Source organism: Streptomyces sp. NPDC004658 (genome assembly GCF_040609555.1).
Taxonomy (GTDB): domain Bacteria; phylum Actinomycetota; class Actinomycetes; order Streptomycetales; family Streptomycetaceae; genus Streptomyces.
Genome location: NZ_JBEXKG010000024.1, coordinates 1 through 56,314, shown reverse-complemented (window position 1 = coordinate 56,314; position 56,314 = coordinate 1). Strand labels below are relative to the sequence as shown.

The following is a 56,314-nucleotide window of genomic DNA, read 5'->3' as shown; positions in this document are numbered from 1 at the left end:
GCCGCTGACGGGCCGCTCAGGATCGAGGTCGCGGCGAGCGCCGACATCGTGGTGACCACGGCGGCGGTGCTGCGCAGCTTGGGCACGGACATGACCTCCGGATGCGGTTCGGGACCCGCACCCAGATTGCTGGCAATCGATGGGTTTTGCCCTGTTTACCTGCACCAGAAGGGTGAGCGCGCCCCCATTGCGCCCCGGCGCGCCCCGGCGCTCGACACCCCCGAAACACTCACGGAACGTCACAACTGGTCGGGGGCCTGAAGAACCCGTCCAGGTGCGGGCAGAAACGATCTGTCAGAACCTGTGGTCGGTCCGGGACACTGGACAGTGGCTGGAAGGGCCCGGAGCCAGCCTCTATGATCGGCACACTTTCCGGCACGGACAGGCACGGACACAGATCGAGTGCACTGCGGGAGCGAGCGGTGAGCGGAACGTCCGAAGGGCCGACGCCCGCGGCAGACCTCGACCGGTCAGCCGTCACAGACAGTCACTACACCACCTACCACCGTGTCTTCGCGACCGCCCCGCTCGCCATGGCGGTCGTGGCCCCCGAGGGACTCGTCATCAGCGCCAACAGCGCCCTCGGTGAACTGCTCGGCACCGACCCGGACACCCTCGTCGGACGCGTCGCCGCCGACCTGGTGGACCTGGCCGCGGACGCCCGCAGCTGGCACGCCTACCGCGAGGTGCTGCGCGGCCGGCAGGCCCGCCTGCGCTGCACCCGCAGGCTGAAGCACCCCGAGGGGCACTCGCTGTGGGTGCAGGTCACCGTCGCCCCGCTGACCGGCGAACCCGGCGTCCTGCTGTCGGTCGCCGACATCAGCTCCCGGCGCGAACTCCAGGCCAGGCTGCGGCACTTGCAGATGCACGACCCGGTGACCCGGCTGCCCAACCGCACGCTGTTCTTCGAGCGCCTGACGGCCGCGCTGGAGGCGGAGTCGTACGAGGAGAGCGGCACCGGCCGGATCGGCCTGTGCTACCTGGACCTCGACGGCTTCAAGGCGGTCAACGACACCCTCGGCCACCGCGTCGGCGACCGGCTCCTCGCCGCCGTCGCCGAACGCCTGACCCGGGTCGCCGACGAGACCGGCTACGCCCGCGCCGCCACCCCCCTCGTGGCCCGGCTCGGCGGTGACGAGTTCGCGCTGCTGGTGGAGGACTCGACCGGCACCGAACAGCTCGCCGACCTCGCCGAGTCCGCGCTGAAGGCGCTGGAGGAACCCTTCGACCTGGCAGGTCAGCGGCTGTCGTTGACCGCGTCCATCGGCGTGGTCGAACGGCACGCGGCCGGTACGACGGCCACCGGGCTGATGCAGGCGGCCGATACGACCCTGTACTGGGCGAAGGCCGACGGCAAGGCCCGCTGGACCCTGTTCGACCCCGAGCGCAACGCCCACCGCATGACCCGCCAGGCGCTGTCCTCCACCCTGCGGCCCGCCATCGAACGCGAGGAATTCGCCCTGGAGTACCAGCCGTTGGTGGCCATGGAGGACGGCCGGCTCAACGGCGTCGAGGCCCTGATCCGCTGGCACCACCCGCAGTTCGGCACCTTGACGCCGAATCGGTTCATCGGACTGGCCGAGGAGGACGGCTCGATCGTGCAGCTCGGGCGCTGGGCCCTGCGGACCGCCTGCCGGCAGGCCCGCCGCTGGCAGCTGGACCACCCCGGCGAACCCCCCATCTTCGTCAGCGTGAACGTCGCCGTACGGCAGGTGTGGGACTCGGACCTCGTGGCCGACGTGGCGGAGATCCTCGCCGAGACCGGACTCGCCCCGCAGCTGCTCCAGCTGGAGCTGACCGAGTCGGCGGTGATGGGCTCCGCCGGGCGCCCGCTCCAGGCCCTCCAGGCGCTCAGCGACATGGGCGTGCGCATCGCCATCGACGACTTCGGCACCGGCTACTCCAACCTCGCCTACCTCAGCCGGCTGCCGGTCTCCACGCTGAAGCTGGACGGATCCTTCGTCCGGGGCTTCCAGTACGACGGCGACAAGAAGGCGATCGCCCCGAACCCGGCCGACGAGGTCGTCGTGGAGGCGATGATCCAGCTCGCCCACCGGCTCGGCCTGACGGTCACCGCGGAGTGCGTGGAGACCTCGGCCCAGGCCACCCGGCTGCGCCGGATCGGCTGCGACACCGGGCAGGGCTGGCTGTACTCCCGCCCGGTGCCGCCGGATCGTATCTCCGAGCTGCTGGGGGCGCAGGCCTACGCGGTCGGCAATCCGTAGGCGTCCGCGATCAGCTCGTAGGAGCGCAGGCGCAGTTCACCGCGGTGGGCGTGCGAGGTGATCATCAGCTCGTCGGCGCCGGTGCGCTTGTGCAGGCCGTCCAGACCGGCGCGGACCTCGTCGGCCGTGCCGTGCACGATGTTGGCCGTCCAGGAGGCGACGAACTCCTCCTCCATCGGGCTGAACTCGTGCCGCTCCGCCTCCTCCGGGTCGGGGAACAGGCCGGGGCGGCCGGTGCGCAGCCGGATCATGTTCAGCGCCATCGCCCGGCTCTGCCGGCGGGCCTCCCGCTCGTCGTCCGTCGCGAGGGCGGAGACGCCGATGAGGGCATACGGCTCGGACAGGACGGCGGAGGGCCGGAAGGTCTCCCGGTACAGGTCGAGCGCCGGGATCGTGTTCTGCGCGGAGAAGTGGTGCGCGAAGGCGAACGGCAGACCCAGCAGGCCGGCCAGGCGGGCGCTGAAGCCGGAGGAGCCGAGCAGCCAGATCGGCGGCCGGTGCGGCGACTGGACCCCGCCGGGAGTGCTGCCCTGGACCGGCCCCGGGATCGCGTGGATGCGCCGGTACGGGTGCCCGTCCGGGAAGTCGTCGTCCAGGAACCGGGTCAGCTCCGCGAGCTGTTGCGGGAAGTCGTCGGCGCCCTCGTTGAGGGTGTCGGTACGGCGCAGGGCCGCGGCCGTCGCCCCGTCCGTGCCGGGCGCCCGGCCGAGGCCCAGGTCGACCCGGCCCGGGGCCAGCGCCTCCAGCGTGCCGAACTGCTCCGCGATCACCAGCGGGGCGTGGTTGGGCAGCATGACGCCGCCCGAGCCGAGCCGGATGCGGTCGGTGTGGGCGGCGAGGTGGGCGAGGATCACGGCGGGGGAGGAGGAGGCCACACCGGGCATGGAGTGGTGCTCGGCGACCCAGTACCGGTGGAAGCCGCGGGACTCCGTGAACCGGGCGAGCGCGACGCTGGTGCGCAGGGCGTCGGTGGCGGTACTGCCCGCGCCGACGGTCACCAGGTCCAGTACGGAGAGGGGGGCGGGGGCGGTGCCGAGCGTGGTGCCCCGGATCTCGTCTGCCTCGTCTGCCGACACGGTGTGCGCCTCCTGATGCGAGCGTGAGCTGTCCTCCTCCGGGTAACAGGAGAGAGTCCCCGCTTATTCCTGCCGACCGACCGCCTTGTCCTGGGGCCGGGGCCCTGGTCAGGGTGCGGGGTGCCGGCGTGGCGGTCAGGGGGACCAGGGCACGCGGTGTTCTCCGAGGTGGGACAGGACCGCGTGGTTGGCCTCCCAGCCGTCCGGGAACTTCACCAGCGTTCCCAGCTGGACCGGTTCCGTGGACGGGTAGTCGTCGAGGAGGTCGGTCACCCCGGCGCGGCAGATCATGATGCAGGCGTGCCGGTGGCGGGAGGCCAGGACGCACAGGCGGCCCGTCTCCAGATGGAAGGCGGTGGCGTCGGGGCGGCCGGAGAGCGGGTGCAGGACGACCGTGACGTCGTACTCGCGGCCCTGGAGGCGGTTCGCCGTGTCGACGGTCACGTCCGGGACCCCGAGGTCGGCCAGGGCCGCGCGGATCGCCGCCGCCTGGTCGCGGTGGGCCGTGCCCACGGCGATGCGGTCGGCCGTCAGGGGGGCGGGACGCGGTGCGCGTTCGGACGTGGCCGCGCCGCCTCGGTCCAGCAGGCGGCGGACCACCGTCGCCACCGCCCGGACCGCCTCCGGGTCCGTGCGCGGGGTGTGCCGGGCGGGCAGCTCCAGCAGGCCCCAGCCGGACTCAGCGGCCTCGTCGATCACCCGGTCCGGGCCGGAGCCGTCCGAGGGGACCGCGAAGGTCAGGCGCCGGTCGTCGTGGGACGTGCCGCTGCGGAACGGCGTGTACGGGTAGAACGCGTCGGAGACCAGGGGGGCCGCCGACGCCGGCAGGCGCCAGGAGACCGGCAGACGGTGCTGGGGGAGGTCCGGGTTGTGGGCCAGGAGGGTGGTGACCGCCGAGGCCGAGGGGTCGTACGACAGGCCCGCCCACTGCTCGCTGCCGACGATGGCGAACGGGTCCAGCTGACCCGGGTCGCCCACGAACAGCGCCCGTTCGAACAGCCCGGCCACGGCGAGCAGGGAGTCGGAGCGCATCTGGTACGCCTCGTCCACGATCGCGTGCCGCCAGGGCTCCTCCACCTTCACGTGCGCCCACTTGGCGGCCGTGGAGAGGACCACCGGCAGCCCGTTCAGGTCGGCCGCCTTCGCCGACGTGCGGACCTGCGGCAACGCGTCCAGCGCCGCGTCGTACGCGTCCGCGTCGCTGCTGTGCAGGCGGCCGACGGGCAGCTCCGGGTTCTTCTCGGCCAGACGCAGGACCAGGTCGTCCACCTGGGCGTTCGTCTGGGCCACGATCATCAGCGGGCGCCCCGCACCGGCGAGTTCCAGGGCCGCGCGCACCACCAGCGTCGACTTCCCGGCGCCCGGCGGGGAGTCCACCACCACACCGCGCTCGGTGCCGTGCAGCGTGTCGTGCAGGATCGCGTCCGTGGCGCGGCCGGCCGCGGCTCCGGGATCGAAGTCGACGGTCGTCACAGCACGTCCTCCTCGGTCACGGCGTCGGGGGCCTCCGGTGCGGGCTCGCCCGGCGGGCCACCGTGCGTCCACGGCGTCTGCTCCGGGTCGGGCAGCTTCGCGCCGCCGCGCTGCTCGTGCTCGAACAGGGTGAAGCAGACCCGGTCGCCCTTCTCCGGCACCGACCCGGGCTCCGGCTCCTTGCCGCGGCCCATCTTGTCCAGGACGCGCAGGACCAGCACACCGTCGGCCTCCTGACCGACGAACTCCGCCGACTGCGGCCTGCCGCCCAGCGAGCGGTACACCTTCGCCCGCTCCGCCAGATGCGGCCGGTCGTCCGTGCGGACCGTCACCAGCGGGCGCGGGCTCGGCCGCTTGCCCTCGCTGTACGCCATCACGACGTCGGTCACCTCGCCCGCGAACGCCTCCCCGGCCAGCCGCCGCCCCGCCATCACCAGCGGGTCGTCCAGCGCCTCCTGGGCCTCCAGCCGGGCCTGCTCACGCTCGCGCGTGGCCAGCTTGTTCGCCGCCGTCACCGCGTCGTCCCGGCGCGGCTGCGGCGGCTCACCCGCCCGCACCCGGTCCCGGTGCCCGGTGAACGACCAGCGGTCCCGGGTCCAGCGCTCCTCCACGTGCGCGCCCTCCGGCAGCGCCCGCAGCAGGTCCAGGCCCCGCCACACCGCGTCCCAGGTGGGCCGGGTGCGGCTCTCGACCAGGTCGCGGATCTCCCGCTCGGCACGGGTGAGCGCGGCCAGCCGGGCGTCGGCCTCCAGCGGGTCCTCGGCGGCGGCCAGGGCCGTCCGCGCGCGGTCGTAGCGCTCGATCGCCGGGGCCAGCAGCTTGTTGTCGAACGCCGGGTCCGTGGCGGGGCCGGCCGGCGGGCACAGCAACTGGCCGTCGGCGTCCCTGGCGAGTTCGGCCCGGCGGGCGGCCTCCGCGCCGGTCAGGCCCTCCGGGGGGTCGATCCAGGCGAGCAGCGCGCCCAGGTGCTCGTCCTCCAGACCGGACTGGCCGGTCGCCCAGTGCCGGGACAGCACATCGGTCAGGGCGAGCAGCAGCGAGGACCCGGGGACCCGGGCCCGCTCGCCGTAGTGGGTCAGCCAGCGGCCGAGCAGCGGCACCCGGGGCGGCGCCGGGTAGGGCGCGTCCGGGTCCTGCTCGGCGGTGCGCCGGAACCGCATCGAGCGGCCCAGCAGCCGTACGAAGTCCAGGCCGGTGCGGCTCGGCACGATCAGCTGGGGCGCGTCCGCGCACAGCTCGGCCTCCACCTTGACCCGCTTGCCGGTCTCCGGGTCGGTCTCGGTGCGCTCGGCCGCCTCCACCGCGTCGGCGTACGCGTCGATGTGGGGCAGGACGATGTCGGCCAGGTCGGCGAGGAACGTGAAGCGCAGATCGCGGTCGCGGGGCTGCGGTACGACCAGCAGCCGGGGCGCGTCCCGGTCGGTGCCGACCAGCGCGCCGAGCGGGGCGCCGGTCTCACCGGCCGTGGTGAGCGGTACGAACACCAGCGGGTGGTCGGACAGACGCCGGTGCCGGACGGTCGCGGCGGGCTGCGCGCGGCCCGAGCCGACGGCTTCCAGCCGGGCGAGGGTGGTGATCAGGGACACGGGGCCGCCTCCCGGGCCTCCCGCAGGGCCTCCGCGCGCAGGGCCGCCGCCCGGCGCAGGGCGGCCACCGCCGGGTCGTCCGGGTCGCCGCTCTCGCCGTGGGCCGCCGCCAGGACCTCCTCGACCGTGGCCAGGCCGCCCAGTTCGGCGCGCAGCGGCCGCCCGAGCCGGGTGACCGCGCCGGCCGCGCGGGCCCGCTCCCGGCAGTGGAAGGCCAGCTCGCAGGCGGACAGACACTCGGGCGCGTAGCTCGCCGGCACCGCCTCCAGGGCCGCCGTCAGCTCCTCGGCGGGCCGGTCGGGCGCGAAGCAGGTGCCCTCGGGCAGCGCGTCGGCGATCTCCTCGACGCGGGTGAGCCGGGCCAGCTGGCGGGCGGTGACCGCCCGCTGCTTGCGGATGTCCACGGCGGAGCCCGCGGGCAGGTTGGAGAAGTCCTTCGGGCACACCAGCAGCACGCGGTGGCGCACCCGCGGCACCGCAACGCCCTCCCCGGCGCGCTCCTCGGGCTCCTGCCCGCCGCGCTCCTCCGGCTCCCCGGCGAGCCGGGCCGCGACCTCCTCCAGGGCGAGCACGTACACCGCGGCCTGGCGGGCCGCCGCGCCCACCTTCGCGGGGTCCGCGGCGCCGTCCACCATCGGGAAGGACTTGATCTCCACCACCGACCAGCTGCCGTCCGGGTGCACCACGACCGCGTCCGGCTCCAGGAAGGCGAGCGAACCGGCCACGTCCAGGGCGAGCATCGGGTGGTCCAGGAGCGTCCAGCCGCCGGCCCGCACGGCCTCGCGCAGCGCCAGCGCCGTACGGGCCGTACGCCCCTCGGGGCCGTGCGCGGTCAGGTCGGGTACCGCCGCCGCGGCGGGCGGTTCGGCGCCGGGGTCCAGCAGGGTGTGCACCAGCCGCAGCAGCTCGGCACCGCCGTCGGCCTTGACCCGCGCCTCGAACGCATTGCCCCGGGTCAGCGCGAACTGCGACTGCCCGAAACCGGACGGCGCGCCCAGCGCGCCGGCCAGCCGGGCCTTGTCCACCCCGGCGCCGTCCAGGATCGCCCGCCGGGAACAGCCCGGGTTCGCGGCGAGCGCCGCGAGGGCGCGGGCGTCCAGGGCCTTGGCCGGTACGTCGGGACCGCGCAGCTCAGCGAGCCGGTGCCGGAGCCCCTTCGCCCGCGTCGCTGGGGGAGGCGTCCGGTCCGGCCGCGGGGTCGAGCCGCGACTCGCGCTGCCGTGGAATTCGCTCACCCGCCGAAGTCTGGCATCCGGCACTGACAATCGGGGAACCTGTGGCTTCCGTGACCGGTGCGGTACGACGGAACAGCCGGGTCCGGACGAGGTCCGCCGCCCGCATCAGCTGCGGCGCCAGCAGCACGCCGACGCCCATCACGGCGACGCCCGCCACCGCGTCCAGGAAGTAGTGGTTGGCCGTGCCCATGACCACCAGCGCGGTCACCAGCGGGTAGACGACGCCGAGGACCTTCGCCGGGCGCGTGCCGCCGTACCGCCACAGCATCACACCGCACCACAGCGCCCAGCCCACGTGCAGGCTGGGCATGGCCGCGTACTGGTTGGTCATGCCGCCCATGCCGCGCGGGGCGCTGGCCTCGCCGCCCCACCAGCCGTACGCGCTGTACTGCGCCATCGTGTCCACGAAGCCGTGGTCGGCGGAGAGCAGCCGCGGCGGGCAGGTCGGCAGCAGGGTGAAGCCGATCAGGCCGATGAACGTGGACGTCATCAGCCAGGTGCGGGCCGCCCGGTAGTGAGCGGCACGCGCGCGGAACAGCCAGACCAGGATCGCGGGCGTGACCAGGTAGTGCAGCGACGCGTACCAGAAGTCGGCCGGCACCCCGAGCCAGGCCTCGCGGGTGAACAGCCGGTTCAGCGGGTGCTCGGCGTTCAGGCGCAGCGCCTTCTCGATACGCAGGATCGCCAGGCCGTGGTCGACGGCGCTGGTGACGTCACCGCGCGCGAGGAGCCGGCCGGCCGAGTAGCAGCCGTAGACCAGCAGGATCAGCGGCAGCTCGGTCCACCAGCGCAGCCGGGGTCGCGGGGCCACCTCGGTGCCCGGTGTCTCGGTCTGCGGCATCCGATCGCCCTCCCCCTTCTGCTGTACGGCTGCGCCCCGGCGGGCGACCGTGCCACTTTACGGTGTCCCTACTCGGCCCATCACGGGCGCTCCGATCACGCTCGGTGTGTGTCAGCCCTCGAAGACGCGGAGATCGCCCGGCGGGTTGCCTGGCAGCGGGGTGCGCGATGATGGAGGGGATGAAGGAGGGACCGCGCCGCCCGTCGTGCGTCCCCTTGTTCGTGCATCCGCTTGTTCTTCGGAGAGACCCCATGGCACCGCGCATTCTGCTGGCCCGGCACGGACAGACGGCATGGTCGCTGTCCGGCAAGCACACCGGCAGGACCGATGTGCCGCTGCTGGAGGAGGGCCGGCGCGGGGCCAAGCTGCTCGGCGAGCGGCTGCACCGCGCCCCGCTGGACGGGCTGGCGGACGCGGAGGTGCGGACCAGCCCGCTGTCCCGTGCGCGGGAGACGTGCGAACTGGCCGGCTTCGGGGACCGTGCCACGGTGTGGGACACGCTGTGGGAGTGGGACTACGGCGCCTACGAGGGCATGACCCCGGCCGAGATCCAGGCCGTGCGGCCCGGCTGGCTGATCTGGCGGGACGGGGTCCCGGAGGGCGAGACCCTCGCCGAGGTCACCGCGCGCGCGGACGAGGTGGTCTCCTGGGCCCGTTCGGCCGACCGCGACGTCCTGGTCTTCGCCCACGGGCACATCCTGCGGTCGATCGGGGCGCGGTGGCTGGGGCTGCCGCTGGACTTCGCGGCGCGGATACGGCTGAACCCCACGTCGCTGTCGGTACTGGGCTGGGCCTACGGGGAACCGGCGATCGAGAGCTGGAACGACACGGGGCACCTGGCGGGCTGAGCGGGTGCCCCGCGCCCGAGGGGGCGCGGGGCGGTGGCGGTGTGCGGCTCACCGCGCGGGCGCGGTCGGCCGCGCCGCACCCGGGGACCGGCGGCCACCGGGCACGCCACCGCGCACCGGGCAGCCCCTACACCCGCCGGGGAACGGACGCGTGGCGGTCGAGGAACTCCGACACCCCCGACGCCCGCCGGTGCGGCAGGAGCACCCGGGCCGTCCCGGCCAGCATCGTCTGGATGCGGGAGGACTGGACCTGGTCGAGCAGTGCCAGCACCCGCAGCCCCGCCTCCGCCGCCTCGTCGGGACGCCCCTCGCGGGCGAGATCGTCGGCCAGCTCCGCGGTGTACAGCGCGATGTTCCGCGTGAAGTGGGGATCCTGCAGTCGCGCCGCCCGCCGCGCGTGCCGGGACGCCCGCCGCCAGTCGCCCAGCGTGGACCAGCACTGCGCCTCCAGCCCCTCCAGCTCGGCCTCTCCGTAGAAGCTCATCCACTCGGGGTCGGCGTCCGAGCGGCCCCGCTCGAAGAGGGCGTGGGCCCGGGCCAGCGCCTGCGCGCAGCCGGTGCGGTCGGCGAGCCCCGCCCAGCCGCCCGCCTCGCGCAGCGCCAGCAGGGACATCAGCCGGTCGGAGCCGAGCGGCCGGGCGGCGCGCTGCGCGGCCTGCGCGGCCCGTACCGCCTCCCGGGGGCGTCCGGCGTCCCGGGCCAGGAACGCGGTGTTGCAGAAGGCGTGTGCCTCCAGCGCCGGATCGCCGGTCATGCGGGCGGTGGCCAGCGCCTCCGCGTAGTGCGAGCGCGCGTCGTCGAAGCGGCCGGAGTCGTGGGCCAGCCAGCCGACGGAGATGGCGAGTTCGCCGGCTCCCGCGTGCAGCCGGTCCGCGGTGGTCTGCCGGGTCGCGCCGGCGTCGAGCAGCTCGTACGCCGCGCGCAGCGGAGCCGCCGCGCGCCGGTAGAGGCCGTCCGCGCCGTGCCGGTCGTCGAGCAGCCGGATGCGGCGGACGGCCTCCTCCAGCGCCGCCGCCTCGGAGGTGCCGGCGCGCCGCAGCGGCCGTTCCGCCGCCGCGGCGCCGGTGGTGAGCCCCAGCGGGGCCAGCGTGGCGGCGGCCACCGTGGCGCCTCCGCCGGTCATGAATGCGCGACGCAGCACGTCGCTCTCCTCGTGGTTCAGGGGGTCTTTCGCAAACGGTTCGTGCGGTTCGTACAGCTGGTGCGGTGCACGCGGGCTCCCTTCTCGCGGGGTCCGCGCGAGAAGGGACCCGCCGGTCTCAGGGGACTCATACGGCTCGGCAGCCCCGCCGGACTCACCGGGCACCCGCTCCGCGGGGGCCGTCTCCACCGCCGTACGCGCCGCGCGTCCGCGGACGGACGAGCGGGGCGCGAAGCCGAGGTCGGTGAGCGTGCGGCCGGGAAACATGTGCAGGAACACCCGTTCGTACGCGTAGTTGGGGCAGCGGATCTCGCCCGCCTCGACCCGGCCGATGTAGCGCGCGTCACAGCTCACCCGCTCACCGATCTCGCGCGCGGCCCGCCGTACCAGCGCCGCGAACTCCGCCGGTGAACGCCGGCCGCGCAACCGCCGGAAGGCGAGGTTCGGCCGTGCCGGCCGTTCGGGCTGTGACGAGGTCACGGTTGACGACGCCATGGCCGGGTCCTCTCGTGCGAACCGTCGAACCACGCCGGGACCGGGCGATTCCGGGACGAGTTGCCCGTGTGACGCCCTGGTTCCGGCGGGCATGAACGTACCTGCTGTGAAGGACCCGCCACGCGGTGTTTGGCTACAAACCGGATATCTCATGCATGATCTGCCATGAAGTGCCATCCTTTGCGGCGCACTTGTGCCGTTGCCGTTGACGCGCTCGCGCGTTGGACTTCATGGACCGCAACAGGGCTGTGTGGTGGAGGCCGGCATGGAGACCAGCCAGAGCAACGATCCTTGTACGTCGCCGTCGTCGTCCGCGTGGGCGGGAGGTGACGCGCGATGCGACCTCGTGACGGTACCGACCCGGCAGGGGCTGGAGGCGGTCGACATCCTGCGGCGGGCCGCCGCGGACGCGGTCGGGCCCGTGCTGCACGACGACGGCTGCGGCACCCTCGGCTTCCTGGTGCCGGCCGGCACGGCCGCCGGCTGGGACCTGCCGGGCAGCACCTGCACCGAGACCGACGGGCGCGGACTGCGGCTGAACCCCGAGCCGCCGGTGGCGGGTTCCGACTGGCTGCTGCCGCCCGGCGAGGCCGACCTCGCCACCGACCCGGTGGTGCTGCGCCGGGCCCTCGGCGAGGCGGCCCGCCTGATCGAGGCGGCCGACAACTGCCGGTGACGCGCCCGGCCCCGGCGGCTGCGAAAATGGGGGGATGGGCAGGTCCAGGAACACACGGCGCAGGTCGGCCGCCGCGGCCGCGGTCGAGGAGCCGGTCGACGGCGGGCTCGCGCAGCTCGTGCCCGACCCCGACCGCACCCGGGCCTGGACGCTGCTGATCGACGGCGCGCCCCAGTCGCACGTCGACCTGGACGACCCGGCCCACCTGTCCTTCGAGTACCAGCGCCGCCTCGGCCACGTCATCGACCTCGCCGCCCCGCCCGGCAAGCCCGTCCACGCCGTGCACCTCGGCGGCGGCGCCCTCACCCTCGCCCGCTACGTCGCGGCGACCCGGCCCCGCTCCACCCAGCAGGTCGTGGAACGGGACGCGAGCCTGGTGCGACTCGTCCGCCGCGAGCTGCCGCTGGACCCGGGCGCGCGCATCCGGGTGCGGGCCACCGACGCCCGCGCGGGGCTCGCCAAGGTGCCGGACGGCTGGGCCGACCTGGTCGTCGCCGATGTCTTCAGCGGCGCCCGCACCCCCGCCCACCTCACCTCCACCGAGTTCCTGGACGAGGTCCGGCGCGCCCTGAAGCCCTCCGGCGTCTACACGGCCAACCTCGCCGACGGCCCGCCGCTCGCGCACCTGCGCGGCCAGATCGCCACGGCCGCCGCCCGGTTCGGCGAACTCGCGCTGATCGCCGACGCCGCCGTGCTGCGCGGCAAGCGCTTCGGCAACGCGGTCCTGGTCGCCTCCGACCTGCCGCTGCCGCTCGCCGAACTCACCCGCCGCGCCGCCTCCGACCCGCACCCCGGCCGGGTCGAACACGGCAGGCAGCTCACCGACTTCACCGGTGGCGCGGTGCCCGTGACGGACGAGGCCGCGGTGGCCTCCCCAGCGCCGCCGCCCTCGGTGTTCCGCTAGACCCTCAGCCCGCCGGAACCCCGCCCGGGGGGTCAGTACGTGCCCACCTCGACCCGCGGCGGCCCGTCGTGCCAGGTGCAGAACACCGACACCCGGTCCGCGCCCCGGGCGAACTCCACCCGGATCCAGCGCTCCGTCTTCCACACCTGCATCGACCAGCCCGTCCCCGGGGTCGCCGACACGAGCGTGGCGTCGGCCGGCCGCAGGTCGAACACCGCCCGGCCGCCGTCGGTGTCGTAGGACCTGACCCGGCCGGACGCTGTGGCGGAGACGGTGGGGGACGGGGACGGTGTGCGGACCGGCGTGCGCGCGGGCGTCGGCGCCGGCGTCGGCCGGACCGGCCGCTCGCGCGACGGGCTCGGCGACGGGGAGGGCGCCTCGGACCCGGACGCGACGTCCCGGGCGCCCGCGTCGGCGGCCGTGACCGGAAGCGCGCGCGGCGGGTCGTACGCCGTGCCCGCCATCACCGTGTGGACACCCCACCACGACAGCGTGACCGCCGCTCCCGTCGCGAGCAGCCACGCCAGTACGTGTACGAGTCCTCTGCGCATCGCGGGCCATACTGCCCCAGGGGCACCGCCGTACGCACATGGCCCGAGTTGTCCACAGGCGCCCGCCCGCTGTTGCCCGCATGGCGTACGGTGCGGCGCATGGCAAGTGTGCTCGTGGTCGAGGACGACCAGTTCGTACGCTCGGCGCTCATCCGGCACCTGACCGACGCCGCCCACACCGTGCGCAGTGTCGGTACGGCACTGGAGGCGCTGCGCGAGGTCGCCCATCTCCGCTTCGACCTGGTCATCCTGGACCTCGGACTGCCCGACCTGGACGGCTCCGAGGCGCTGAAGATGCTGCGCGGCATCACCGACGTGCCCGTCATCATCGCGACCGCCCGGGACGACGAGACGGAGATCGTCCGGCTGCTGAACGCCGGGGCGGACGACTATCTGACCAAGCCCTTCTCCGTCGAACACCTCTCCGCGCGGATAGCGGCCGTGCTGCGCCGCGCCCGCTCCGGCGGCGGGGAGGCCCCGCCCTCGTCCGTGCTCCGCGTCGGCGGCCTGACCGTCGACCCGCTGCGCCGCCAGGCCGAGTTGGACGGGACCCGGCTCGACCTCACCCGCCGCGAGTTCGACCTGCTGGCCTTCCTGGCCGGGCGGCCGGGCGTCGTCGTCCCGCGCAGGGAACTCCTCGCCGAGGTCTGGCAGCAGTCCTACGGCGACGACCAGACCATCGACGTCCATCTGTCCTGGCTGCGCCGCAAGCTGGGGGAGACCGCCGCCCGGCCGCGCTATCTGCACACGCTGCGGGGCGTCGGTGTGAAGCTCGAACCACCCCCCGACCGGCAGGCCGGGCAGGCCGGGCAGGCCCCGCGATGAGATGGGCCCTGGTCAAGGTCTGCCTCGCGGTCACCACGATGGTCGTGGTCGCCTTCGCCGTGCCGCTCGGCCTGGTCGTCAAGGAGATGGCCCGCGACCGCGCGTTCTCGGGCGCCGAGCGGGCGGCGGCGGCGGTCGCGCCCGCGCTGTCCATCACCACCGACCGGGACCAGCTGGAGCGGGTGGTGGCCTCGGCCGGCGCCGACTCCGGAATGGCGGTCCACCTGCCCGCCGACGGCGGCCGGGCCGCCCTCGACCTCGGCCGGCAGCGCGCCGCGGGACGCGACATCGAGGCCGTACGACGACTCGGCCGCGCCTCCACCACCACCGTGCCCGGCGGCTTCACCCTGCTCCAGCCGGTCGCGCTCGGCTCCGGCGCGATAGCCGTGGTCGAGGTGTACGTCCCCGAGTCGGAGGTGACCCACGGTGTCGGCACGGCCTGGGCGGTGCTCGCGGCGGTCGGCCTCGCGCTGGTCGTCGGCTCGGTCGCCGTCGCCGACCGCCTCGGAGTGCGCATGGTGCGGCCCGCGCGGCGGCTCGTGGAGGGCGCGCACGAGCTGGGCGAGGGCAAACTGGGCGCGCGTGTGCCGGAGGACGGCCCGACCGAACTCCGGCTGGCCGCCGTCGCGTTCAACTCCATGGCCGACCAGGTCGTCCAGCTCCTCGCCAACGAGCGGGAACTGGCCGCCGACCTCTCGCACCGGCTGCGCACCCCGCTCACCGTCCTCCGGCTGAACGCGGCCTCCCTCGGAGCCGGGCCGGCCGCCGAGCAGACCCGGGCCGCCGTCGCCCAGTTGGAGCGCGAGGTCGACGCGATCATCCGGACGGCCCGGGAGGCCAAGCCGCAGACGGCCGCCGCGGGACCCGGAGCGGGCTGCGACGCGGCCGAAGTGGTCCGGGAGCGCATGGAGTTCTGGTCCGCGCTGGCGGAGGACGAGGGCCGCAAGTGGCGGGTGGCCGGCGTCGACCGGCCGGTGCGCATACCCGTGGCCCGGGCCGACCTGGCCGCCGCGCTCGACGCCCTGCTCGGCAACGTCTTCCGGCACACCGCCGAGGGCACCGCCTTCGCCGTCGACGTGCACAACGGCGAGGACGCGGTGATCGTCCTGGTCTCCGACGCGGGCCCGGGCATAGCCGACCCCGAGGCGGCGATGGCCCGCGGCCGGGGCTCCGGACACACCGGCTCGACCGGCCTGGGCCTGGACATCGTCCGCCGGCTCGCCGAGTCCACCGGTGGTGACGTCCGCATCGGCTCCTCGGTGCTGGGCGGTACCGAGGTGCGGATCTGGTTCCAGCTGGACGCGCGGAAGCCGGTGGGGCGCAGACAGCGCGGCACCGTCCGCAGACGCCGATCGGGCAAATTGGTCTCTACCTTTAACCGTCTCCGATCGCTTCCTTAAGCGAACCCTAAGGTCTGCAACGGGCGCACCGTATCGAGCGGTTCGTCCGTTTCCTGATCGCTAGCGTGCTGCCGCACCCCTCCTCAGTGAACAGCGAAGGCAGGCACGCGCATGAGCACGCACCGGCGCAGGATCAGTGGCAGGAACAAGGCGATAGGCGGCCTGGTGGCGGCGGCCGTGATCGGCGGCGGCGCGGTCCTGCTCACCGGCACGGCCAACGCGGCCGGTGTGAACGCCGCGTACACCAGGACCAGTGACTGGTCCACGGGCTACACCGCCCAGTACGTCGTCACCAACAACACCCCGCAGGCCGAGAAGACCTGGACGCTGGAGTTCGACCTCCCGGCGGGCGCCAAGCTCAGCTCCCTGTGGAACGGCGAGTCGAGGGTCAGCGGTCGGCACGTCACCGTGAAGCCGGCGACGTGGGACACCGGCGGCCTGGCCCCCGGCAAGTCCGTGACCGTCGGCTTCGTGGTGAGCGGCAGCGGCGACCCGGCGGGCTGCCGCATCGACGGCGCGCAGTGTTCCGCAGACGGCGGAGCGACCCCCGAGCCGAGCGGCCGGCCGACACAGACCACCCAGCCGCCGACCCCGGCCCCCACCTCCACGACCACCTCCGCACCCACCTCGGCCCCCACCGGGACCGCCACTCCCACCCCCACCCCCACCGGCAGCACCGGAAGCGGCACCAGCGCCTCCGCCGGGTTCGCCCCCTACGTCGACACCAGCCTCTACCCGGCCTTCGACCTCCTCGGCGCCGCCGACGCGACCGGCGTGAAGAACTACAACCTCGCCTTCGTCACCGACGGCGGCGGCTGCACCCCCAAGTGGGGCGGGGTCACCGACCTCACCAGCGACGCCGTGGCCGCGCAGATCGGCGCGCTGCGCGCCAAGGGCGGTGACGTCCGGGTCTCCTTCGGCGGCGCCTCCGGCTCCGAGCTGGCCACCACCTGCTCCTCCGCGGACGCGCTGGCGGCGGCGTACGGCAAGGCGGTCGACGCGTATCGGCTGACCAAGGTCGACTTCGACGTCGAGGGCGGCGCGCTGCCCGACACCGCCGCCAACACCCGCCGCGCCCAGGCCATCGCCAAGCTCCAGGCGCGGCACCCGGGCCTGGACGTCTCCTTCACCCTCCCGGTGATGCCCGAGGGCCTCACCCAGGACGGCGTGAACCTCCTCGCCGACGCCAGGTCCAACGGCGTGCGGATCAACACCGTCAACATCATGGCGATGGACTACGGCGCCTCGTACAGCGGCGACATGGGCACCTACGCCGAGCAGGCCGCGACCGCCACCCAGGCCCAGGTCAAGAGCGTGCTCGGGCTGTCCGACTCCGCCGCCTGGAAGGCCGTCGCCGTCACCCCGATGATCGGCGTCAACGACGTCTCCTCCGAGGTCTTCAAGGTCGACGACGCCGCCCAGCTGGTGGACTTCGCGCGGTCCAAGGGGCTCGGCTGGCTGTCGATGTGGTCGGCGACCCGCGACAAGCAGTGCGCCGGCGGCACCAAGCCCACCGCCGACGCCACGTGCAGCTCCGTCACCCAGGACCCGTTCGCCTTCTCCAAGGCGTTCGGGGCGTACAAGTAGTCGCGCCGATCACCTGTGACCGGTGAAGGGGCCCGGCGGATCGCACCCGCCGGGCTCCGCCCCCTCTCAGGCCTCCAGCGGCGGCAGCACCCCCGTCCGCGCCGCCTCCCCGTACCACCGGGCGCTGGACTTCGGCGTCCGCTCCAGCGTGGCGTAGTCCACGTACACCGCGCCGAACCGCTTGCCGTACCCGTACGCCCACTCGAAGTTGTCCATCAGGGACCACAGGTAGTAGCCGCGGACGTCCGCGCCGTCGGCGATGGCGCGGTGCACCTCCGCCAGGTGGGCGCGCAGGTAGGCGATGCGCTCGGGGTCGTGCACACAGCCGTCGGGGTCGGGCTTGTCGTCGTAGGCCGCGCCGTTCTCGGTGATGTGGAGGGGCAGGCCGGGCGCCTCGCGCGTGTAGCGCATGAGCAGGTCGTACAGGCCCGTCGGATCGATCGTCCAGCCCATCTCCGTGCGGTCGCCGGGGGTCTGGTGGAAGAGGACGTCGTCGGCGGCCGGCCAGGGCGAGTGGTCGCTGGAGCCGTGGCCGTCCGCCCGGGGGCCCCCGGCCTCGCCGGACGCGGCCGACACCAGCGTCGGCGTGTAGTAGTTCAGGCCCAGCGCGTCCAGCGGGGCGTTGATCGTGCGGAGGTCGCCGTCGAGGACGTGGGACCAGTCGGTCACCGAGCGCGTGGCCTCGAAGAGCGACGACGGGTACGCCCCGTGCAGGACCGGTCCGTGGAACACGCCGCCGGCCAGGTCGTCGATCCGGCGGGCCACGGCCAGGTCGGCCGGGTCCTGGGAAACGGGCCGTACGACGGCGGAGTTGAGGCTGATGGCGATGCGGTTGCGGGCCGGCATCGCCGCGCGGAGGGCGGATACGGCCAGCCCGTGTCCCAGGTTGAGGTGGTGGGCCGCGCGCAGCGAGGCCGCGGGGTCGGTCCGGCCGGGGGCGTGCACCCCGGAGGCGTAGCCCAGGAAGGCGCTGCACCACGGCTCGTTGAGGGTGATCCACTGCTCCACCCGGTCGCCGAGCGCCTCGCCGACGAGCTGCGCGTACTCGGCGAAGCGGAACGCGGTGTCCCGCTCCGGCCAGCCGCCCGCGTCCTCCAGTTCCTGCGGCAGGTCCCAGTGGTAGAGCGTCAGCGCCGGTGCGATGCCCCGGGCCAGCAGTTCGTCGACCAGGCGGCGGTAGAAGTCCAGGCCCCGCTGGACCGCCGGCCCCCGGCCCGTCGGCTGCACCCGGGACCAGGAGACGGAGAAGCGGTACGCGGTCAGGCCCAGCTCCGCCATGAGCGCGACGTCGTCGCGGTAGCGGTGGTAGTGGTCGACGGCGATGTCCCCGGTCTCGCCGCCTGCGGTCCTGCCCGGCGTATGGCTGAAGGTGTCCCAGATGGACGGGGTGCGGCCGTCCTCCCGCACCGCCCCCTCGATCTGGTACGCCGAGGTCGCGGCGCCGAAGAGGAAGCCGGGGGGAAAGGCCACGGTCGTCGGTTCGGGCATGAGGCTCTCCCATGGGTCGAGTGCACGCATTATGCATGGGAGCGCTCCCACGATGGAAGGGGGCGGCTTCGATCGGTAGACACCGGGGGTGACTTCCCGGGCTGACGTCTGTTCTGCGGGTGGGTTCTCGGACCGGCGGGTGTCTTCCCGGGCGTGGCTTCTTGAGCCGGCGCGCGTGGTGGGGTCCGGGCCGTGTGGGGTCGACCCCCGCCCTCCCCGCCCGCCCCCTGCCCCCTCAAGCCGACGCGCGTACCACCAGTTCCGTCGGCAGGACCACTCCCCGTCGGCCGGTGCCGCGTTGGGCGATCTCCTCCAGCAGGAGGCTCGCCATCGTGCGGCCCATCTCCTCCAGCGGCTGGCGGACGCTGGTCAGCGGGGGATCGAGGTGCCGGGCCACGATCGAGTCGTCGAAGCCGATCAGCGCCACGTCGTGCGGCACCCGGCGCCCCGCAGCGCGCAGTTCCAGCACCGCGCCGGAGGCCATCACGTCGGAGGCGGCGAAGACGCCGTCCACATCCGGGCGCCGGCGCAGCAGTTCCCGCATGGCCGCGCGTCCGCCCTCCTCGGTGAAGTCGCCCGCCGCGACGAGGTCCTCGCTGACGGAGATCCCGGCCTCGCGCAGGGCCTCCCGGTAGCCGTCGAGCCGCGCCCGCGCCACATCCATGTCCAGCGGGCCGGTGATGGTGCCGATGGACCGCCGGCCGCCGGCCAGCAGATGCCGGACGGCGAGCCGGGCGCCGCCCCGGTTGTCCGCGCGGACATGGCCCAGCCCCTCGCTCTCGTCGCGCCGCCCGGCCAGCACGGTCGGCACGGCCAGCTCCTCCAGCCGGTCGGGCAGGCTGTCGTCCCCGTGGACCGCCATCATCAGCACGCCGTCCACCCGGTGGGCGGCCAGGTAGGCGGCGAGCCGGCCGTGCTCCTGCTCGTCGCCCGTGAGGACCAGCAGCAACTGCATCCCGGCACCGGTGAGTCCGGCCGAGACGCCCCGGATGATCCCGGAGAAGTACGGTTCGGAGAAGAGCCGGGTCCCGGCGTCGGGCACGACCAGCGCGACCGCGTCCGTGCGCCGGGTGGCCAGGGAGCGGGCGGCGCGGTTGGGGACGTAGCCGAGTTCCGCGATGGCCTGTTCCACGGCCGCCCGGGAGCGTGCGCTGACCTTCGGGGAGCCGTTGATCACCCGTGAGACCGTGCCGCGGCCCACGCCGGCGCGGGCGGCCACGGCGTTCAGGGTCGGGCGCCGGACGTCCGCGGTCCTGTGCGGCTGCGGCTGTTCGGCAGGGCTCATCGTTCACCTTCCGGCGTTCCGGTGGAGGGGCGCTTCATTCTGACCCAGGGAATCGGGCAACCGGTGCGGGAGCGGGCGCAGTTGGTCGCGAGCGGGGATCGACCCGCCGGTGACCTGCCCCGACGCGGTACGGAACGGCCGGATGACGGGCTGGTTGCGGCGCGGCGCACGACACGTTCACGTGACGCGCTGAACACGCTTACGCAACAACGCCGTCTTCAAGACTTGACACTCGGCCTGGCACCAACGAGTCTTCCGGCATGCCGCGTGGGAGCGGTCCCACAGGGCGACCGGGGCTCTCTTCCGTTCGGATCGAACCACCCATGGCCTTCCCCTCTACCTTGCATGGCACACCGTTGACCAGCACCTTTCCACCGCACTCCGCGTGCTGTTGGCTAGCCGCTGCTCGAACCGAGAGGGCAGGTCCGGACCGCCGGGTCCGGCGGTCCGATTCCTGAGGTCCCGTTCCCCACTGGAACAAGGAGTAGTGGAATGCGCATCACCCGTACCGGCGGTGGTCACGGCCGCAGAACGGCGACACTGGCCACGACGGTCCTGACGGCCTCCGCGCTGCTGCTGACCGGTTGCAGCAGCGACGACGACTCGGACAGCTCGGACGCCAACGGGAACATCACCCTCAAGGTGGCCGACTTCGGACAGTTCGGCTACAAGGAGGCCAAGCTGTTCGCCAAGTACCACGAGCTGCACCCGAACATCACGGTCCAGGAAGAGACCACCGCCAACGAGCAGGACTACTACCCGAAGCTCCTCCAGCAGCTGAACACGGGCAGCGGCCTCGCGGACGTCACGGGCATCGAAGTCGGGCGCATCAAGGAGGTCGTGGACACCCAGTCGGGCAAGTTCACCGACCTCAGCAAGACGATCAACGTGAACGACTGGGTGTCCTGGAAGGAGAAGCAGGCCACCGCCAAGGACGGCACGGTGATCGGCGCCGGTACCGACATCGGCCCCATGTCCCTGTGCTACCGCAAGGACCTCTTCGAGAAGGCGGGCCTGCCCACCGACCGCGAGGCCGTCGCCAAGGCCGTCGCCGGCGGCTGGGAGGACTACCTCAAGCTCGGTGAGCAGTACAAGAAGAAGGCACCCTCCGGCACCTACTTCATGGACTCCGCGTCCGCCATGTACAACGCGGTCGTCAGCTCCTCCTCCCAGCAGTACTACGACGCGAGCGGCAAGCCGGTCTACAAGGACAGCCAGTCGGTGAAGCAGGGCTGGGACCTGGCCGCCGAGGCCGCCGCCAAGAAGCTGAGCCAGGGTCTGCCCCAGTTCACGGACGCCTGGAACGCGGCCCTGCGCAAGGGCACCGTGGCCACCGTGGCCTGCCCCGCCTGGATGGCCGGCCAGATCTCCATCAACTCCGGTGACTCCTTCAAGGGCAAGTGGGACATCTCCCGCGCCCCCGGTTCGACCGCGGCCAACTGGGGCGGCTCCTTCCTCGCCGTCCCGAAGAGCGGCAAGCACGTCAAGGAGGCCACGGAGCTGGTCAAGTGGCTGACCGCCCCGGAGCAGCAGGCCGCCGTGTTCAAGGCGATCGGTGTCTTCCCCTCCAACAAGGGCGCCTATGAGCTGGCCGACGTGAAGAACGCCAAGCTGCCGTACTTCAACAACGCCCCCATCGGCCAGATCTACGCCGAGGAGGCCAAGTCCATCCCCGAGGCGGTGCTCGGCGCGAAGGACGGCGTGATCAAGGACACGATCTCCACCCAGATCAACAACATGGAGCAGCGGGGCACCAAGCCCGACGACGCGTGGAAGGCCGCGACCGAGTCGATCGACAAGGCGCTCGGCTAGCCGTACCGGGTGCGGAGGCCCGCCGGCCGCCCGCACCCCTGCGCGCTCGACGACGTGAGCGGTGCCCGGCCGTCTGCTGCCGGGTCCCGCCCACGGCACCACCCGGCGGGACCCGGCAGCCGACGGCCGGGCTCCGCCTCACACGCACGTCAGGCCGCGGCGTGGGCCGTTCGCCGCCGTACCGATCCGCGCGGGGAGGGGCGGACCGACCCCGGTCCTCGAACGCGCTTCCCGCCCCACCCGGCCGAAACCTCCAGGGAAGGACTCCCTCCGTGGCAACGACAACCCCCGCCCGGGGCGCCTACACCCCGCCGCCCGGCGGCACCGGTGCCGCGTCGAACGGACGCGGTACCTGGCGCAGCCGGCTGTGGCGCTTCGACGACAAGGCCTCGCCGTACGCCTACATAGCCCCCTTCTTCCTGATCTTCGGCGCCTTCGGGCTCTACCCGCTCCTGTACACGGGCTGGATCGCCCTGCACCGGGTGGAGATGACGAGCCTGGACCAGTCCCAGTGGGTCGGCTTCGACAACTTCGCCAAGATCCTCCAGGACTCCGAGTTCTGGACGGCCGTCACCAACACCTTCGTCATCGGTGTCATCTCCACCGTCCCGCAGCTGCTCGTGGCGCTGGGCCTGGCCCACCTGCTCAACTACAAGCTGCGTGCCAGCACCTTCTGGCGGACCGTCATCCTCACCCCGTACGCCACGTCGGTGGCCACGGCCGCCCTGGTCTTCGCGCTGGTCTTCCGCGCCGACGGCGGCATCCTCAACTGGGTGCTGCACTTCTTCGGCGCCGGGAACATCGACTGGGGCAACGGGGAGTGGACCTCCAAGATCGCCATCTCGGTCATCATCATCTGGCGGTGGACCGGCTACAACGCCCTGATCTACCTGGCGGCCATGCAGGCGGTCCCCACCGACCTGTACGAAGCCGCCTCCATCGACGGAGCGAGCCGGTGGCAGCAGTTCCGCAAGGTGACCATCCCCTCGCTGCGGCCCACGATCCTGTTCACCATCGTGATCTCCACGATCGGCTCGATGCAGCTGTTCGGTGAGCCGCTGCTGCTCCAGGGCGGCACCCTCGGCTCGATCGGCGGCAGCGAGCACCAGTACGAGACGCTCAGCATCTACCTCTTCAACTACGGCTGGAAGCTGGGCCACCTGGGTCCGGCGGCGGCCGTGGCCTGGGCCATGCTCGTCCTGCTGCTGCTCATCGCCCTGATCAACTGGATCGTCGGCCGGTTCGTGCGCAAGAGCGCGGCCTGACGGGAGCGACATCGATGACCACGACCAGTCCCACCACCACCGCGCCGGACCTCGCCCCGGCACCGCTTCCCACCGCCTCCGGAAAGGGCCGTGGCCGCTTCAAGATGGGAGCCGGCCAGCAGCTCAGAGGCGGTCCGTTCACCTACGTCGCCCTCGTCGTCGTCGGCCTCGGCTCGATCTTCCCGCTGTACTGGACCCTGGTGGCCGCCTCGCACGACCAGCAGCGGGTCCTGGACACGCCCCCGCCGCTCCTGCCGGGCGGCCGACTGTGGAGCAACCTCCAGGCGGCCTGGGACCAGGCCCACCTGGGCAAGGCCATCGTCAACAGCGTGATCGTGGCCGGCTGCATCACCGTCGCCACCCTGTTCTTCTGCACCCTCGCCGGCTACGCCTTCGCCAAGATGCGCTTCCGCGGCCGCGGTGTGCTGATGACCGCGGTCATCGCCACGCTGACGATCCCGCCCCAGCTCAGCGTCGTCCCGCTGTTCATGATGATGTCGGACATCGGGTGGGGCGGAAAGCTGGAGTCGGTGATCTTCCCGACCCTGGTCGGCGCCTTCGGCGTCTTCTTCATGCGCCAGTACCTGATCGAGGCCCTGCCGTACGAGCTGATCGAGGCGGCCAAGGTCGACGGGGCGAGCAACTTCCGCATCGTGTGGAGCGTGGTGCTGCCCGTGGCCCGGCCCGCGATGATGGTGCTGGGCATGCTCACCTTCGTCCAGGCGTGGAACGACTTCTTCTGGCCCTTCCTCGCGCTGAACCAGGAGAACCCCACCATCCAGGTGGCGCTCGGCCAGCTCAGCGCCTCCTACACCCCCGACCAGAGCATCGTCATGGCCGGTGCGCTGATCAGCACCCTGCCGCTGCTGCTGGTCTTCGTCATCTTCGGCAAGCAGATCGTCGGAGGGATCATGGCGGGCGCCGTCAAGGGCTGAGCCCCCGTCGGTGCCGCGGGGCCGGCCGTCACGGCGCCGGCCCCGCCCCGTGGCCGGCGCGCGCCGCGTCCCGCCGGCCCCGTCCTCGTGTCCGGTCCGGTACGCCCGCACAGCCCGCCCCGCGGCGGACCGTACCGGGCCGGACGCCCCACCGGGGCGCGCTCGCGCACCCCGCCCGCCCCCTTCCGCCACTGCCTCACTCCCGCACCGCCGGACCGCCGTCCGACGTCCGTTTCTCACCCCCCTTTGGGAGCGTTTCCACATGACCGCCGTACGACCCGAGACCACGGCCCAGCCGGCCTCGGACACCTCCTTCCCGACCGGCTTCGTCTGGGGTGCCGCCACCGCCGCCTACCAGGTGGAGGGCGCCGCCGCCGAGGACGGCCGCACCCCCTCCATCTGGGACACCTTCAGCCACACCCCCGGCAAGGTGCGCAACGGCGACACCGGTGACATCGCCGCCGACCACTACCACCGGTACCGCGACGACGTCGCCCTGATGAAGGAACTCGGCCTCAAGGCCTACCGCTTCTCCGTCTCCTGGTCCCGGGTCCAGCCCACCGGCCGCGGACCCGCGGTCGAGCGCGGCCTGGACTTCTACCGCCGCCTCACCGACGCGCTCCTGGAGGCCGGCATCACCCCCGTCGCCACCCTCTACCACTGGGACCTGCCCCAGGAGCTGGAGGACGTCGGCGGCTGGCCGCACCGCGACACCGCCCATCGCTTCGCCGACTACGCCGACATCATGGCCCGCGCCCTCGGCGACCGGGTCGGCGTGTGGACCACCCTCAACGAACCGTGGTGCTCGGCGTTCCTGGGCTACGGCTCCGGTGTGCATGCGCCGGGGCGGACCGACCCGGCCGCCACCCTGCGCGCCGCGCACCACCTGAACCTGGCCCACGGCCAGGCCGTCGGCGCGCTGCGCGCCGTCCTGCCGTCGTCCGCGCAGACCTCGATCACCCTGAACCTGCACCAGGTGCGCCCGCTCACCGACAGCCCCGAGGACGCCGAGGCCGCGCGCCGCATCGACGCGGTCGGCAACCGGGTCTTCACCGGCCCCCTGCTGGACGGCGCCTACCCCGAGGACCTGCTGGCCGACACCGCGCACCTGGTCGACTGGGGACAGCTGGTGCACGACGGGGACCTGGCGGAGATCTCCCGGCCCATCGACGTGCTCGGCGTGAACTACTACTCGCCGACCGTGGTCTCCCTGCCCGCCGACGGAACCGCCAGCACCCGCAACGACGGCCACGGCGCCAGCGCCCACTCCCCGTGGACCGGCTCCGAGCACGTCGCCTTCCACCTCGCCAACGACGACCTGACCGCCATGAACTGGGCCATCGACGCCAGCGGGCTGCACACTCTGCTGACCGGGCTGGCGGCCTCGCATCCCGAGCTGCCGCTGATGGTCACCGAGAACGGCGCCGCCTTCGACGACTACGTCTCCCCGGAGGGGCGGGTCAACGACCCGCAGCGGATCGCCTATCTCCACTCCCACCTGGACGCCGTCCGCCGCGCCATCGCCGACGGCGCCGACGTGCGCGGCTACTTCCTGTGGTCGCTGCTGGACAACTTCGAGTGGTCCTACGGCTATTCGAAGCGCTTCGGGGCCGTCTACGTCGACTACGCCACCCAGCGGCGCATCCCCAAGGCCAGCGCTCACTGGTACGCCGACGTGATCCGGAACAACGCCCTGCCCGCCTGACCGACGCGACGCGGCGGGTACGGCCGGCAGGCACCGGCCGTGCCCGCCGCCGTGGACGGAAGCGGAGGCGCCCCGGTCACGGCTGTTACATTCCTGGCCTGAACGGTGGTGAACGGAAGGCGGCGACCATGGCAGGCAACGGTGGGAGAGGCCGGGGCGGCCGGCGGCCGACCCTGGAAGAGGTCGCCGCCCGGGCCGGGGTCGGGCGGGGCACCGTCTCCCGGGTGATCAACGGCTCGCCCCGGGTCAGCGACGCCACCCGCGCCGCGGTGGAGGCGGCCGTCGCCGAACTCGGCTACGTGCCCAACACCGCCGCCCGCGCCCTCGCCGCCAACCGCACCGACGCCGTCGCGCTGGTCGTCCCCGAGCCGGAGACCCGGTTCTTCGCCGAGCCGTACTTCTCCGACATGCTGCGCGGGGTCGGCGCGGAACTCTCCGACACCGAGATGCAGTTGCTGCTGATCTTCGCCGGCAGCGACCGCGAGCGGCAGCGTCTGGCCCAGTACCTGGCGGCCCATCGCGTCGACGGGGTCCTGCTGGTCTCCGTCCACGCCGACGACCCGCTGCCGGACCTGCTCGCCCAGCTGGAGATCCCGGCCGTGATCAGCGGCCCCCGCTCCGCGGCCGAGTCGCTGCCCTCGGTGGACTCCGACAACTACGGCGGCGCCCGCTCGGCGGTGGAGCACCTGCTGGGCCGGGGCCGGCACCGGATCGCGCACATCACCGGCCGCCTGGACGTCTACGGCGCCCAGCGCCGCGTCGACGGCTACCGGGACGCCCTGCGGGACGCGGGCCACCCGGTGGACGAACTCCTCATCGAGCCGGGTGACTTCACCGACGAGGGCGGGCGCCGGGCGATGACGACCCTGCTCTCCCGCCACCCCGACCTGGACGCCGTCTTCGCCGGCTCGGACGTGATGGCGGCCGGAGCCCGGCAGGTGCTGCGCGAGGCGGGCCGCCGCATCCCCGACGACGTCGCGCTGGTCGGCTACGACGACTCCGCCATCGCCCGGCACATGGATCCGCCGCTCACCAGCGTCCGCCAGCCCATCGAGGAGATGGGCCGCGCGATGATCGACCTCCTGCTCACGGAGATCGCCGACCGCCGCCCGGCGGCGTCCCGTGGCCCGGACCGCCACCAGGCGGTCCTGCCGACGGAACTGGTGGTCCGGGCGTCGTCGTGACGTCCCGCACCGGCCGGACGCGCGGCCCCGGCCGGTGCGGGACGCCGGCACGGGCGGGTCCGGACAACGAAACAGCCGGTGACCCGTCCTACGACGGAGTCACCGGCTGATTACTCAGGGTGAGTGACGGGACTCGAACCCGCGACATCCTGGACCACAACCAGGTGCTCTACCAGCTGAGCTACACCCACCACGACCGGCTGTTCGAGGAGTGTTCTCCCCGACCGGCCGAGAAGAAGTCTACAGGGTCCGAAGGGGTGCTCGCGCACAGGTTTTCGCGCGGCCCCGGTGGCGGCTACCGAGCGGGCAGGACGTGCTTGGCGGCGATCGCCTTGGCGGTGTCGGAATCCGGTCCGGGCCGCGGCACGAAGATCGCCTCGCGGTAGTAGCGCAGCTCGGCGATCGACTCGCGGATGTCGGCGAGGGCCCGGTGGTTGCCGTTCTTCTCCGGACTGTTGAAATAGGCCCGCGGGTACCAGCGGCGGGCCAGCTCCTTGACCGAGGAGACGTCGACGATCCGGTAGTGGAGGTAGTCCTCCAGGGTCGGCATGTCCCTCAGGAGGAACCCGCGGTCGGTGCCGACCGAGTTGCCGCACAGCGGGGCCTTGCCGGGCTCCTTCACGTACTCCTTCACATACGCCAGCACCTGCGCCTCGGCGTCCTCCAGCGTCGTGCCGTTCTCCAGCTCGGCGAGCAGCCCGGACGCGGTGTGCATCTGACGCACCACCTCCGGCATCGTCTCCAGCGCCCGGTCCGGCGGGCGGATGACGATGTCCACCCCCTCGCCGAGTACGTTCAGCTCGGAGTCGGTGACGAGGGCGGCCACCTCGATGAGAGCGTCGTCGGACAGCGAGAGGCCGGTCATCTCGCAGTCGATCCACACCATGCGATCGTTCATGCGACCACCCTAAAGCGGGCCTGAGCTTTTGCGTGCCCCCTGTGCTCCGCGGGAAGCGCCGCCGTCCGGGATGCGAGGAAGGGGGCGGGATGATCCCGCCCCCTTACCGTCGCGCTCAGTTCCCGCTGCGCGGACCCGGCAGCAGGCCCACCGCGCCCGCCGCGGCGCGGCGGCTCTGGAGGGGGACCCCGCTGTCCCGGTGCTCGTGGAGCAGGGGCGCCGGGTTCACCGGGCCGGAGCCGGGCAGGCCCGTGGGCGCGCCCTGCTGGCCGGGCGGCGGCACGGCCGCTTCCGCCTCACCCGGCTTGTCGCCCTGCGGCCGGCGGGCCCGGTAGGCGGCCCGGTAGGCGGCGGGGGACGAGCCGAGCTGCCGGCGGAAGTGGCCGCGCAGGGCCACCGGCGAGCGGAACCCGCACCGGCCCGCCACCTCGTCCACGGAGTAGTCCGACGTCTCCAGCAGCCGCTGGGCCTGGAGCACGCGCTGCGTGATGAGCCACTGCAACGGCGCGCTGCCCGTCAGCGAGCGGAACCGGCGGTCGAACGTACGGCGGCTCATGTAGGCGCGTGCCGCCAGGGTCTCCACGTCGAACTGCTCGTGGAGGTGTTCCAGCGCCCAGGCGACGACCTCGGCGAGCGGGTCGGCGCCGATCTCCTCCGGTAAAGACCGGTCGAGATAGCGCTCCTGGCCGCCCGACCGGCGCGGCGGTACCACCAGGCGCCGGGCGAGCGCGCCGGCCGCCTCGTTGCCGTGGTCCGTCCGCACGATGTGGAGACAGAGATCGATTCCGGCCGCCGTACCCGCGCTGGTGAGCACGTCGCCGTCGTCGACGAACAGCTCGCGCGGATCGACGTGCACCGACGGATAGCGCTTGGCCAGTGTCGGCGCGTACATCCAGTGCGTGGTCGCCGGGCGGCCGTCCAGCAGTCCGGCGGCGGCGAGCACGAACGCGCCCGTGCACAGTCCGACGATGCGGGCGCCCTCCTCGTGCGCGCGGCGCAGCGCGTCCAGTGCTTCCTCCGGCGGCGGCGAGGTGATCGAACGCCAGGCCGGTACGACGACCGTCCCGGCGCGTGAGATCGCCTCCAGCCCATGCGGTGCGGTGAGTTCCAGGCCCCCTGTGGTCCGCAGCGGGCCTTCCTCGCCGGCACACACCAGAAGGCGGTAGCGCGGCACGCCGGCGTCCTGGCGGTCGATCCCGAACACCGACAGCGGAATGGAACTCTCGAAGATGGGGCCGCCGCTGAACAGCAGCACCGCGACGATCTCCTTGCGGCGTCGCCCGGACAGTTTCCGGGCTGCGGCGTCCGGCGAGGCAGTGGAGTCGTGGCTCATACTGCTAAGCCCCCCTCGGTGGTCGCGGCTCCTCGGTTGTGTCGCTCCTGCACGTTTCCCCTCGGTCCTGCACGAGTCCCCCGCCGTAAGACAGTCAAGATCGAATCTACTGGCTCCCGCGGTCGTGCGGTGACCAGTTCCACACGCGGCACATTGTCGACATGACAACTTGGCGTGAAGCATTCGATCACGAAGCGTTGCACTCGCGAGGCGTGCAGGGAAGTGCGCCTTGTCGCAGTGGCCAAACCGCGTAGGGTGCACAGCGGCCCGTAGGCCCTTTCCGTGCAGGTGGAACGGGGGTTGGAGGGTGGTTCGGACCCCTCCTGGTCGATATCCAGAAGTTGGCTGAAAAGCAGCGCTCGCAGGTGCGGAAACAGGTCAGTCGACCGGTGTCCGCTCCCGGGTGTGACGTCCGCCTCTTTGCGCGGCGCAACGCGCGGCGCACCGCTCGGAGCGGCGCAGCAGCACCCGGCAGGCCGCCGTGACCGCGGCGAGGCCCAGCGCGGTGCCGGCGGCGCCGGCCAGAGAGGTGCCGTACCAGAGGAGGACCACGGGCACGAGCACGCAGCTGAAGGCGGCCCAGCGGATCACATCGCCCGCGCTGTCCGGCGCGGGGCGCGGGTCGCGGCGGGGTCGGTCTCCGGGCATCTCGTACTCCCTGTGGCGGTGGCTCATCCCCGTTCAACGTCCGTCCGACCGGTCGGTCACCGAACGCGCATCTGTGAATCCTGTGCAAACCGCCTGTACGGGGCAGCAACCATTGCGTTACGGGCGCGGCTCGTGCATGCTCCGGTGAACCCCTGCGGACGTCGGGGGCCGCTCACGGAGCGTGCGCGGGATCTGGGCTCAGGAGGCGTGCCGCCGTACCCTTGGGGGTATGGGCTTGGGAAGATGTTTCCCGGACACAGCTCCGCAGCACGCTTCCGCCGCACACTGTCGTCCCATCCATAAAGGATCACAACGCCGAGACAGCCATGGCCGGTCACGAATTCTCCGAACCCGCGGACCGCAAGCGGCCGGTCGCCGACCCGACGGCGGCCGATCCCCTGGCGGCGGCGGAGTCACGCCCGTCCTGCGACCCCGCCTTCCGGCACGGAGTGGTCGTCGGCTTCGACGGCTCCACCTCCAGTGAGCGCGCCCTCGCGTACGCGATCGGCATGGCCCACCGTTCCCGTTCCGGTCTGATCATCGTGCATGTCGCCAACCGGCTGCCCACCACGGTGTGGGCCGGCTGCGAGCCGCCCGTCTTCGTGGACGTGCCGGACCACCGCACGGAGGTCCTGGGGCTGGAGCTGGCCTGTGCCGACTACCTGTCCGAGGTCCCGTGGATCCTGGTCGAGCGGGGCGGGGACATCTGTCATGAACTCGAAGAGGTCGGCCGTGAGTACGAGGCCGACGCGATCGTGGTCGGCTCCACGCACGGCATCGTCGGCCGGATCTTCGGCTCGGTCGCGGGACGGCTCGCCAAGCGGGCGCAGCGGCCCGTGATCGTCATCCCGTAGGCGCCCCCGCGGGATCTCACGCCTCGTCACATCCCTTTGTGCACACCTGAACTACTCACGCGTAAAAGGTGTTTGTGCCCTTGTGAAGGGCATATACCGGTCACCGCACAACTGCACATGCATGAAGGGAGCCCGCCGTGGACAACGACGTCTCTGCGGGAAGCGTGAGCACCGCCGTGGTCGGCCGACTGGCCCTGGCGATCACCTTGTTGGCATTCGGGCTCGGCACGACCGGCGTCATCGACGGCGTGGGTGCCTCCGACGCCGTGACCGTGGCCCACTACGTGGGCGGGGTCGCCCTCTTCCTCGTCGGCCTGCTGGCCCTGCGCGACGGCGCCTTCGGCGTCGGCTCCGTCGCCCTCGGCGCCCTGTGGTTCACCTGGGCCGTGTCGGACCACGGCTCGGCCAACGCGGCCGGGCTGTTCCTGCTGCTGTTCGCCCTGGTCGCCCTCACGCTGACCGTCGCCGGCGGGGACACCCTCGGTCAGCTCGTGCACGGGCTGCTGTTCCTGGCGATGGTGGTGCTGGCCGTGGCGGCCTTCGCCGACAGTTCCGCTCTCGCGAAGGTCGGGGGGTGGGTGGCCGTCGCCTCGGGGGCGGTGGCCTGGTACGCGGCGACGGCGGCGCTCGCCCACTGGCCGACGGCCCTTCCGGGGCGTGCTGCGGGCCGGGGGGTGACGGCCGCCGGCTGAGATCGAGCAGCACGGAAAGGACCCCCACGTGCAAGGTGGCACACGTGGGGGTCCGTTCTGTCCGCTACTCCACCGTCACCGACTTGGCGAGGTTGCGGGGCTTGTCTATGTCCCGGCCCAGGGCCTTCGCCGTGTGGTAGGCGAGGAGCTGGAGCGGGATGCCCATCAGGATCGGGTCCAGCTCGTCCTCGTTCTTCGGGACGATGATCGTCTCGTCCGCCTTCTCCTGGTGCTGGTGGGCCACCGCCAGGATCTTGCCCTCGCGGGCCTTGATCTCCTCCAGCGCCGCGCGGTTCTTCTCCAGCAGGTCGTCGTCGGGAACGATCGCGACCGTGGGGAGGGCCGGCTCGATGAGGGCCAGCGGGCCGTGCTTCAGCTCGGAGGCGGGGTAGGCCTCGGCGTGGATGTAGGAGACCTCCTTGAGCTTCAGGGAGGCCTCGCGGGCCACCGGGTAGCCCCGGACGCGGCCGATGAAGAGCATCGAGCGGGCGTCGGCGTAGCTCTCCGCCAGCTTCTTGATCTCCTCCTCCTGGTCCAGGATCTCGGTGATCTGCTGCGGCAGCTTGCGCAGGCCCTCGATGATCCGCTTGCCGTCGCGGACCGACAGGTCGCGGGTGCGGCCGAGGTGCAGGGCGAGCAGCGCGAAGGCGACCGTGGTGTTGGTGAAGCACTTCGTGGAGACCACGCAGACCTCGGGGCCCGCGTGGACGTAGATGCCGCCGTCGGCCTCGCGGGCGATCGCGGAGCCGACGACGTTGACCACACCGAGGACCCGTGCGCCCTTGCGCTTCAGTTCCTGCACGGCGGCCAGCACGTCGTACGTCTCACCGGACTGGGAGACCGCGATGTACAGGGTGTCGGGGTCCACGACCGCGTTGCGGTAGCGGAACTCGGAGGCGGGCTCGGCGTCGGCGGGGATGCGGGCCAGCTCCTCGATCATCTGGGCGCCGATCATGCCCGCGTGGTACGAGGTGCCGCAGCCGAGGATCTTCACGCGGCGGATCTGCCGGGCCTCGCGGGCGTCCAGGTTGAGGCCGCCGAGGTGCACGGTGGAGAACCGGTCGTCGATGCGGCCGCGCAGCACGCGGTCCACGGCGTCGGCCTGCTCGTGGATCTCCTTGTGCATGTAGGTGTCGTGGCCGCCCATGTCGTACGACGCCGCCTCCCACTCCACGGTGGTCGGCTCGGCCGAGGTGCGGGTGCCCTCGGTGGTGTACGTGCGGAAGTCGTCGGCCTTGAGGGTGGCCATCTCGCCGTCGTCCAGCGTCACTATCTGCCGGGTGTGGGCGACCAGGGCGGCGATGTCCGATGCGACGAACATCTCCTTCTCGCCGATGCCGAGGACGACCGGGGAGCCGTTGCGGGCCACCACGATGCGGTCGGAGAAGTCGGCGTGCATGACCGCGATGCCGTACGTGCCCTCGACCACCCGCAGGGCCTCGCGGACCTTGTCCTCCAGCTTCTCGGCCTGCGCGCGGGCGATCAGGTGGGTGAGGACCTCGGTGTCGGTCTCGGAGAGGAACTCGACGCCGTCGGCCTCCAGCTTGCGGCGCAGGTCGGCGGCGTTGTCGATGATGCCGTTGTGGACGACGGCGACCTTGCTGTCGGCCGACATGTGCGGGTGGGCGTTCACGTCGGACGGGGCGCCGTGGGTGGCCCAGCGGGTGTGGGCGATGCCGGTGGTGCCCTTGAAGCGCGCCGGGACCTTGGCCTCCAGGTCGCGCACCCGGCCCTTGGCCTTGACCATCTTCAGGCCGGGCGTCTTCGGGGAGGTGACGACGATGCCCGCGGAGTCGTAGCCGCGGTACTCCAGCCGCTGGAGGCCCTCCAGGAGGAGAGGAGCGACGTCACGCTTCCCGATGTATCCGACAATTCCGCACATATAGAGAGGTATCCCTTGGCTGTCACTGGGCCGGGCTGTCGCCGGCCGGGGGTTCCGGCTGGTTTCAGCCGTAGACCATGCGGCGCAGCTGCCTGAGCGTCAGCTCCGGCGGCGCCACCGCCCGGTACTTCAGGTCCGCCCCGATCCGTTCGAAGATCTCCGCGTTCACCAGGCCCTGGGCCTGGAGTTCGCGGTGGCGGCGACGGACGAAGTCCTGTGTCGTCTCGTCGAAGTAGGCGAGCACGTCCTGGACCACGCGCAGCGCCTCGCCCCGGCTGAGGGGCGTGGACCGCGTCAGGTGATCAACAAGTTCGTCGTGCACCCGGTAGATCCTGGAGTACCGGCGCCGGTTTCGCAAGAATCGTGCCCGATTCCGGGCAAGCGGCTGTTGAAACTCTTATGGGGCTCTGTTCGCGAGCTGTCCACCCCGCGTCCTGCGACTCGTTGCCCGAACGGACGAGTTTCAGACGCCATGGACATTCCTCGTATGGGAGTACCCGAGAAGCTGGCCGCGCGCATGAGCATGGCCGAGCAGCATGAGTACCTGCGCGCCAGATTCTCGCGGCGCACCATGATCAGGGGCGGCGCGGTCACGCTGGGCGCCGTCGCGGGTGGCGCGTTCGTGCCGGGCGCCACCGCCCAGGCGGCCGTGCCCACCCAGCGGACGGCCCCCGCCACGCAGCACGTCGACGGCGCCCTCGTCGCCCCCTTCGGCCGCCACCTCGCCTACGGCAACGACCCGCGCACCGAGATCACCGTCTCCTGGCAGGTCCCGGTCGCCGTCAAGAAGCCGTTCATCCGCATCGGCGCCCACCCCTGGGACCTCTCGCGCAGGATCGAGGCCGAGGTCCGCACCCTCCACACCCCGGCCGGTGTCGGCGCGAGCGGCGACCACACCCAGTACTACCTGCACGCCAAGCTGACCCACCTGCGCCCCGGCAAGACCTACTACTACGGCGTCGGCCACCAGGGCTTCGACCCGGCCGAGCCGCACCTGCTGGGCACGGTGGGCACGTTCACCACCGCCCCCGCGCACAAGGCGCCGTTCACCTTCACCGCCTTCGGCGACGAGGGCGTCGGCTACCACGGCCTGGCCAACAACAGCCTGCTGCTCGGCCAGAACCCGGCCTTCCACCTGCACGCCGGCGACATCGCCTACGCCGACCCGGCCGGCGCCGGCAAGACCGCCGACACCGGCTTCGACTCGCGCACCTGGGACTCCTTCCTCGCCCAGACCGAGTCGGTCGCCAAGCAGGTCCCGTGGATGCCCGCGTACGGCAACCACGACATGGAGGCCTGGTACTCGCCCAACGGCTACGGCGGCGAGGAGGCCCGCTGGACCCTCCCGGACAACGGCCCCGACAAGAAGAACCTGCCGGGCGTCTACTCCTTCGTCTACGGCAACACGGCGGTCATCTCGCTCGACGCCAACGACGTCTCCTTCGAGATCCCGGCGAACCTGGGCATATCCGGCGGAACCCAGACCACGTGGCTGGAAGGCCAGCTGAAGAAGTTCCGCGCCTCGAAGGACGTCGACTTCATCGTCGTCTTCTTCCACCACTGCGCCTACTGCACCTCCACCGCGCACGCCTCGGAGGGGGGTGTGCGCCAGGAGTGGGTGCCGCTGTTCGAGAAGTACACGGTGGACCTGGTCATCAACGGCCACAACCACCAGTACGAGCGCACCGACGTCATCAAGGCGGGCAAGGTCACCAGGAAGCTGCCGATCGGCGGCACGGCCTACCCCGAGACCGACGGTGTGGTCTACGTCACCGCGGGCGCGGCGGGCCGCAGCCTGTACGCCTTCTCCGCCCCGGACTCCTACGAGGGGCACGAGCACGAGACCGACTCCGTGGCCTCGTTCGTCAACACCAAGGACGGCAAGGTCAACGAGACCGTCGCCTGGTCCCGGGTGCGCTACCTCAACTACTCCTTCCTGCGCGTGGACGTCGCGCCCGCGCCGAAGGGGCGGCAGACCACGCTGACGGTGTCGGGCATCGCCGAGACCGGCGACCGCATCGACCACTTCACGGTGTCCCGCAAGGCCAAGTAGGCCTCCGCCTCGCGGGCGGTCCGCACGGCGCCCTCCTCACAGGCGCTTGAGGACCGCCCGCTTGGCCAGGGCGAACTCCTCGTCCGTCAGCACCCCGTCGCGGTGCAGCTCGCCCAGCTCGCGCAGCCGGCGCAGCAGGACGTCGTGGTCGTCCCCGGCGGGCTCCCCGCCCGGCCGGGGCGCATCCCGCGGTACCTCCGGCTCCGCCGCCGAGGGATGCGGCAGCCGCGCCTGCACCGCCGCCGCGACCAGGGCCATCAGCGGATCCTTCTTGAAGCCCCACAGCTCGACCGCGTTCGGGTCGTACTTGGGCGGCGCGGTGACCGGGGCCCCGCGCACGAGGAACCGCAGGTGCCCGTTCTCCAGACCGGCCGCCGGCTGCCACTCGACGCCGGTGATGTCCGCGAGCGGGATCGTGCGCGGCCCGGCGGAGGCCTTGGCCTCCTCGGTCTTCCAGTTCCACTCCAGCCGCACCCGCTCCCCGTCGAAGCCCGCCGTGCCGTCCCCGGCCGAGGCGGACACCGGCAGGGACGGGCCCGGCAGCAGGTACCCGTCGACCGGGTCCGGGGAAACACCGTCCAGCAGCAGGGCGTTGCGCACCTCGTCGGCCACGTACTCGGCGACGCCGTACCGGTCGGGCTCCACCGCCAGCTGGTACGGGTCGTGCGGCTCGGCGAGCCGGCCCCCGGTGGCGTGCAGCAACGGGTCGGCGCCGTCGCGCAGCCGCAGCCTCAGCCGCCCCGACTTCCGCCCCTGTTCGAAGGAGACCCCGGCCAACGCGCCGAGCGGTACGATGAGTTCGCCCAGCTCACGGCGGAGCAGGCCCACGTTCTTGTCCCGGCCCGGGGTGAGGCGCAGGGCGTCCCCGTCGAAGGCCCAAGTACCGTCCTTCTGGATGATTTCCGCCATGCGGGGATTGTTCCACCGGATCCGCGGGACAGTGGTCTCGACCATGTCTGACGGTCCCCCCTTCCGAAGGGAGCGCTTGTGAGACGGAACCACAGCACGACTCCCCGCCTGTCCCACGTCCTCGGTTCCCTGCTGCTGCTCGCGGCGGCCGGTGTCGTCGCCCTCGGCGCGGACAGCACGGCGCAGGCCGCCGCCCCGACCCCGCTGGACCGGGTGGTCCCGGCCCCGGCCTCGGTCACGCCGGGCGGAGCGCCGTACCGCATCACCCGGGACACCCGGGTCCGCGTCGACGGGTCCGCCGAGGTCCGCCGGATCGGCGCCTACCTAGCCGGCCTGCTGCGCCCGGCCACCGGGTACCCGCTGCCCGTCACCGACCACGGCACCGGCGGCATCCGGCTCAGCCTCACGCGGGGCGACTTCGGCGCCGAGGGCTACCGGCTGCACAGCGGCGCCGGCGGTGTCACCCTCACCGCCCGCACCCCCGCCGGCCTCTTCCACGGCGTGCAGACGCTGCGCCAGCTCCTCCCGGCGGCCGTCGAGGAGAAGACCGTCCAGCCCGGCCCCTGGCGGATCGCCGGCGGCACCGTGCAGGACCGCCCCCGCTACGCCTACCGGGGCGCCATGCTCGACGTCTCCCGGCACTTCTTCACGGTCGCCCAAGTCGAGCGGTACATCGACCAGCTGGCGCTGTACAAGGTCAACGAGCTGCATCTGCACCTCAGCGACGACCAGGGCTGGCGCATCGCGATCGACTCCTGGCCGCGCCTGGCCTCCTACGGCGGCTCCACCCAGGTCGGCGGCGGCCGGGGCGGCTTCTACACCAAGGCCGACTACCGACAGATCGTGCGGTACGCGGCCTCCCGCTACCTGGAGGTCGTGCCCGAGATCGACATGCCCGGCCACACCAACGCGGCCCTCGCCTCCTACGCCGAGCTCAACTGCGACGGCGTGGCACCCCCGCTGTACACCGGCACCAAGGTCGGCTTCAGCTCGCTGTGCGCGCCCAAGGAGGTCACCTACGACTTCGTGGACGACGTCGTCCGGGAGGTGGCCGCCCTCACCCCCGGCCGCTACCTGCACATCGGCGGCGACGAGGCGCACTCCACCAGCCACGCGGACTACGTGACGTTCATGGACCGGGTGCAGCCGGTCGTCGCCCGCTACGGCAAGACCGTCATCGGCTGGCACCAGCTCACCGGCGCGCACCCGGCGAAGGGCGCCCTCGCCCAGTACTGGGGCCTGGACGACACCAGCGCGGCGGAGAAGGCGCAGGTCGCCGAGGCCGCCCGGAACGGCACGGGCCTGATCCTGTCCCCGGCCGACCGGACCTACCTCGACATGAAGTACACCCGGAACACCGGCCCCGGTCAGGACTGGGCGGGCCTGGTCGAGGTGAAGCGGTCCTACGACTGGGATCCGGGCGCCTATCTCGCCGGGGTGCCGGCCTCGGCGGTCCGGGGTGTCGAGGCGCCCCTGTGGACGGAGAACGTGACGGACACCGCCGAGATCGAGTACATGACGTTCCCCCGGCTGGCCGGCGCGGCCGAGCTGGGCTGGTCACCGGCGTCCACCCACGACTGGAACGCCTACCGGGTGCGGCTGGCGGCCCAGGGCCCCCGCTGGGACGCCCTCGGCATCCACTACTACCGCTCGCCGCAGGTGCCCTGGCCGGCACGCTGACCGGAAGCCGACGGGCACCCCGCGGGACCGTACCGCGGGGTGCCCGTCAGGACCGTGGTGCCCTCAGAATCCGGCGATCGGGTTCTTGAGGGTGCCGACGAGCTGGAGCGCGCCGGAGGGGTCGGCGAGATCCACCATCTGCCTGTTGTCGCGCAGCTGGAGCCGGTTCAGGCAGGACAGCGCGAACTCAGGGGCGAACAGGTCGTACTGGCGGAACCGGTCGGCCAGTTGCGGGTTCGCCTCCTGGTACGCGCGGGTGACCTCGGCGACCGTGCGCCAGAAGGCGTCCTCCTCCAGGACCCCCTCGGCGGCGAGGCGGGCGGCGAGGAAGCGGAAGAAGCAGTCGAAGACGTCCGTGAAGACCGAGAGCAGCTTCTTGTCCTCGGGGACCTCGACGCGGATGCGCCGCACCTCCGGCGGCAGGACCGCGTCCGGGTCCATGACGGCGATCTCCTCGGCGATGTCCTTGTAGACCGCCCGCTGCACGGCCCCGTCCCGCAGCACCAGGATCGTGTTCTCGCCGTGCGGCATGAACACCAGGTCGTAGGCGTAGAAGCAGTGCAGCAGCGGGGTGTAGTAGGCCCGCAGGTACTGCCGCAGCCACTGGACCGGGGGCAGGCCCGAGCGTTCGATCAGCGCGCCCGCGAAGGAGGCGCCCTCGTGGTCCACGTGCAGCAGCGAGGCCATGGTGGCGAGGGTCTCGCCGTCCTTCAGCGAGGGCACCGGGCTCTCCCGCCACAGCGCGGCGAGCATCTTGCGGTACGGCGAGTGGCGGTCGGTGGCCCGCTCGTACTCCAGGTGCCGGTAGCCGACGGCGGCCCGCTCCCGGATGACGGACAGGCCGGTCGCCCTCAGCACCGGGTCGCTGTCGATCAGCTGGGCCAGCCAGTCGTTGATGGCCGGCGTCGCCTCCATGTAGGCGGCGGACAGACCCCGCATGAACCCCATGTTGAGGACCGACAGGGCGGTCTTCACATAGTGCTTGCGCGGATCGCTGGTGTTGAAGAAGGTGCGGATCGACTGCTGGGCCAGGTACTCGTCGTCGCCCTCGCCCAGGCAGACCAGCAGCTCACGGGCGACCTCGGCGGCGAACGTGACGCTGAGCTTGTTCCACCACTGCCAGGGGTGGACCGGGATGAACAGGTAGTCGGCGGGGTCCAGACCCCGGTCGGTGAGGACGGCACGGAACCGCTCCACCGTCTTCTCGCCCAGCTCGTCCCGCAGGAAGGACTCGTACTCGATCCCGGCACCGGCCGTGAACGCGGCCCGCGAGCGGTGCGCGGCCAGCCACACCAGCCGCACCGGGCTCGCCGTCTCCGGCGCGTACGACAGGTACTCGTGGACGCCGAAGCCGAGCCGCCCGTTGTTCGCGACGAAGCACGGGTGGCCCTCGGTCATCCCGGTCTCGATCGCCTGGAAGCCGCTCCGCGCCAGCTCGGCGGAGGTCGTTCGGGGCTTGGTGAGCTTGTAGCAGGTACCCGAGAGCGTGGAGGATATCTCCTCCAGGTAGACCGGCAGGACCTCGTCGCTCAGCCCCAGCGACTCCTTCAGCTCGATGAAGAAGTCCAGCGCTGCGAGCGGGAGTTCGGCGCCCTCACGGTGCCGGGTGAGGGAGCCGGGGTCGATCTCCCAGTGGTCCAGGGCCCGCCGCACGGCGCTGAACCGGTAGGTGGTGAGCCCGTCGTCGCTGCGGACGACGTACCGGCCGCCGTCCTCCTCGGGTGTGATCAGCCGTTCGTGCGCGAACTCGGCGAGCGCCTTGCGCAGCAGCAGCCGGTTGGCGGTCGCCCAGCGCTCGGGGGACAGATGGGCCACGGCGTCGGCGGGGGTCATGCGGTCACCGCCTTCTCGAACTGCTCGCGGGTGCAGAAGCTCAGCAGCGCCCGCTTCTCCGGCTTGTCGATCTCCCGCTCGGGCACGAACCCGACGGCCGCGTTCAGCGCGTGCACCGCCGTGTTGCGCACGTCCGGCTCGACGACGACCCGCCGCACCGCCGGGTCCTCGAAGAGGTGGGCCATGACGGCGGTGATGACGGCCCGGGTGAAGCCGTGCACGGGGGTGTCGGTGGCCGGGGTCAGGAAGTGCATCCCGACATCGCCCGGCCGCGGCTCGTACAGCCCGGCCAGCTCCCGGTGCGCGGGGTCGTACTTCTCCATCAGGAAGGCGGGCGTGCCGTCCCGCAGTCCGAGCAGGGCGTGGTGGTGTTCGTCCGCGGCGATCTCCTTGTAGGCGCGCTCGACGTCCTCCAGCCGTGCGTCCCGCATCATCCAGAACGCGGCCTTGGGATGGGTGACCCAGGAGTGCAGCAGCTCGGCGTCCGTCGGCGGGTCGACGGGACGGAACGTGAAGGCCATGGTCCTGCCGGTCATACCGCGAACTCCTGGAAGGCGATGGACTTCTCGACCGGGTAGTACTCCGTGCCGAGCAGCTCACGGATGATGTACGCGTTCCGGTACGCGCCCATGCCCAGGTCGGGACTGGTGATGCTGTGGGTGTGGACGCCGGCGTTCTGGAGGAAGACGCCGCGGCCGGTGGTGTCGATGGAGTAGTTGCGGGCGACGTCGAAGCGGCCGTGGCCGTCGAAGCGGAGCCGGTCGCGGACCGGGGCGAGGAAGGCCGGCGGGGTGTAGTGGTACCCGGTGGCCAGGACCAGGCCCTCGCTGCGGATCTCGAAGTCCTTGCCCTGCTCGTCCTGGTGGAAGCCGAGGGTGTACGTGCCGTCCTCGTAGGACGCCGTGCGCAGTGTCGCGTTGGTGAGCAGCCGGGTGGGGACCGGGCGGTCGCCGCTCTCGACGTTCTTCTGGTACAGCAGGTCGAAGATCGCGTCGACGAGGTCCGAGTTGATGCCCTTGAACAGGCCCTTCTGCTGCTTCTCCAGCCGGTAGCGGGTCTCCTCGGGCAGCGCCCGGAAGTAGTCGACGTAGTCCGGGGACGTCATCTCCAGGGTCAGTTTGGTGTACTCCAGCGGGAAGAACCGCGGGGAGCGGGTGACCCAGTTGAGCTGGTAGCCGTGGGTGTCGATCCCGGCGAGCAGGTCGTGGTAGATCTCGGCCGCGCTCTGACCGCTGCCGACGATCGTGAGGGACCTCTTGCCCAGCAGCTCCGCCTTGCGGTGCATGTACTGGGAGGTGTGCAGGAAGTCGCCGCCCAGCCCCTCGCAGGCCTCCGGCACGAAGGGGACCGTGCCGGTGCCGAGGACCAGGTGCCGGGCCCGGTAGGTGTCCCCGGTGCCGGTGCGCACGACGTACCGCTCGTCCTCGTACGTCACCTCGGTGACCGTGGTGCCGAAGCGGACGCTGCTCAGTTGGTTCGCGGCCCACCGGCAGTAGTCGTCGTACTCCACGCGCAGCGGGTAGAAGTTCTCGCGGATGTAGAACGAGTACAGCCTGCCCCTCTCCTTCAGGTAGTTGAGGAAGGAGTACGGCGAGGTCGGGTCGGCCAGGGTGACCAGGTCCGACATGAACGGGGTCTGGAGGTGGGCGCCGTCCAGGAACATGCCGGCGTGCCACTCGAAGTCGGGCTTGGACTCCAGGAAGACGCCGTCCAGCTCGGCGATCGGCTCGGTGAGGCAGGCCAGACCGAGGTTGAAGGGGCCGAGCCCGATCCCCACGAAGTCGTGGGTCGTGGTGTGGCTTTCAGGACGCGCGGTCAAGGGACTCTCCCAGGTACTGCTCGGCGTGGCCGGCGATCAGGTCGAGGACGGCGGCGATGTCGGCCGGCCGGGTCTCGGGGTTGAGCAGGGTGAACTTCAGGTAGTGGCGGGCGCCCACCTTGGTGCCCGCGACCACGGCGTCACCGGAGGCGAACAGGGCCTTGCGGGCGTGGAGGTTGGCGCGGTCGATCTCGGCCGGGTCGGTGACGGCCGCCGGGATGTAGCGGAAGACGAGGGTGGACAGCGTGGGCCGGACGACGACGTCGTAGCGGGGGTCGGCCGCGAGCAGCTTCCAGCCCTCCTGAGCCAGGTCGCAGACCTCGTCGAAGAGCCGCCCGATGCCGTCGGCGCCCATCGTGCGCAGCGTCATCCACAGCTTGAGGGCGTCGAAGCGGCGGGTGGTCTGGAGGGACTTGTCGACCTGGTTGGGAATGCGTTCCTGCGCCATGCTGCGCGGGTTGAGGTACTCCGCGTGGTAGGTGGCGTGCCGCAGGGTGGCCCCGTCGCGGACCAGTACGGCGGACGAACTGACCGGCTGGAAGAAGGACTTGTGGTAGTCGACGGTGACCGAGTCGGCGCGCTCGATGCCGGCGATGCGGTCCCGGTACCTCAGGGAGGCGAGCAGCCCGCAGCCGTAGGCGGCGTCGACGTGCATCCAGACGCCGTACCGGGCGCACAGCCCGGCGATCTCCGGGAGCGGGTCGATGGAGCCGAAGTCGGTGGTGCCGGCGGTGGCGACGACGGCCATGGGGATCAGGCCGTCCCGCGTGCAGCGCTCCAGCTCATGGGCGAGGGCGACCGTCTGCATGCGCTTGTCGTGGTCGACGGGGATGGCGACGACCGCGTCGGGGGCGAGCCCGAGCAGTTTCGCGGACTTCTTGACGCTGAAGTGGCCGGCCTCGGAGGCGAAGACGCGCAGCCGGCCGAGCCGGTCGCCCCCTTCCCGCCCCGGCTTGGCCTCCTCGCGGGCCAGCAGCAGCGCCTGGAGGTTGGACTGGGTGCCGCCGGAGGTGAAGACGCCGTCGGCGGCCGGGCCGAGGCCGACGCGGGCGGCCGTCCAGTCGATGAGCTTGCGCTCGATGAGGGTGCCGCCGGCCGACTGGTCCCAGGTGTCCAGCGAGGAGTTGACCGCGGAGAGCACGGCCTCGCCCAGCACCGCCGGGATGACGACCGGGCAGTTGAGGTGGGCGAGGTAGCGGGGGTGGTGGAAGTAGACGGCGTCCCGGAGGTAGACGTCCTGAAGTTCGTCCAGGACGGCGGTGGTGTCGCCGAGCGGACGGTCGAGGTCGATCGCGTCGATGGCGGGGGAGAGGGCGTCGACGGTGACGCCGGTGAACGGACGGTCGGTGGTGGCGAGTTGGGCCGCCACCCGCTCGACTCCTTCGGTCACGGAGCGGCGGTAGTGCTCCGCGGTGAGGCCATTGAGCAGGTGCGAGCGCATGTGGGGGTCCTCCGAGGGGACGGTCCGTGCGAGATCAACTTAGGTTAGCCTAACCTAACTTTTACGGAGCGGGGCATGGCTTGGCCCGTGACCGGCGTCACGAGGAGTCAGGTTTGTTCCGCGGTGCGGAGCTGTTCCTCCGTCATCCCCTGCCGCCAGTAGCCCACGAAGGTGACACGCCGCCGGTCCACCCCGCGCTCGCCGACGAAGTGCCGGCGCAGCGCCTTGACGTGGGACGACTCACCGGCGATCCACACGTACGCCCGTCCGGCGTCCGGCAGCGGGGCGGCTCGTACGGCGTCGACGGCCGTGGGGGACCCGTCGTGCCGTACGAGCCACGTGATCTCCGCGTCCGCCTCCGTGCGCACGTCCTGGATGTCACCGGCGTGCGGCACCTCCAGCCAGGCCCGGGCCCGGGTGCCGGCGGGCAGGGACTCAAGGATCGCGGTCGCGGCGGGTACGGCGGTCTCGTCGGCGCACAGCACGACGGGACCGGTGTCCTCGGGCGGGCGGAACCGGATCGCCCGGTTGTCGGCGACAGCCGGTCCGAGCAGCAGCACCCGGTCACCGGCCGCGGCACGGGAGGCCCAGCGGGAGGCGGGGCCGGCGGGCGTGGCCGCGCCCGGCTCCACGCCGTGCAGGACGAAGTCGATGTCGATCTCGTCGGGGTCCCGGCGCAGCGCCCGCAGCGTGTACGACCGCATCACCGCCCGCACGTCGTCCGGGAGTTCCCGCCACCCCTGCCACCACCCGTCGCCCAGCTCCAGCGGGACGACGGGTTCGGTCTGCCCGGGATGCGGCAGGAAGAGCGACAGGGACTGGTCCCGCCCGTCCGAGTGGAAGGCGTGCAGACCGGCTCCGCCGAAGGTGACCCGGACCAGGGACGGACCGAGCCGCCTCGTCCGTACGACCTGGAGGGCGAAGAAACGGAACGGGGCGGCTACGGCCGTCGTCATGGGGGCTCCTGAGGGTGGGGTCCAGGGCTTCGTCGGAGGTGCTCGCGGGTCAGCTGACCTTCTTGGCCTTCTCCAGGGCCTCCGCCAGGTTCGTCAGCAGCGGCACGCACTTGTCGTACGACAGGATGGGCTCGGGGGAGCGGGCGATGACCTGGCCGGCCTTCACCGCGGGGAGCTTCTTCCAGGTGGCCTTGGTGATGTCGGCGGGCTGGATGGCCGAGGTGCGGTCGTCCATCATGATGATGTCGGCGGGGTACTTGTCGACGTTCTCCCAGCTCAGCGACTCGTACCAGCCGCCGCCCTGCTTCTTGGCGCTCTCCGGCGGCTCCACGAAGTTCACACCGAGGGCCTTGAAGTACTCCAGGTCGATGGAGAGGTTGGTGCCGGAGACGTAGAACAGCTGGTCGCTGGCGCTGCCGGCCATCACCTTGATGCCGGGCTTGGCCTTGGCGGCGGCGCGCAGCCGGGCGGCGGCGTCCTCGAACCGCTTCTTGGCGTCGGTGACCTTCGCGGCCTTCATGTCCGCGCCGAGCGACGCGGCGAGGTCCCACATGCGCTGGAGCGGCTCGGTGAGCTGGCGGTCGTAGACGGAGATGCCGACGCTGGGGGCGAGCTGCGCGATCTTCTTCTTCGACTCCTCGGGGACGTACCAGAGGGTGCCGGCGTCGTCGAACATCGTGGAGATGAGCACGTCCGGGGCGAGGGAGGCGTACTTCTCGACGCTGAACTGGCCCCAGGCGTTGCCGAGGACCGTCACCTTGCTGACGTCCATGTCGCCGGCCTGGACGTCGGGCTTGCCGGCGGGGGTCTTCGTCGGGCCGAAGACCCCCTTCACCTGGATGCCGTAGTCGTACAGGGCGGCGCCGACACCGGTGAACGCGACGATGTTGGCGGGGACCTTGTCCAGCTTCACGGTCGTGCCGCGGTCGTCCCTGAAGGACCAGGGCCCGGACTTTCCGGCCTTCGCGTCCGTGCCCGAACCGCTGTCTTTGCCCTGGTCGTCCCCGCAGGCGGCGAGCGCGGCACCGAGTCCGAGGGCGCCGCCGGCGGCGAGCAGGCCGCGGCGAGTGAGGTGGGTGGCACGGGCGTGGGGCATGGGCATGACTGCTTTCGAACGGGGCGAGGCGCCCGCCGGACAAGTTCGAAGGTAGGTTAGCCTAACCTCAGCTGATGTCCAGGGGGCGGGTTCCTGCCCGTCCGACCGGAGCGCATCGTGCGGACGGCCGTCGGCGGGACCGGAGTTGGCGGTACGGCGGACAGGCCGGGGCCCGCGCGGCTACAGTCGACACCGCACGGCCGGCACAGCCGGCTGCGACGGGAATGGGTCCGACGTCCCTTTCGGGCGTGGTGGCCGGCGCGAGCCGACCCCGCGTCAATCGCGACAACCGCATACACGGCCTGTACGTCGGCAGGGCCTCAGTTGGTCATCCGTCTTCCGGGTGGTCGGCCTGAGACACCTGCCCTCGCGTACGCGGTCATCCCTCGGCTCGGCCACCCTCCGGCGCAGGAGGAACCCGAGCGTGGATCTGCAGATCATCCTGGCGGTTCTCGGCACGGCGGGCGTCGTGTCCGCGGCTCTGTCCGCTCTGAAGGGGCTTCTGGACCAGGTGCCCGATGTGATCCGGTCCTGGCGGCGCGTCGTGGACGAGGCCCGGCGTCCCCGCGCGGACGACGGCGGGGACAGTGCGCGATGACACGGGACCGGGCAGCCGGTGCCGCCGGTCCCGTGCGGGTGCCGGGCCCCGGGTCAGCTCACCAGGCCCAGCTCACGGGCGATCAGCATCCGCTGGACCTCGCTCGTGCCCTCGCCGATCTCCAGGATCTTGGAGTCGCGCCACATGCGGGCCACCGGGTACTCGTTCATGAAGCCGTAGCCGCCGTGGATCTGGGTGGCCTCGCGGGCGTTGTCGACGGCGACCGTGGAGGAGTACAGCTTGGCCAGGGCCGCCTCCTTCTTGAAGGGCTCGCCGGCCACCAGACGGCTGGCCGCGTCGCGCCAGGCGAGGCGCGCCGTGTGGGCCTTCATCTCCATGTCGGCGATCTTGAACTGGATCGCCTGGTTGGCGCCGATGGGCTTGCCGAAGGCGCGGCGCTCCTTGGCGTACTTGACCGACTCGTCCACGCACCCCTGCGCCAGGCCCGTCGCCAGGGCCGCGATGGCGATGCGGCCCTCGTCCAGGATGCGCAGGAACTGGGCGTACCCACGGCCCTGTTCGCCCAGCAGGTTGGCGGCGGGGACCCGGACGTCGGCGAACGACAGCTCACGGGTGTCCGACGCGTTCCAGCCGACCTTCGAGTAGGGCGCGGCCACCGTGAAGCCCGGCGTCCCCGACGGGACGATGATCGCGGAGATCTCCGGCCGGCCGTCCGGCTTGCGGCCGGTGACGGCGGTGACGGTCACCAGCCCCGTGATGTCCGTACCCGAGTTGGTGATGAAGCACTTGGTGCCGTTGATCACCCACTCGTCCGTGTCCGGGTCCAGGCGGGCCGTCGTGCGGGTCGCCCCCGCGTCACTGCCGCCGTCGGGCTCCGTGAGGCCGAACGCGCCCAGGATCTCGCCCGCGCACAGCCGGGGCAGCCACTCGCGCTTCTGCTCCTGCGTGCCGAACAGGTGCAGCGGCATCGCGCCCAGCGACACCCCCGCCTCCAGGGTGATCGCCACCGACGAGTCGACGCGGGCCAGCTCCTCCAGCGCGATGCCGAGCGCCAGGTAGTCGCCGCCCATACCGCCGTACTCCTCCGGGAACGGCAGCCCGAACAGGCCCATACGGCCCATCTCCCGGACGATCTCGTACGGGAACTCGTGCCGCTCGTAGAAGTCGCCGATCTTCGGCGCCACGACATCGTGCGCGAACTCCTCCACCGTACGGCGGAGGTCCTCCAGCTCGGGGCTGAGACGGTGGTCCATGCTGATCACTGGTCCTTGTGGGAGAGAGCGCGGACGGTACGGGACGGGCTGGGCCGGCCCAGCTGTTCGGCCATCCACACGCTCGTGGCGGTCAGACGGCCGAGGTCGACCCCCGTCTCGATGCCGAGCCCGTGCAGCATCCAGACGAGGTCCTCGGTGGCGAGGTTGCCGGTGGCGGACTTGGCGTACGGGCAGCCGCCCAGGCCGCCGGCGGAGGCGTCGACCGTGGTGACGCCGTGCTGCAGCGCCGCCAGCGTGTTGGCGAGCGCCTGGCCGTAGGTGTCGTGGAAGTGCACGCCGATCACCTCCGTCGGCACGCCCCGCTCGTTCAGCAGGCCGAGCAGCTCGCGCACCTGACCGGCCGTGGCCACGCCGATGGTGTCGCCGAGGCTCAGCTCGTCGCAGCCCATGTCCCGCAGGGCCGTGCAGACCCGGGCCACCTGGTGCGGCGGCACCGCGCCCTCCCACGGGTCGCCGAAACACATCGACACATAGCCGCGCACGTGCACGCCCCGGTCCTTGGCCTCGCGCACCACCGGCTCGAACACCGCGAGCGACTCGTCCAGCGTGCGGTTGAGGTTGGCCTTCGCGAAGGACTCGGTGGCACTGGCGAACACGGCGACGCGCCCGGCGCCGAGGGCCAGCGCCCGGTCCAGGCCGCGCCGGTTGGGCACCAGCACCGGCAGGGCCACCCCGGGAAGGTCGCTCACCTGCGGGAACAGCTCCTCGGCGTCCGCCAGTTGGGGCACCCACTCGGGGTGCACGAAGCTGGTCGCCTCGATCGTCGTCAGACCCGCGTCGGCCAGCCGCCGGATGAACTCCGCCTTCACCGCCGTCGGCACGGCCGTCTTCTCGTTCTGCAACCCGTCGCGCGCGCCGACCTCGTGGATCCGCACCCGCGCGGGCAGGCCCGGGGCCGGTACCACCATGGGCAGACCGCCGACGCTCATTCCGCCGCCTCCTTCGGGGCGATGACGGCCAGCACCTGGTCCATGGCGACCGTCGTGCCCGGTGTCACGTCCAGCTCGGCGACCGTGCCGGCGTGCGGGGCGGAGATGACGTGCTCCATCTTCATCGCCTCCACCACCAGCAGGCTCTGCCCGGCGGTCACGTCGTCGCCTACGGCCACCTTGACCACCGTCACCGTGCCGGGCATGGGCGCGGTCAGCGAGTCGGCGCCCGCGTGGGCGGCGCGGTTCAGCGACGCGGCCACCGGGTCGTGGTCGCGCACCTGCCAGGCGTCCCCGTCCCGGCCGATCCAGTCACCGGCCCGGTGGAAGGTGTGCCGGACGCCGTCGAGGGTGACGGTCACGCGGTCACCGGTGACGGTGTGGGTACCCCGGGGCGTGTACGTCACCGGGTCCTGCACCCGCAGCGGGAAGGCGGGCGGCTTCGGGGTGCCGCCGAGGCGCCACCCGCTCGGCACCGAGAAGGGGTCGGTCCAGCCCTGGGCACGCGGCTCCAGCCGCTCCAGGCGTACGGCCGCCGCCGCCTCGTAGACCTCCTCGGGCACGTCCGCGGGGACCAGGTCGTCCACGACACGCTCGACCAGGCCCGTGTCCAGCTCGCCCGCGACGACCGCCGGATGCGCGAGCAGCCGGCGCAGGAAGCCCGCGTTGGTCTGCACGCCCAGCGTGACCGTCTCCGCGAGCGCCGAGCGGAGCTTCCTGAGCGCCGTCTCGCGGTCGGGGCCGTAGGCGATCACCTTGGACAGCATCGGGTCGTACAGGCTGCCCACCTCGGTGCCCTCGGTGAGCCCGGAGTCGGTGCGCACGCCGTCGCCCTGCGGTTCGCGCAGCAGCAGGACGGTGCCACCGGACGGCAGGAACCCGCGCGCGGGGTCCTCCGCGCAGATCCGGGCCTCCACCGCGTGGCCGGTCAGCCGCACGTCCTCCTGCGCGAAGGCCAGCGGCTCCCCGGCGGCCACCCGCAGCTGCCACTCCACCAGGTCCAGCCCGGTGACGAGTTCGGTGACCGGGTGCTCCACCTGGAGACGGGTGTTCATCTCCATGAAGTAGTACTGCGAGGGATCGCCGCCCGGGACGATGAACTCCACCGTGCCCGCGCCCCGGTACCCGCACGAGCGCGCCGCCTGCACGGCCGCCTCGCCCATCGCGGCCCGGGTCCGCTCGTCGAGGAGCACGCTCGGCGCCTCCTCGATGATCTTCTGGTGGCGCCGCTGGAGGGAGCACTCGCGCTCGCCCAGGTGGACCACGTTGCCGTGGCCGTCGGCCAGCACCTGGATCTCGATGTGCCGGGGCCGGTCGACCCACCGCTCCACCAGCAGGGTGTCGTCGCCGAAGGAGGCGCGGGCCTCGCGGCGGGCGGCGGCGATCTCCTCCTCCAGCACGGTCATGTCCCGCACCAGCCGCATGCCCTTGCCGCCGCCGCCGGCGGAGGGCTTGAGCAGCACGGGGGCGCCCAGCGCGCGGGCCGCCTCGGCCAGCTCCGGGTCCCGGCCGCCCGGCACCACCGGCACCCCGGCCGCCTGCACCGTCTCCTTGGCGCGGATCTTGTCGCCCATGAGCGCGATCGCGTCCGCCGGCGGGCCGATGAACACCAGCCCCGCCTCCTCGCAGGCGCGCGCGAAGGCGGCGTTCTCCGCGAGGAAGCCGTAGCCGGGGTGGACGGCCTGGGCGCCGGTGCGGGCGGCGGCCTGAAGCAGCCGCTCCACCGACAGATAGCTCTCGGCGGCCGGCGCCGGACCGATCCGTACCGCCGTGTCGGCCTCCCGGACGTGCCGCGCGTCGGCGTCGGCGTCGGAGAAGACCGCCACCGAGCGCACGCCCAGCGAGCGGAGCGTACGGATGACGCGTACGGCGATCTCGCCCCGGTTGGCCACCAGCACTGTGTCGAACACGGTTCCCCTCCTCACATCCGGAAGACGCCGAACTGGGGGTCTCCCAGGGGCGCGTTGGCGCAGGCCGTCAGGGCGAGGCCCAGCACCTGACGGGTCTCAAGCGGGTCGATGACGCCGTCGTCCCACAGCCGGGCGGTGGCGTAGTAGGCGTTGCCCTGGCGTTCGTACTGCGCGCGGATGGGCGCCTTGAAGGCCTCCTCGTCCTCGGCGGGCCACTGCTCGCCGCGCGCCTCCAGCTGGTCCCGCTTGACGGTCGCCAGCACGGACGCGGCCTGCTCGCCGCCCATGACGGAGATCTTGGCGTTGGGCCACATCCACAGGAACCGGGGGGAGTAGGCCCGGCCGCACATCGAGTAGTTGCCCGCGCCGTACGAGCCGCCGACGACGACCGTCAGCTTCGGCACGCGCGTGCAGGCGACCGCGGTCACCATCTTGGCGCCGTGCTTGGCGATGCCGCCGGCCTCGTAGTCCTTGCCGACCATGAAGCCGGAGATGTTCTGGAGGAACACCAGCGGGATGCCGCGCTGGTCGCACAGCTCGATGAAGTGGGCGCCCTTCTGGGCGGACTCGGAGAACAGGATGCCGTTGTTGGCGACGATCCCGACCGGGTGGCCGTGGATCCGCGCGAAGCCGGTGACCAGGGTCTGCCCGAACTCGCTCTTGAACTCGGCGAACCGGGAGCCGTCGACCACGCGCGCGATGATCTCCCGGACGTCGTAGGGGGTGCGGGAGTCGACGGGGACCGCGCCGTAGAGCCCGTAGGGGTCGACCTTCGGCTCGGTGACCGGCGCGACCTCCCAGGGCGGGGACTGCCGGGCCGGCAGCGTGGCGACGATGGTGCGGACGATCCTGAGGGCGTGGGCGTCGTCCTCGGCGAGGTGGTCGGTGACGCCGGAGACCCGGGAGTGGACCTCGCCGCCGCCCAGCTCCTCCGCCGTGACGACCTCGCCGGTGGCCGCCTTCACCAGGGGCGGGCCGCCCAGGAAGATCGTGCCCTGGTCGCGGACGATCACGGCCTCGTCGCTCATCGCCGGCACGTACGCCCCGCCGGCCGTGCACGAGCCGAGCACGGCCGCGATCTGCGGAATGCCCGCGCCGGACATCCGGGCCTGGTTGTAGAAGATCCGCCCGAAGTGGTCCCGGTCCGGGAAGACCTCGTCCTGCATCGGCAGGAAGGCCCCGCCGGAGTCGACCAGGTAGACGCAGGGCAGCCGGTTGTCGAGGGCCACCTCCTGGGCGCGCAGGTGCTTCTTCACCGTCATCGGGTAGTACGTGCCGCCCTTGACCGTGGCGTCGTTCGCGACGATCACGCACTCGCGCCCGCTGACCCGCCCGATCCCGGCGATCACCCCGGCGGCCGGGGCCTGTCCCTCGTACATCCCGTCGGCCGCGAGCGGGGCCAGCTCCAGGAAGGGCGAGCCCGGGTCGAGCAGCGTGTCCACCCTGTCCCTGGGCAGCAGCTTGCCGCGCGCGGTGTGCCGGGCGCGCGCCTTCTCGCCGCCGCCGAGGGCCGCCGCGGCCAGCTTGGCGCGCAGCTCCTCCACGAGGGCGAGATGAGCCTGTTCATTGGCCCGCCAGGCCTCCGACGCGGGATCTGCCGCGCTCTGAAGCTCCGGTGCCTCCTGCATCCTGCGGTTCCCCTCACCGGTGATCGAACCTGTTAATGAGCGTTAACCATTGCCATCAGGTTAACGACCGCTAACCTCGCTGTCTAGAATTGTCGGCATGGTCACCAGAACCGACGCCCCCACCCGCCGTGAGCAGATCCTCAAGGAGGCCGCCCGGCTGTTCGCCGAGCGCGGGTTCCACGGCGTCGGTGTCGACGAGATAGGCGCCGCGGTCGGCATCAGCGGCCCCGGTCTCTACCGGCACTTCCCCGGCAAGGACGCGATGCTCGCCGAGCTGCTGGTCGGCATCAGCGGACAGCTGCTGACCGGGGCCAAGCGCCGGGTGGCGGAGGCCGACGGGGTCCCCGCGACCCGCGTCCTCGACTCCCTGATCGAGGGCCACATCGACTTCGCCCTGGACGACCGCCCGCTGATCACCCTGCACGACCGCGAGCTGGACCGCCTGCGGGACAGCGACCGCAAGCTGGTCCGCCAGCTCCAGCGGCAGTACGTGGAGCTGTGGGTGGAGGTGGTCCGCGCGGTGTACCCGGGCCTGACCGAACCGGCCGCCCGCTCGGCCGTCCACTCGGTCTTCGGCCTGCTCAACTCCACCCCCCACCTCGGCCGCGCCGGCACGCTCCCGGGCCGGGGCACGACGGCGGCCCTGCTGCACCGCATGGCGCGGGGTGCGTTCGAGGCGGCGGGCGAGCAGTAGCCCGACCGGGCTGTCCGCGCAGGTCAGCGGCATGGTCTGATTCCCCCTGCACCGATGGAAGGGGGAGCCGTGAGGACCGACACGGCCGGGGGAGTGACGGGTTCGAGCGTGCTGCGGGGGCTGACCGCGCTCGCCGTGGCGGCGGCACTGACGGCCGCCGCCGGGGGTGACCGGGCGCGGGGCTACGCGCAGGGCGACGGCATCGCCCTGCCGGCGGAGGCCACGTTCAGCGTCGGCTACGAGCACGCGCGGGTGGGCGCCGAGTACTGGGTCAGCACGCCGCTGCCCCGGAACGGCACGGCGGAGCCGCTCACCGTGCTGCGCGTGCTGCGGGTGCCCCGGGGGCTCAAGGTGGTGCGGTACGGGGGCGTCACGCTCGACCAGGCCGGCGGCTACGCCATCGGGGTCACCCGGGATCTGCGGGCCGGCCCCGCCCGGCCGTTCGCGGTGGCGCCGCACGGCCGGGCCGGCGCCTACTTCCATGTCCGCGTGCGGGTGACCGGGCCCGTGCGTGGCACGCTCTCGGGATGCCGGTTCTTCTACCGGCAGGGCGCCGTGGAATACCGGCAGGACGTCGGCTGCGAGACGGACATCCGGCTCGGCCCGCCCTTGCGGGGAGCGTGACGAGCGTTACGGCGGGACCCCCCTGGACGGGGCTCCGTACTCGCCGGTACGGTGAGTGAGCAAGCGCTTAGACATGCCGATGTCAGGTACGTGGAGGTGGCGGCGTGCGCCGTACGGTGTTCAACGAGGATCACGAGGCGTTCCGGGAGACCCTTCGCGCCTTCATCGAGGCCGAGGTCGTCCCGGTCTACGACGAGTGGTTCGCCGCCGGCCAGGCGCCGCGCGACTTCTACTACAAGCTCGGCGAGCTGGGCATCTTCGGCATCAGCGTGCCCGAGGAGTTCGGCGGCGCGGGCCTGGACACCCACAAGTTCGAGGCCGTCCTCTACGAGGAGACCGCCCGCGCGGGCGTGCAGTTCGGCGGCTCCGGCGTGCACGTGCTGCTCGCCCTGCCGTACATCAAGATGCTCGCCACCGACGAGCAGAAGAAGCGCTACCTGCCGAAGTTCGTCACCGGCGAGGAGATGTGGGCCATCGCGATGACCGAGCCGGGCACCGGCTCCGACCTCGCGGGCATGAAGACCACCGCCAGGCTCTCCGAGGACGGCACGCACTACGTCCTCAACGGCGCCAAGACCTTCATCACCGGCGGTGTGCACGCCGACAAGGTGATCGTCTGCGCCCGCACGGCCGCGCCCACCGCCGAGGACCGCCGCCACGGCATCTCCCTGTTCGCCGTGGACACCAAGTCCGAGGGCTACTCCATCGGCCGCAAGCTGGACAAGCTGGGCCTGCGCACCTCCGACACCGCCGAGCTGGCCTTCGTCGACGTCAAGGTCCCGGTCGAGGACCTGCTCGGCGAGGAGAACAAGGGCTTCTCCTACCTCGGCCACAACCTGGCCTCCGAGCGCTGGGGCATCGCCTTCGGCGCCTACGCCCAGGCCAAGGCCGCCGTCCGCTTCGCCAAGCAGTACGTGCAGGAGCGCACCGTCTTCGGCAAGCCGGTCGCCCACTTCCAGAACACCAAGTTCGAGCTGGCCGCCTGCCAGGCCGAGGTGGACGCCGCCGAGGCCGTCGCCGACCGCGCCCTGGAGGCCCTGGACGCCGGTGAGCTGACCCCCGCCGAGGCCGCCTCCGCGAAGCTGTTCTGCACCGAGGTCGCCCACCGCGTGATCGACCGCTGCCTCCAGCTGCACGGCGGCTACGGCTACATGAACGAGTACCCGATCGCCCGCCTGTACGCGGACAACCGCGTCAACCGCATCTACGGCGGCACCAGCGAGATCATGAAGACGATCATCGCCAAGGACATGGGCCTGTAGGACGCCGGTAACGACTGGCCGGTACAACTACCACCCATGAGCCAGGCACTCCAGGATCTCCTCGATCTGCTCGACCTGGAGCAGATCGAGGAGAACATCTTCCGCGGCCGGTCCCGCTCCGCCGTCGTCCCCCGCGTCTTCGGCGGGCAGGTCGCGGCACAGGCGCTGGTCGCCGCCGGGCGGACGGTCCCCGCGGACCGGCCCGCCCATTCCCTGCACGCGTACTTCCTGCGCCCCGGCGACCCCGGCGCGCCCATCGTCTACACCGTGGACCGCATCCGCGACGGCCGGTCCTTCACCACCCGCCGGGTGGTCGCCGTCCAGCACGGCAAGCCGATCTTCCACCTGTCGGCGTCCTTCCAGACGTACGAGGACGGCCTGGACCACCAGGCGCCCATGCCCGCCGCGCCCGACCCGGCGACCCTGCCGACCTCCCAGGAGCGGCTGCGCGGCTACGGCCACCTCGCGCCCGACGTGGTGGAGCGGTTCCTGGAGGCGCGCGAGGCGATCGACCTCCGCTACGTGGACGAGCCGCCGTACGGGCGCTACGGCGAGCCGCGCGAGCCGCACTCGCAGGTGTGGTTCCGCACCAACGGCAAGCTGGACGACGACCCCCTGCTGCACGTCGTCCTCGCCACCTACGTCTCCGACATGACCCTGCTCGACTCCGTGCTGCTCGCGCACGGGCGCGGGGGCTGGGCCGTCGGGGACGTCGTCGGGGCCTCCCTGGACCACGCGATGTGGTTCCACCGGCCCTTCCGGGCCGACGAATGGCTGCTGTACGACCAGGAGTCACCGTCCGCGCACGGCGGTCGCGGCCTCGGCCAGGCGCGCATCTACACCCAGGACGGGCGGCTCGCCATCTCGGTCATCCAGGAGGGCGTCGTCCGCGTGCCGAGACGGCCGTGACAGGGGTGCTCTCCGAGATGACGCGTGACCTATGTGGGACTAGGCTCTCTGAGTGAAAGCCCGCAGTGAGCGGCATGCCCGGCAGACCCGTGTGTGAGGTGCCCGGCGACCGTTTCGGTTCCGACCGGCTGCGGTGACATCTGAAGACCGCGCCGCATTCTTCCCCTTTCGCAGCGGCGACGGCCATCCACCTCGCGCCTCCCCCAGGGAGCCGTGAGAGACGATGGAGATGGAAGGTATTCCCATGCGATCACAGCGCGCGAGGCGTCTTGTCGCGATTTCCGCCAGCGGTCTGCTGCTGGCCGGCGGAGCCGCGATCGGCACCGCCGGAACCGCCTCTGCCTCGACCCACACCGACCACAGTTCCTACAGCTGGAACTGGGGCGACGATGACGACGACAACGGCTACGGCGGTGACCACGGCGGCTACGACAACGGCTACGGCGGTGACCACGGCGGTGGCGGCGACCACGGCGGCTACGGCGGCGACCACGGCGGTGGCGGAGGCCACGGCGGTGGCGGAGGCCACGGCGGTGGCGGAGGCCACGGCGGTGGTGGCGGCGGTCACGGCGGCGGCGGTGGCGGTCACGGCGGCGGTGGCGGCGGTCACGGCGGCGGTGGCGGTGGCGGTGGCCACTGAGCCGACCGGCGACTGACGACGTGCGGCCCCGTTCCACGGGGCCGCACCTCAGTTGTGAGGGAACACCGGGCGCCCCGCGTGACGCGACGTCAGGCGAGACCCGCCGCGGCGAGCAGATACGCCGTCATCGGGTCGTAGTGACGCGGGCTCACCACATGGTCGTCCAGCGGGACGACGACCTGCACGGTGCCCTCGGACTCGGCGAGGAACAGCGCCGGGTCGTTGCAGTCGGCGTACCCCATGGAGTCGACCCCGTGCTGTCCCGCGTACCCGGCCCAGCCGTGGTCGGCGACCACGAGGTCCGGCAGCGGGCGCCCCTCCCGCTCAAGTCCCGTCAGAACGGCCCGCATCGGCTCACCGGAGTGCGTGTGCCACAGCGTCGCCCCGTGCTCCAGCACGGCCACGTCCGCGAACTGCATCACGTATCCCTCGTCGGTCTGGAGCCCGTCCGGGATGACGACGATCTCGCAGCCGGCGGCGCGCAGCGCGGCGGCCGTGGCCCGGTGGACGTCCAGCAGTCCGCCCGGGTGCCCGGTCGCGAACAGCACCCGCTGCCGGTCCTCGGCCGCCTTGCGCAGCCGCGCCGCCATGCGGTCCAGGGCGTCCACGGTCAGCTCGGGGTCGATGGTGTCCTGCCCGTACCGGTACTCCGGGTCGTCGTTGACACCCACCCGCTCGGCCATGACCGCGAGCACGTCCTGCTCGTCCGTCCAGCGGTCGCCCAGCTCCAGGCCGAGCCAGAAGCCCCGGACACCGTTGGCGAGCTGACGGTAGTGGGAGAGGTTGTTCTCGCGGGGCGTGGCGACGTCCCCCGCGATACGCGTGCGCACCAGGTGGTCGACGAGCTGGGCGCGGCTGGGTGTCCCGGATATCGGCATGCCTCCCATTGTGGTGCAGCGCACGGCGCGCGTCCTCGGCATACCGCCCGCTGGGACGGGGGTCACTCGGCGCTCCGTCAGTCACGGCGCAGCGCGAACCACAGCTCCATCCGCACGTCCGGATCGTCCAGGTCGGCGGCCAACAGGGCCGCGCAGCGGGCGATCCGCTGCCGCACGGTGTTGCGGTGCACGTCCAGCGCCACCGCCGTACGGTCCCAACTGCCGTGCAGGGACAGCCAGGTGCGCAGGGTGTCGGCGAGCGCGGCCTGCCCCGCGAGGGGCGCGAGCAGCGTACGGGCGTGGGTCTCGGCGTCCGCCCGCGGCACCAGGTCCGCGAGCGCCGGCCGGGCCGCGTGCCGGACCAGCGGGGTGCGGG

50 protein-coding genes and 1 tRNA gene (1 of these 51 cut by a window edge) are annotated in these 56,314 nt (G+C 72.3%); 22 read left to right on the top strand and 29 right to left on the bottom strand.

Annotated elements, in window-relative coordinates; genetic code table 11:
* A protein-coding gene (locus ABZV94_RS11980; protein ID WP_356339882.1) for a M6 family metalloprotease domain-containing protein crosses the window boundary here: on the bottom strand, window positions 1-92 show its start. It extends 1,168 nt beyond the left edge of the window; the window shows 92 of its 1,260 coding nt (coding positions 1-92); its start codon is at window positions 90-92; its stop codon lies off the left edge, out of view.
* A gap of 330 nt (window positions 93-422) precedes the next feature.
* On the opposite strand from ABZV94_RS11980, the gene ABZV94_RS11975 reads away from it, so the two are divergent.
* Window positions 423-2,225 carry a bifunctional diguanylate cyclase/phosphodiesterase gene (locus ABZV94_RS11975; protein ID WP_356339880.1) on the top strand — a complete coding sequence of 601 codons (1,803 nt, stop codon included), beginning with the start codon at window positions 423-425 and terminating at the stop codon, window positions 2,223-2,225.
* On the opposite strand, the gene ABZV94_RS11970 is transcribed toward ABZV94_RS11975, so the two are convergent.
* The 5 genes from ABZV94_RS11970 to ABZV94_RS11950 all read right to left on the bottom strand — a co-directional run bounded on the left by ABZV94_RS11970 (window position 2,204) and on the right by ABZV94_RS11950 (window position 8,436).
* Complete coding sequence (locus ABZV94_RS11970) at window positions 2,204-3,301, bottom strand: LLM class flavin-dependent oxidoreductase (protein ID WP_356339878.1); 1,098 nt, start codon at window positions 3,299-3,301, stop codon at window positions 2,204-2,206. The two genes, ABZV94_RS11975 and ABZV94_RS11970, sit on opposite strands and share 22 nt — an antisense overlap.
* 135 nt (window positions 3,302-3,436) lie before the next feature.
* Window positions 3,437-4,774, bottom strand: a complete 1,338-nt coding sequence (locus ABZV94_RS11965; RefSeq protein ID WP_356339876.1) for an AAA domain-containing protein — start codon at window positions 4,772-4,774, stop codon at window positions 3,437-3,439.
* Window positions 4,771-6,360 (bottom strand): hypothetical protein, encoded by a 1,590-nt coding sequence (locus ABZV94_RS11960; RefSeq protein ID WP_356339874.1) that lies wholly within the window; start codon window positions 6,358-6,360, stop codon window positions 4,771-4,773. Before ABZV94_RS11960 ends, ABZV94_RS11965 begins: the two co-directional genes overlap by 4 nt.
* Complete coding sequence (locus tag ABZV94_RS11955) at window positions 6,351-7,490, bottom strand: hypothetical protein (protein ID WP_356339918.1); 1,140 nt, start codon at window positions 7,488-7,490, stop codon at window positions 6,351-6,353. The genes ABZV94_RS11960 and ABZV94_RS11955 overlap by 10 nt, the downstream gene beginning before the upstream one ends.
* A gap of 1 nt (window position 7,491) precedes the next feature.
* Window positions 7,492-8,436 carry a phosphatase PAP2 family protein gene (locus ABZV94_RS11950; RefSeq protein ID WP_356339872.1) on the bottom strand — a complete coding sequence of 315 codons (945 nt, stop codon included), beginning with the start codon at window positions 8,434-8,436 and terminating at the stop codon, window positions 7,492-7,494.
* Window positions 8,437-8,687: 251 nt separating this feature from the next.
* Here ABZV94_RS11950 and ABZV94_RS11945 point away from each other — a divergent pair, with 251 nt between their 5' ends.
* Window positions 8,688-9,284, top strand: coding sequence for a histidine phosphatase family protein (locus ABZV94_RS11945; RefSeq protein WP_356339871.1), 597 nt, complete (start codon window positions 8,688-8,690; stop codon window positions 9,282-9,284).
* Window positions 9,285-9,411: 127 nt separating this feature from the next.
* Here the strand turns inward: ABZV94_RS11945 and ABZV94_RS11940 are convergent, their stop codons facing one another.
* Window positions 9,412-10,920 (bottom strand): hypothetical protein, encoded by a 1,509-nt coding sequence (locus tag ABZV94_RS11940; RefSeq protein ID WP_356339869.1) that lies wholly within the window; start codon window positions 10,918-10,920, stop codon window positions 9,412-9,414.
* 265 nt (window positions 10,921-11,185) lie between these two features.
* Here ABZV94_RS11940 and ABZV94_RS11935 point away from each other — a divergent pair, with 265 nt between their 5' ends.
* Both ABZV94_RS11935 and ABZV94_RS11930 read left to right on the top strand, forming a co-directional pair.
* Complete coding sequence (locus ABZV94_RS11935) at window positions 11,186-11,596, top strand: hypothetical protein (protein WP_356339867.1); 411 nt, start codon at window positions 11,186-11,188, stop codon at window positions 11,594-11,596.
* A 34-nt stretch (window positions 11,597-11,630) separates the two neighbouring features.
* Window positions 11,631-12,500, top strand: a complete 870-nt coding sequence (locus tag ABZV94_RS11930) for a fused MFS/spermidine synthase (protein WP_356339866.1) — start codon at window positions 11,631-11,633, stop codon at window positions 12,498-12,500.
* Between the two features lie 32 nt (window positions 12,501-12,532).
* On the opposite strand, the gene ABZV94_RS11925 is transcribed toward ABZV94_RS11930, so the two are convergent.
* Window positions 12,533-13,051, bottom strand: coding sequence for a hypothetical protein (locus ABZV94_RS11925; protein WP_356339864.1), 519 nt, complete (start codon window positions 13,049-13,051; stop codon window positions 12,533-12,535).
* 99 nt (window positions 13,052-13,150) lie between these two features.
* Between ABZV94_RS11925 and ABZV94_RS11920 the strand changes: the two genes are divergently transcribed.
* From ABZV94_RS11920 to ABZV94_RS11910, 3 genes are all read left to right on the top strand, one after another.
* A complete protein-coding gene (locus ABZV94_RS11920) occupies window positions 13,151-13,876 on the top strand; it encodes a response regulator transcription factor (RefSeq protein ID WP_356339863.1) in 726 nt (241 codons plus the stop codon).
* Entirely contained in the window at window positions 13,873-15,276 is a 1,404-nt protein-coding gene (locus ABZV94_RS11915; protein WP_356339861.1) for a HAMP domain-containing sensor histidine kinase, read from the top strand. The genes ABZV94_RS11920 and ABZV94_RS11915 overlap by 4 nt, the downstream gene beginning before the upstream one ends.
* A 111-nt stretch (window positions 15,277-15,387) precedes the next feature.
* Window positions 15,388-16,863, top strand: coding sequence for a cellulose binding domain-containing protein (locus tag ABZV94_RS11910; protein ID WP_356339858.1), 1,476 nt, complete (start codon window positions 15,388-15,390; stop codon window positions 16,861-16,863).
* A 66-nt stretch (window positions 16,864-16,929) separates the two neighbouring features.
* Here ABZV94_RS11910 and ABZV94_RS11905 read toward each other — a convergent pair whose 3' ends face one another.
* Window positions 16,930-18,351: a GH1 family beta-glucosidase gene (locus ABZV94_RS11905; RefSeq protein WP_356339856.1), complete on the bottom strand. Its 1,422-nt coding sequence runs from the start codon at window positions 18,349-18,351 to the stop codon at window positions 16,930-16,932.
* Between the two features lie 235 nt (window positions 18,352-18,586).
* The gene (locus tag ABZV94_RS11900; RefSeq protein ID WP_356339854.1) at window positions 18,587-19,636 is read right to left on the bottom strand and encodes a LacI family DNA-binding transcriptional regulator; all 1,050 of its coding nucleotides are present in this window, start codon (window positions 19,634-19,636) and stop codon (window positions 18,587-18,589) included.
* Window positions 19,637-20,128: 492 nt separating this feature from the next.
* Here ABZV94_RS11900 and ABZV94_RS11895 point away from each other — a divergent pair, with 492 nt between their 5' ends.
* The 5 genes from ABZV94_RS11895 (at window position 20,129) to ABZV94_RS11875 (ending at window position 26,537) form a co-directional block, all read left to right on the top strand.
* The gene (locus tag ABZV94_RS11895) at window positions 20,129-21,448 is read left to right on the top strand and encodes an extracellular solute-binding protein (RefSeq protein WP_356339852.1); all 1,320 of its coding nucleotides are present in this window, start codon (window positions 20,129-20,131) and stop codon (window positions 21,446-21,448) included.
* Window positions 21,449-21,720: 272 nt separating this feature from the next.
* Entirely contained in the window at window positions 21,721-22,713 is a 993-nt protein-coding gene (locus ABZV94_RS11890) for a sugar ABC transporter permease (RefSeq protein ID WP_356339850.1), read from the top strand.
* Between the two features lie 14 nt (window positions 22,714-22,727).
* Complete coding sequence (locus ABZV94_RS11885; RefSeq protein WP_356339847.1) at window positions 22,728-23,648, top strand: carbohydrate ABC transporter permease; 921 nt, start codon at window positions 22,728-22,730, stop codon at window positions 23,646-23,648.
* 262 nt (window positions 23,649-23,910) lie between these two features.
* Window positions 23,911-25,353: a GH1 family beta-glucosidase gene (locus tag ABZV94_RS11880; RefSeq protein ID WP_356339845.1), complete on the top strand. Its 1,443-nt coding sequence runs from the start codon at window positions 23,911-23,913 to the stop codon at window positions 25,351-25,353.
* A gap of 128 nt (window positions 25,354-25,481) precedes the next feature.
* Entirely contained in the window at window positions 25,482-26,537 is a 1,056-nt protein-coding gene (locus ABZV94_RS11875) for a LacI family DNA-binding transcriptional regulator (protein WP_356339843.1), read from the top strand.
* Between the two features lie 118 nt (window positions 26,538-26,655).
* Here ABZV94_RS11875 and ABZV94_RS11870 read toward each other — a convergent pair.
* The 4 genes from ABZV94_RS11870 to ABZV94_RS11855 all read right to left on the bottom strand — a co-directional run bounded on the left by ABZV94_RS11870 (window position 26,656) and on the right by ABZV94_RS11855 (window position 29,416).
* Window positions 26,656-26,728 (bottom strand) — tRNA-His (locus ABZV94_RS11870).
* Between the two features lie 104 nt (window positions 26,729-26,832).
* The gene (gene orn / locus ABZV94_RS11865) at window positions 26,833-27,435 is read right to left on the bottom strand and encodes an oligoribonuclease (protein WP_356339841.1); all 603 of its coding nucleotides are present in this window, start codon (window positions 27,433-27,435) and stop codon (window positions 26,833-26,835) included.
* Window positions 27,436-27,550: 115 nt separating this feature from the next.
* Window positions 27,551-28,768, bottom strand: coding sequence for a helix-turn-helix domain-containing protein (locus tag ABZV94_RS11860; RefSeq protein WP_356339839.1), 1,218 nt, complete (start codon window positions 28,766-28,768; stop codon window positions 27,551-27,553).
* A gap of 378 nt (window positions 28,769-29,146) precedes the next feature.
* Window positions 29,147-29,416 carry a hypothetical protein gene (locus ABZV94_RS11855; RefSeq protein WP_356339837.1) on the bottom strand — a complete coding sequence of 90 codons (270 nt, stop codon included), beginning with the start codon at window positions 29,414-29,416 and terminating at the stop codon, window positions 29,147-29,149.
* A gap of 326 nt (window positions 29,417-29,742) precedes the next feature.
* Between ABZV94_RS11855 and ABZV94_RS11850 the strand changes: the two genes are divergently transcribed.
* Window positions 29,743-30,270: a universal stress protein gene (locus ABZV94_RS11850; RefSeq protein WP_356339836.1), complete on the top strand. Its 528-nt coding sequence runs from the start codon at window positions 29,743-29,745 to the stop codon at window positions 30,268-30,270.
* Between the two features lie 137 nt (window positions 30,271-30,407).
* Complete coding sequence (locus tag ABZV94_RS11845; RefSeq protein ID WP_356339834.1) at window positions 30,408-30,962, top strand: hypothetical protein; 555 nt, start codon at window positions 30,408-30,410, stop codon at window positions 30,960-30,962.
* Window positions 30,963-31,026: 64 nt separating this feature from the next.
* Here the strand turns inward: ABZV94_RS11845 and glmS are convergent, their stop codons facing one another.
* Together glmS and ABZV94_RS11835 are read right to left on the bottom strand one after the other, a co-directional pair.
* Window positions 31,027-32,844 carry a glutamine--fructose-6-phosphate transaminase (isomerizing) gene (glmS, locus tag ABZV94_RS11840; RefSeq protein ID WP_356339832.1) on the bottom strand — a complete coding sequence of 606 codons (1,818 nt, stop codon included), beginning with the start codon at window positions 32,842-32,844 and terminating at the stop codon, window positions 31,027-31,029.
* Between the two features lie 64 nt (window positions 32,845-32,908).
* Window positions 32,909-33,166: a hypothetical protein gene (locus ABZV94_RS11835; RefSeq protein WP_356339830.1), complete on the bottom strand. Its 258-nt coding sequence runs from the start codon at window positions 33,164-33,166 to the stop codon at window positions 32,909-32,911.
* A gap of 165 nt (window positions 33,167-33,331) precedes the next feature.
* Here ABZV94_RS11835 and ABZV94_RS11830 point away from each other — a divergent pair, with 165 nt between their 5' ends.
* Complete coding sequence (locus ABZV94_RS11830) at window positions 33,332-34,897, top strand: metallophosphoesterase family protein (RefSeq protein WP_356339828.1); 1,566 nt, start codon at window positions 33,332-33,334, stop codon at window positions 34,895-34,897.
* Between the two features lie 36 nt (window positions 34,898-34,933).
* Here the strand turns inward: ABZV94_RS11830 and ABZV94_RS11825 are convergent, their stop codons facing one another.
* Window positions 34,934-35,806: a DUF4429 domain-containing protein gene (locus ABZV94_RS11825; RefSeq protein ID WP_356339827.1), complete on the bottom strand. Its 873-nt coding sequence runs from the start codon at window positions 35,804-35,806 to the stop codon at window positions 34,934-34,936.
* Window positions 35,807-35,884: 78 nt separating this feature from the next.
* Here ABZV94_RS11825 and ABZV94_RS11820 point away from each other — a divergent pair, with 78 nt between their 5' ends.
* Window positions 35,885-37,486: a beta-N-acetylhexosaminidase gene (locus ABZV94_RS11820; RefSeq protein ID WP_356339825.1), complete on the top strand. Its 1,602-nt coding sequence runs from the start codon at window positions 35,885-35,887 to the stop codon at window positions 37,484-37,486.
* Window positions 37,487-37,549: 63 nt separating this feature from the next.
* Here ABZV94_RS11820 and ABZV94_RS11815 read toward each other — a convergent pair whose 3' ends face one another.
* The 6 genes from ABZV94_RS11815 to ABZV94_RS11790 all read right to left on the bottom strand — a co-directional run bounded on the left by ABZV94_RS11815 (window position 37,550) and on the right by ABZV94_RS11790 (window position 44,631).
* Window positions 37,550-39,319, bottom strand: coding sequence for an IucA/IucC family siderophore biosynthesis protein (locus ABZV94_RS11815; RefSeq protein ID WP_356339823.1), 1,770 nt, complete (start codon window positions 39,317-39,319; stop codon window positions 37,550-37,552).
* Window positions 39,316-39,855: a GNAT family N-acetyltransferase gene (locus tag ABZV94_RS11810; protein ID WP_356339821.1), complete on the bottom strand. Its 540-nt coding sequence runs from the start codon at window positions 39,853-39,855 to the stop codon at window positions 39,316-39,318. Before ABZV94_RS11810 ends, ABZV94_RS11815 begins: the two co-directional genes overlap by 4 nt.
* The gene (locus ABZV94_RS11805) at window positions 39,852-41,138 is read right to left on the bottom strand and encodes a lysine N(6)-hydroxylase/L-ornithine N(5)-oxygenase family protein (RefSeq protein ID WP_356339819.1); all 1,287 of its coding nucleotides are present in this window, start codon (window positions 41,136-41,138) and stop codon (window positions 39,852-39,854) included. Before ABZV94_RS11805 ends, ABZV94_RS11810 begins: the two co-directional genes overlap by 4 nt.
* Complete coding sequence (desA, locus tag ABZV94_RS11800; protein ID WP_356339818.1) at window positions 41,122-42,579, bottom strand: lysine decarboxylase DesA; 1,458 nt, start codon at window positions 42,577-42,579, stop codon at window positions 41,122-41,124. Before desA ends, ABZV94_RS11805 begins: the two co-directional genes overlap by 17 nt.
* 107 nt (window positions 42,580-42,686) lie before the next feature.
* Window positions 42,687-43,535, bottom strand: a complete 849-nt coding sequence (locus ABZV94_RS11795; protein WP_356339816.1) for a siderophore-interacting protein — start codon at window positions 43,533-43,535, stop codon at window positions 42,687-42,689.
* Between the two features lie 49 nt (window positions 43,536-43,584).
* Complete coding sequence (locus ABZV94_RS11790) at window positions 43,585-44,631, bottom strand: ABC transporter substrate-binding protein (RefSeq protein ID WP_356339814.1); 1,047 nt, start codon at window positions 44,629-44,631, stop codon at window positions 43,585-43,587.
* A gap of 424 nt (window positions 44,632-45,055) precedes the next feature.
* Between ABZV94_RS11790 and ABZV94_RS11785 the strand changes: the two genes are divergently transcribed.
* Window positions 45,056-45,229 (top strand): hypothetical protein, encoded by a 174-nt coding sequence (locus ABZV94_RS11785; RefSeq protein WP_356339812.1) that lies wholly within the window; start codon window positions 45,056-45,058, stop codon window positions 45,227-45,229.
* 53 nt (window positions 45,230-45,282) lie between these two features.
* On the opposite strand, the gene ABZV94_RS11780 is transcribed toward ABZV94_RS11785, so the two are convergent.
* Genes ABZV94_RS11780 through ABZV94_RS11765 form a run of 4 tightly spaced genes read right to left on the bottom strand, consistent with a single transcriptional unit; the run spans window position 45,283 to window position 50,931 of the window.
* Complete coding sequence (locus tag ABZV94_RS11780) at window positions 45,283-46,443, bottom strand: acyl-CoA dehydrogenase family protein (protein ID WP_356339810.1); 1,161 nt, start codon at window positions 46,441-46,443, stop codon at window positions 45,283-45,285.
* A gap of 5 nt (window positions 46,444-46,448) precedes the next feature.
* Window positions 46,449-47,393 carry a hydroxymethylglutaryl-CoA lyase gene (locus tag ABZV94_RS11775; RefSeq protein ID WP_356339808.1) on the bottom strand — a complete coding sequence of 315 codons (945 nt, stop codon included), beginning with the start codon at window positions 47,391-47,393 and terminating at the stop codon, window positions 46,449-46,451.
* Window positions 47,390-49,303, bottom strand: a complete 1,914-nt coding sequence (locus tag ABZV94_RS11770; protein WP_356339806.1) for an acetyl/propionyl/methylcrotonyl-CoA carboxylase subunit alpha — start codon at window positions 49,301-49,303, stop codon at window positions 47,390-47,392. The genes ABZV94_RS11775 and ABZV94_RS11770 overlap by 4 nt, the downstream gene beginning before the upstream one ends.
* A gap of 11 nt (window positions 49,304-49,314) precedes the next feature.
* Window positions 49,315-50,931: a carboxyl transferase domain-containing protein gene (locus ABZV94_RS11765; protein ID WP_356339805.1), complete on the bottom strand. Its 1,617-nt coding sequence runs from the start codon at window positions 50,929-50,931 to the stop codon at window positions 49,315-49,317.
* A 97-nt stretch (window positions 50,932-51,028) separates the two neighbouring features.
* On the opposite strand from ABZV94_RS11765, the gene ABZV94_RS11760 reads away from it, so the two are divergent.
* The 5 genes from ABZV94_RS11760 to ABZV94_RS11740 all read left to right on the top strand — a co-directional run bounded on the left by ABZV94_RS11760 (window position 51,029) and on the right by ABZV94_RS11740 (window position 55,076).
* Window positions 51,029-51,625, top strand: a complete 597-nt coding sequence (locus tag ABZV94_RS11760; RefSeq protein ID WP_356339803.1) for a TetR/AcrR family transcriptional regulator — start codon at window positions 51,029-51,031, stop codon at window positions 51,623-51,625.
* 69 nt (window positions 51,626-51,694) lie between these two features.
* Complete coding sequence (locus ABZV94_RS11755; protein WP_356339801.1) at window positions 51,695-52,249, top strand: hypothetical protein; 555 nt, start codon at window positions 51,695-51,697, stop codon at window positions 52,247-52,249.
* A 104-nt stretch (window positions 52,250-52,353) separates the two neighbouring features.
* Window positions 52,354-53,511 (top strand): acyl-CoA dehydrogenase family protein, encoded by a 1,158-nt coding sequence (locus ABZV94_RS11750; protein ID WP_356339799.1) that lies wholly within the window; start codon window positions 52,354-52,356, stop codon window positions 53,509-53,511.
* Between the two features lie 36 nt (window positions 53,512-53,547).
* The gene (gene tesB / locus ABZV94_RS11745; RefSeq protein WP_356339796.1) at window positions 53,548-54,420 is read left to right on the top strand and encodes an acyl-CoA thioesterase II; all 873 of its coding nucleotides are present in this window, start codon (window positions 53,548-53,550) and stop codon (window positions 54,418-54,420) included.
* Window positions 54,421-54,809: 389 nt separating this feature from the next.
* Complete coding sequence (locus tag ABZV94_RS11740) at window positions 54,810-55,076, top strand: hypothetical protein (RefSeq protein WP_356339795.1); 267 nt, start codon at window positions 54,810-54,812, stop codon at window positions 55,074-55,076.
* Between the two features lie 73 nt (window positions 55,077-55,149).
* Here ABZV94_RS11740 and ABZV94_RS11735 read toward each other — a convergent pair whose 3' ends face one another.
* Together ABZV94_RS11735 and ABZV94_RS11730 are read right to left on the bottom strand one after the other, a co-directional pair.
* Window positions 55,150-55,938, bottom strand: coding sequence for a phosphatase (locus ABZV94_RS11735; protein WP_356339793.1), 789 nt, complete (start codon window positions 55,936-55,938; stop codon window positions 55,150-55,152).
* Window positions 55,939-56,015: 77 nt separating this feature from the next.
* Window positions 56,016-56,314 (bottom strand): helix-turn-helix domain-containing protein (locus ABZV94_RS11730; protein WP_356339791.1); only part of this gene is annotated, 299 nt, incomplete at its 5' end.

Excerpts from the sequence above, each read along its gene's own strand:
- ABZV94_RS11950 (WP_356339872.1), bottom strand. The coding sequence starts at position 8,436 with ATGCCGCAGACCGAGACACCGGGCACCGAGGTGGCCCCGCGACCCCGG.
- ABZV94_RS11945 (WP_356339871.1), top strand. The coding sequence starts at position 8,688 with ATGGCACCGCGCATTCTGCTGGCCCGGCACGGACAGACGGCATGGTCG.
- ABZV94_RS11940 (WP_356339869.1), bottom strand. The coding sequence starts at position 10,920 with ATGGCGTCGTCAACCGTGACCTCGTCACAGCCCGAACGGCCGGCACGG.
- ABZV94_RS11935 (WP_356339867.1), top strand. The coding sequence starts at position 11,186 with ATGGAGACCAGCCAGAGCAACGATCCTTGTACGTCGCCGTCGTCGTCC.
- ABZV94_RS11930 (WP_356339866.1), top strand. The coding sequence starts at position 11,631 with ATGGGCAGGTCCAGGAACACACGGCGCAGGTCGGCCGCCGCGGCCGCG.
- ABZV94_RS11925 (WP_356339864.1), bottom strand. The coding sequence starts at position 13,051 with ATGCGCAGAGGACTCGTACACGTACTGGCGTGGCTGCTCGCGACGGGA.
- ABZV94_RS11920 (WP_356339863.1), top strand. The coding sequence starts at position 13,151 with ATGGCAAGTGTGCTCGTGGTCGAGGACGACCAGTTCGTACGCTCGGCG.
- ABZV94_RS11915 (WP_356339861.1), top strand. The coding sequence starts at position 13,873 with ATGAGATGGGCCCTGGTCAAGGTCTGCCTCGCGGTCACCACGATGGTC.
- ABZV94_RS11910 (WP_356339858.1), top strand. The coding sequence starts at position 15,388 with ATGAGCACGCACCGGCGCAGGATCAGTGGCAGGAACAAGGCGATAGGC.
- ABZV94_RS11905 (WP_356339856.1), bottom strand. The coding sequence starts at position 18,351 with ATGCCCGAACCGACGACCGTGGCCTTTCCCCCCGGCTTCCTCTTCGGC.
- ABZV94_RS11900 (WP_356339854.1), bottom strand. The coding sequence starts at position 19,636 with ATGAGCCCTGCCGAACAGCCGCAGCCGCACAGGACCGCGGACGTCCGG.
- ABZV94_RS11895 (WP_356339852.1), top strand. The coding sequence starts at position 20,129 with ATGCGCATCACCCGTACCGGCGGTGGTCACGGCCGCAGAACGGCGACA.
- ABZV94_RS11885 (WP_356339847.1), top strand. The coding sequence starts at position 22,728 with ATGACCACGACCAGTCCCACCACCACCGCGCCGGACCTCGCCCCGGCA.
- ABZV94_RS11880 (WP_356339845.1), top strand. The coding sequence starts at position 23,911 with ATGACCGCCGTACGACCCGAGACCACGGCCCAGCCGGCCTCGGACACC.
- ABZV94_RS11875 (WP_356339843.1), top strand. The coding sequence starts at position 25,482 with ATGGCAGGCAACGGTGGGAGAGGCCGGGGCGGCCGGCGGCCGACCCTG.
- orn (WP_356339841.1), bottom strand. The coding sequence starts at position 27,435 with ATGAACGATCGCATGGTGTGGATCGACTGCGAGATGACCGGCCTCTCG.
- ABZV94_RS11860 (WP_356339839.1), bottom strand. The coding sequence starts at position 28,768 with ATGAGCCACGACTCCACTGCCTCGCCGGACGCCGCAGCCCGGAAACTG.
- ABZV94_RS11855 (WP_356339837.1), bottom strand. The coding sequence starts at position 29,416 with ATGCCCGGAGACCGACCCCGCCGCGACCCGCGCCCCGCGCCGGACAGC.
- ABZV94_RS11850 (WP_356339836.1), top strand. The coding sequence starts at position 29,743 with ATGGCCGGTCACGAATTCTCCGAACCCGCGGACCGCAAGCGGCCGGTC.
- glmS (WP_356339832.1), bottom strand. The coding sequence starts at position 32,844 with ATGTGCGGAATTGTCGGATACATCGGGAAGCGTGACGTCGCTCCTCTC.
- ABZV94_RS11830 (WP_356339828.1), top strand. The coding sequence starts at position 33,332 with ATGGGAGTACCCGAGAAGCTGGCCGCGCGCATGAGCATGGCCGAGCAG.
- ABZV94_RS11825 (WP_356339827.1), bottom strand. The coding sequence starts at position 35,806 with ATGGCGGAAATCATCCAGAAGGACGGTACTTGGGCCTTCGACGGGGAC.
- ABZV94_RS11815 (WP_356339823.1), bottom strand. The coding sequence starts at position 39,319 with ATGACCCCCGCCGACGCCGTGGCCCATCTGTCCCCCGAGCGCTGGGCG.
- ABZV94_RS11810 (WP_356339821.1), bottom strand. The coding sequence starts at position 39,855 with ATGACCGGCAGGACCATGGCCTTCACGTTCCGTCCCGTCGACCCGCCG.
- desA (WP_356339818.1), bottom strand. The coding sequence starts at position 42,579 with ATGCGCTCGCACCTGCTCAATGGCCTCACCGCGGAGCACTACCGCCGC.
- ABZV94_RS11795 (WP_356339816.1), bottom strand. The coding sequence starts at position 43,535 with ATGACGACGGCCGTAGCCGCCCCGTTCCGTTTCTTCGCCCTCCAGGTC.
- ABZV94_RS11790 (WP_356339814.1), bottom strand. The coding sequence starts at position 44,631 with ATGCCCCACGCCCGTGCCACCCACCTCACTCGCCGCGGCCTGCTCGCC.
- ABZV94_RS11780 (WP_356339810.1), bottom strand. The coding sequence starts at position 46,443 with ATGGACCACCGTCTCAGCCCCGAGCTGGAGGACCTCCGCCGTACGGTG.
- ABZV94_RS11775 (WP_356339808.1), bottom strand. The coding sequence starts at position 47,393 with ATGAGCGTCGGCGGTCTGCCCATGGTGGTACCGGCCCCGGGCCTGCCC.
- ABZV94_RS11765 (WP_356339805.1), bottom strand. The coding sequence starts at position 50,931 with ATGCAGGAGGCACCGGAGCTTCAGAGCGCGGCAGATCCCGCGTCGGAG.
- ABZV94_RS11760 (WP_356339803.1), top strand. The coding sequence starts at position 51,029 with ATGGTCACCAGAACCGACGCCCCCACCCGCCGTGAGCAGATCCTCAAG.
- tesB (WP_356339796.1), top strand. The coding sequence starts at position 53,548 with ATGAGCCAGGCACTCCAGGATCTCCTCGATCTGCTCGACCTGGAGCAG.
- ABZV94_RS11740 (WP_356339795.1), top strand. The coding sequence starts at position 54,810 with ATGACGACGACAACGGCTACGGCGGTGACCACGGCGGCTACGACAACG.
- ABZV94_RS11735 (WP_356339793.1), bottom strand. The coding sequence starts at position 55,938 with ATGCCGATATCCGGGACACCCAGCCGCGCCCAGCTCGTCGACCACCTG.